This is a genomic window from [Flexibacter] sp. ATCC 35103 (assembly GCF_001975985.1).
Taxonomy (GTDB): Bacteria; Bacteroidota; Bacteroidia; order Flavobacteriales; family Flavobacteriaceae; genus Flavobacterium.
The window spans coordinates 1-57,671 of record NZ_MTQF01000004.1; the positions used below are offsets into that span (position 1 = coordinate 1).

At 33.2% G+C, this 57,671-nt stretch carries 42 protein-coding genes (1 of these 42 running past the window's edge); 28 read left to right on the plus strand and 14 right to left on the minus strand.

Translation table 11 applies throughout. From position 1 onward, the window contains the following. Positions 1–575 precede the first annotated feature (575 nt). The 7 genes from BXU01_RS08100 (at position 576) to BXU01_RS08130 (ending at position 7,626) form a co-directional block, all read left to right on the plus strand. Positions 576–3,317, plus strand: a complete 2,742-nt coding sequence (locus BXU01_RS08100; RefSeq protein ID WP_083692722.1) for an outer membrane beta-barrel protein — start codon at positions 576–578, stop codon at positions 3,315–3,317. Between the two features lie 249 nt (positions 3,318–3,566). Then, a complete protein-coding gene (locus BXU01_RS08105) occupies positions 3,567–5,117 on the plus strand; it encodes a DoxX family protein (protein WP_083692723.1) in 1,551 nt (516 codons plus the stop codon). Positions 5,118–5,200: 83 nt separating this feature from the next. Continuing rightward, positions 5,201–5,476, plus strand: a complete 276-nt coding sequence (locus tag BXU01_RS08110; RefSeq protein ID WP_055096685.1) for a hypothetical protein — start codon at positions 5,201–5,203, stop codon at positions 5,474–5,476. A gap of 277 nt (positions 5,477–5,753) precedes the next feature. After that, positions 5,754–6,029, plus strand: a complete 276-nt coding sequence (locus BXU01_RS08115) for a DUF6520 family protein (protein ID WP_055096681.1) — start codon at positions 5,754–5,756, stop codon at positions 6,027–6,029. A 262-nt stretch (positions 6,030–6,291) separates the two neighbouring features. Further along, positions 6,292–6,561: a DUF6520 family protein gene (locus tag BXU01_RS08120; RefSeq protein ID WP_055096679.1), complete on the plus strand. Its 270-nt coding sequence runs from the start codon at positions 6,292–6,294 to the stop codon at positions 6,559–6,561. Positions 6,562–6,956: 395 nt separating this feature from the next. Beyond that, a complete protein-coding gene (locus BXU01_RS08125) occupies positions 6,957–7,235 on the plus strand; it encodes a hypothetical protein (RefSeq protein WP_083692724.1) in 279 nt (92 codons plus the stop codon). A gap of 118 nt (positions 7,236–7,353) precedes the next feature. Then, complete coding sequence (locus BXU01_RS08130; protein WP_255373745.1) at positions 7,354–7,626, plus strand: DUF6520 family protein; 273 nt, start codon at positions 7,354–7,356, stop codon at positions 7,624–7,626. Between the two features lie 174 nt (positions 7,627–7,800). Here BXU01_RS08130 and BXU01_RS08135 read toward each other — a convergent pair whose 3' ends face one another. The 3 genes from BXU01_RS08135 to BXU01_RS08145 form a co-directional block, all read right to left on the minus strand. Then, a complete protein-coding gene (locus BXU01_RS08135) occupies positions 7,801–10,467 on the minus strand; it encodes a prolyl oligopeptidase family serine peptidase (protein WP_083692726.1) in 2,667 nt (888 codons plus the stop codon). Positions 10,468–10,688: 221 nt separating this feature from the next. Further along, a complete protein-coding gene (locus BXU01_RS08140) occupies positions 10,689–12,062 on the minus strand; it encodes a RagB/SusD family nutrient uptake outer membrane protein (RefSeq protein ID WP_255373725.1) in 1,374 nt (457 codons plus the stop codon). A gap of 10 nt (positions 12,063–12,072) precedes the next feature. Continuing rightward, the gene (locus BXU01_RS08145; RefSeq protein ID WP_083692728.1) at positions 12,073–15,093 is read right to left on the minus strand and encodes a SusC/RagA family TonB-linked outer membrane protein; all 3,021 of its coding nucleotides are present in this window, start codon (positions 15,091–15,093) and stop codon (positions 12,073–12,075) included. A gap of 525 nt (positions 15,094–15,618) precedes the next feature. Between BXU01_RS08145 and BXU01_RS08150 the strand changes: the two genes are divergently transcribed. Then, complete coding sequence (locus BXU01_RS08150; RefSeq protein WP_055096666.1) at positions 15,619–15,879, plus strand: helix-turn-helix domain-containing protein; 261 nt, start codon at positions 15,619–15,621, stop codon at positions 15,877–15,879. Positions 15,880–16,002: 123 nt separating this feature from the next. Here BXU01_RS08150 and BXU01_RS08155 read toward each other — a convergent pair whose 3' ends face one another. Beyond that, positions 16,003–17,682 carry a hypothetical protein gene (locus BXU01_RS08155; RefSeq protein WP_083692729.1) on the minus strand — a complete coding sequence of 560 codons (1,680 nt, stop codon included), beginning with the start codon at positions 17,680–17,682 and terminating at the stop codon, positions 16,003–16,005. A gap of 491 nt (positions 17,683–18,173) precedes the next feature. On the opposite strand from BXU01_RS08155, the gene BXU01_RS08160 reads away from it, so the two are divergent. The 3 genes from BXU01_RS08160 to BXU01_RS08170 all read left to right on the plus strand — a co-directional run bounded on the left by BXU01_RS08160 (position 18,174) and on the right by BXU01_RS08170 (position 21,020). Then, entirely contained in the window at positions 18,174–18,740 is a 567-nt protein-coding gene (locus BXU01_RS08160) for a hypothetical protein (protein WP_123773999.1), read from the plus strand. A 169-nt stretch (positions 18,741–18,909) separates the two neighbouring features. Beyond that, a complete protein-coding gene (locus BXU01_RS08165; RefSeq protein WP_055096660.1) occupies positions 18,910–19,785 on the plus strand; it encodes an AraC family transcriptional regulator in 876 nt (291 codons plus the stop codon). Between the two features lie 164 nt (positions 19,786–19,949). Beyond that, positions 19,950–21,020: a serine hydrolase gene (locus tag BXU01_RS08170; RefSeq protein WP_083692731.1), complete on the plus strand. Its 1,071-nt coding sequence runs from the start codon at positions 19,950–19,952 to the stop codon at positions 21,018–21,020. A 14-nt stretch (positions 21,021–21,034) separates the two neighbouring features. Here the strand turns inward: BXU01_RS08170 and BXU01_RS08175 are convergent, their stop codons facing one another. From BXU01_RS08175 to BXU01_RS08195, 5 genes are all read right to left on the minus strand, one after another. Next, positions 21,035–22,003 (minus strand): YheT family hydrolase, encoded by a 969-nt coding sequence (locus BXU01_RS08175; protein WP_083692732.1) that lies wholly within the window; start codon positions 22,001–22,003, stop codon positions 21,035–21,037. Positions 22,004–22,229: 226 nt separating this feature from the next. Then, positions 22,230–23,948, minus strand: coding sequence for an FAD/NAD(P)-binding protein (locus BXU01_RS08180; protein ID WP_083692733.1), 1,719 nt, complete (start codon positions 23,946–23,948; stop codon positions 22,230–22,232). 312 nt (positions 23,949–24,260) lie between these two features. Next, complete coding sequence (locus tag BXU01_RS08185) at positions 24,261–24,671, minus strand: helix-turn-helix domain-containing protein (RefSeq protein ID WP_083692734.1); 411 nt, start codon at positions 24,669–24,671, stop codon at positions 24,261–24,263. 177 nt (positions 24,672–24,848) lie between these two features. Further along, entirely contained in the window at positions 24,849–25,538 is a 690-nt protein-coding gene (locus BXU01_RS08190) for an SIMPL domain-containing protein (RefSeq protein ID WP_055096650.1), read from the minus strand. A gap of 53 nt (positions 25,539–25,591) precedes the next feature. Beyond that, positions 25,592–26,239 carry a rhomboid family intramembrane serine protease gene (locus BXU01_RS08195; RefSeq protein WP_055096648.1) on the minus strand — a complete coding sequence of 216 codons (648 nt, stop codon included), beginning with the start codon at positions 26,237–26,239 and terminating at the stop codon, positions 25,592–25,594. A 112-nt stretch (positions 26,240–26,351) separates the two neighbouring features. On the opposite strand from BXU01_RS08195, the gene BXU01_RS08200 reads away from it, so the two are divergent. Continuing rightward, a complete protein-coding gene (locus BXU01_RS08200) occupies positions 26,352–27,224 on the plus strand; it encodes a lysophospholipid acyltransferase family protein (RefSeq protein ID WP_083692735.1) in 873 nt (290 codons plus the stop codon). A gap of 77 nt (positions 27,225–27,301) precedes the next feature. Here BXU01_RS08200 and glmM read toward each other — a convergent pair whose 3' ends face one another. Further along, a complete protein-coding gene (gene glmM, locus BXU01_RS08205; RefSeq protein ID WP_083692736.1) occupies positions 27,302–28,690 on the minus strand; it encodes a phosphoglucosamine mutase in 1,389 nt (462 codons plus the stop codon). 258 nt (positions 28,691–28,948) lie between these two features. Here glmM and BXU01_RS08210 point away from each other — a divergent pair, with 258 nt between their 5' ends. The 10 genes from BXU01_RS08210 to BXU01_RS08255 all read left to right on the plus strand — a co-directional run bounded on the left by BXU01_RS08210 (position 28,949) and on the right by BXU01_RS08255 (position 45,498). Continuing rightward, on the plus strand, positions 28,949–29,533 hold the full coding sequence (locus BXU01_RS08210) for an ACP phosphodiesterase (RefSeq protein WP_083692737.1): 585 nt from the start codon (positions 28,949–28,951) through the stop codon (positions 29,531–29,533). A gap of 40 nt (positions 29,534–29,573) precedes the next feature. Next, positions 29,574–31,256, plus strand: coding sequence for a gamma-glutamyltransferase (gene ggt, locus BXU01_RS08215; RefSeq protein WP_083692738.1), 1,683 nt, complete (start codon positions 29,574–29,576; stop codon positions 31,254–31,256). 85 nt (positions 31,257–31,341) lie between these two features. After that, the gene (locus tag BXU01_RS08220; RefSeq protein ID WP_083692739.1) at positions 31,342–33,126 is read left to right on the plus strand and encodes a chloride channel protein; all 1,785 of its coding nucleotides are present in this window, start codon (positions 31,342–31,344) and stop codon (positions 33,124–33,126) included. A 62-nt stretch (positions 33,127–33,188) separates the two neighbouring features. Continuing rightward, entirely contained in the window at positions 33,189–34,142 is a 954-nt protein-coding gene (locus tag BXU01_RS08225; RefSeq protein WP_083692740.1) for a Fic family protein, read from the plus strand. A 101-nt stretch (positions 34,143–34,243) separates the two neighbouring features. Then, a complete protein-coding gene (uvrA, locus tag BXU01_RS08230; protein WP_083692741.1) occupies positions 34,244–37,075 on the plus strand; it encodes an excinuclease ABC subunit UvrA in 2,832 nt (943 codons plus the stop codon). Positions 37,076–37,151: 76 nt separating this feature from the next. Next, positions 37,152–38,165, plus strand: coding sequence for a virulence RhuM family protein (locus tag BXU01_RS08235; RefSeq protein WP_083692742.1), 1,014 nt, complete (start codon positions 37,152–37,154; stop codon positions 38,163–38,165). A 358-nt stretch (positions 38,166–38,523) separates the two neighbouring features. Next, complete coding sequence (locus BXU01_RS08240; protein ID WP_083692743.1) at positions 38,524–38,883, plus strand: cupin domain-containing protein; 360 nt, start codon at positions 38,524–38,526, stop codon at positions 38,881–38,883. A gap of 233 nt (positions 38,884–39,116) precedes the next feature. Continuing rightward, entirely contained in the window at positions 39,117–39,845 is a 729-nt protein-coding gene (locus BXU01_RS08245) for a TIGR00730 family Rossman fold protein (protein WP_055096620.1), read from the plus strand. Between the two features lie 303 nt (positions 39,846–40,148). Beyond that, positions 40,149–42,899, plus strand: a complete 2,751-nt coding sequence (locus BXU01_RS08250) for an aminopeptidase (RefSeq protein WP_083693271.1) — start codon at positions 40,149–40,151, stop codon at positions 42,897–42,899. Between the two features lie 187 nt (positions 42,900–43,086). Continuing rightward, positions 43,087–45,498: a thiamine pyrophosphate-dependent enzyme gene (locus tag BXU01_RS08255; protein ID WP_083692744.1), complete on the plus strand. Its 2,412-nt coding sequence runs from the start codon at positions 43,087–43,089 to the stop codon at positions 45,496–45,498. 215 nt (positions 45,499–45,713) lie between these two features. On the opposite strand, the gene kdsB is transcribed toward BXU01_RS08255, so the two are convergent. Continuing rightward, positions 45,714–46,445, minus strand: a complete 732-nt coding sequence (gene kdsB, locus BXU01_RS08260) for a 3-deoxy-manno-octulosonate cytidylyltransferase (protein WP_083692745.1) — start codon at positions 46,443–46,445, stop codon at positions 45,714–45,716. A 294-nt stretch (positions 46,446–46,739) separates the two neighbouring features. On the opposite strand from kdsB, the gene BXU01_RS08265 reads away from it, so the two are divergent. Further along, on the plus strand, positions 46,740–49,826 hold the full coding sequence (locus tag BXU01_RS08265) for a non-ribosomal peptide synthetase (RefSeq protein WP_083692746.1): 3,087 nt from the start codon (positions 46,740–46,742) through the stop codon (positions 49,824–49,826). Positions 49,827–49,943: 117 nt separating this feature from the next. On the opposite strand, the gene ygiD is transcribed toward BXU01_RS08265, so the two are convergent. Next, positions 49,944–50,774 carry a 4,5-DOPA dioxygenase extradiol gene (gene ygiD / locus BXU01_RS08270; RefSeq protein ID WP_083692747.1) on the minus strand — a complete coding sequence of 277 codons (831 nt, stop codon included), beginning with the start codon at positions 50,772–50,774 and terminating at the stop codon, positions 49,944–49,946. 109 nt (positions 50,775–50,883) lie between these two features. Continuing rightward, positions 50,884–52,308 carry an ATP-dependent RecD-like DNA helicase gene (locus tag BXU01_RS08275; protein WP_083692748.1) on the minus strand — a complete coding sequence of 475 codons (1,425 nt, stop codon included), beginning with the start codon at positions 52,306–52,308 and terminating at the stop codon, positions 50,884–50,886. Between the two features lie 427 nt (positions 52,309–52,735). Between BXU01_RS08275 and BXU01_RS08280 the strand changes: the two genes are divergently transcribed. The 5 genes from BXU01_RS08280 (at position 52,736) to BXU01_RS08300 (ending at position 56,828) form a co-directional block, all read left to right on the plus strand. Next, on the plus strand, positions 52,736–53,557 hold the full coding sequence (locus BXU01_RS08280; RefSeq protein WP_083692749.1) for a DUF3822 family protein: 822 nt from the start codon (positions 52,736–52,738) through the stop codon (positions 53,555–53,557). Next, positions 53,554–54,159, plus strand: a complete 606-nt coding sequence (locus BXU01_RS08285) for an RsmD family RNA methyltransferase (protein WP_083692750.1) — start codon at positions 53,554–53,556, stop codon at positions 54,157–54,159. The genes BXU01_RS08280 and BXU01_RS08285 overlap by 4 nt, the downstream gene beginning before the upstream one ends. Positions 54,160–54,480: 321 nt before the next feature. Then, positions 54,481–55,839 carry a sensor histidine kinase KdpD gene (locus tag BXU01_RS08290; RefSeq protein ID WP_083692751.1) on the plus strand — a complete coding sequence of 453 codons (1,359 nt, stop codon included), beginning with the start codon at positions 54,481–54,483 and terminating at the stop codon, positions 55,837–55,839. 10 nt (positions 55,840–55,849) lie between these two features. Next, positions 55,850–56,536, plus strand: a complete 687-nt coding sequence (locus BXU01_RS08295) for a response regulator transcription factor (RefSeq protein ID WP_083692752.1) — start codon at positions 55,850–55,852, stop codon at positions 56,534–56,536. A 97-nt stretch (positions 56,537–56,633) separates the two neighbouring features. After that, complete coding sequence (locus BXU01_RS08300; RefSeq protein WP_055096600.1) at positions 56,634–56,828, plus strand: hypothetical protein; 195 nt, start codon at positions 56,634–56,636, stop codon at positions 56,826–56,828. A 2-nt stretch (positions 56,829–56,830) separates the two neighbouring features. On the opposite strand, the gene BXU01_RS08305 is transcribed toward BXU01_RS08300, so the two are convergent. Next, positions 56,831–57,671: the 3' portion of a ketopantoate reductase family protein gene (locus BXU01_RS08305; RefSeq protein ID WP_083692753.1), read on the minus strand. Its footprint extends 77 nt past the window's final position; only the last 841 of its 918 coding nucleotides appear in the window; the start codon falls outside the window, past its right edge; the stop codon is at positions 56,831–56,833.

Sequence of the window (57,671 nt, forward strand, 5' to 3'; positions counted from 1 at the left end):
TCAATATGTCTACGAACGTGTGTTTCTTTTTGTTTCGCTTGTGTTGCAAAGCGGGTGCAAAAGTAGACACTTAATTTACATTTCCAAGCATTTTCTTTATATAATTTCAATATTTTTTCAAATTTTTCCCTAACACACTGATAACAAAAAAATTAGATTTCAATGATTTTTGTCTTTTAAAAGAATTTTCCTATAACAAATAATTTTATTCATTTTTAATATCTGAATAACGGATCATTTTATTTATCTCAGTAGTTGATTCCGTATTTAGTGATGCCCTTTTTTAGAGATTTTGAGAGTTTATAGGTCTCATAAAAAATGAACATATTTCATTTTTGGGATAATTGGAACGTTTTTATAAAGTTTTGGATCATTTTTGACAAGTGTATCTAAATTGAATAAATTAATTTTATCTAATCTCAGGTTTAATTTTATGGTATCTTTTATATCCTTGAATGTATTTATTACTTACTTAAACGTTTTTTGAATGAAACTGCGCTGAAAAGACAATAACATAGTAGTAAAAAGAGTAGCCATTAGGATTTTTGAGTCTTTATAGTATTAAAAATTCTTTTATGTTAAGACTATATTCGATTTTATTGTTTTTTCTTTTAAGTCATGTAGTTAGTGCTCAAGATGATATTATTATTAAAGGAACTGTGATTGATATTAAAACGCAACTTCCTGTAGAAATTGCTACGATTTATTTTAATACGGTCGAAGATTCTATTATAGCACGTGCAACAACAGATAAAAATGGTTTTTTTAGCATAAGTACCACGAAATACGACAAACCGGTTTTTATGAAAATGGATTATCGCGGATATCAATTGTATTATGAAGAAGAAAAAGGGTTTCCTGCAAGTAAGGATTACGGGAAGTTATATTTTCTTGACAAGATTAATACTTTAAAGAATGTAATTGTAACGAACGGAACGGCGCCCATTGCAATCAAAAAAGATACACTGGAATTTAATGCTTCATCTTATAAAGTGCGTCCAGATTCAAATGTCGAGACTTTATTAAAACAATTACCGGGTTTTGATATTGATAATAATGGAAAAGTTACTGTAAACGGAAAAGAAGTAAATCAATTTTTGGTAAATGGAAAAACTTTTTTTGATAAAGACGGGAATATTGCTATCAAAAATTTACCTGCAGATATTATAAAAAAGGTTCAGGTTTCTGATTTTAAAACCAAAAAGGAAGAATTGTCAAAACAGGAATCGACATCGGATTATTCGAGTGTGAACTTAACTATTGATGAAAAGAAAAATACGGGCTTCTTTGGGAAAATAGTTGGAGGCCTGGGTTCAGATGATCGATATGAAAGTAGTCTGATCCTAAATTATTTTAATAACAAACAAAAGATAAGTGTTTTAGCATCTTCTAATAACATTAATTCTACAGGTTTTTCTATGGATGATGTTTTTGGCGCTATGGGAGGCGGAAGAAATAACAATGGCAAAAATATTCTTTATGATCCGGAAAACAGTACTGGAATAACACAGTCTAACCTGATAGGAGTTAATTATTCTGATGAGTGGTTCAGGAATTTTGAAGCCGGAACAAATTATAATTTCATAAATACAACCAATAAAAACCAAAGAAAATCAAATCAAACCAATTTATTGCCTACTGGAAACATCCAAACCAGTTCAGAATCGAATACGAGAAATGAAAATACCGGGAATAAAGTTAATTTGGAATTAGATTATAAAATCAATCCAACTACCCAAATTTTCGTTTCTCCTGTATTCGATCAGTCCCGTTCTAATAATAAGTCTGATGCTTCGAGTTTTTCTCAGGATGAAAACGGGCAGTCTTTAAACGAAAGTAATTCAAAATCTTATACAGAAACTTCGGATATCAATTTTAGCAACAGCATCAATTTGAATAAAGTCTTTAGAAAATCCCGGAACCTGAGTGTCGTTTTTTCGCAGAATAATAGTAATAACGATCTCAAATCCTTAAATCTTTCTGAAACGATTTTTTATCAGGACAGTAAACCCAATGACCAAAGAAACCAAAATACCAAAAACAACACTACAAACGATTTTTACTCCTTTGATTTTGAATATACGGAACCTATAACTGATTCTTTGAAAATAAGAATTGGGTCTAATTTTTCCTGGGCTAATGCAATAAACGACGAGAAAACTTTCAATTTTAATCCGGATACACAATCTTATTCTGATTTAAATTCAGCATTGACCAATTATACAACATCCAAACAAAATATAATGAGTCCTAAAGTAGGGATTACATGGAAAAAGAATAAATTTATCTTAAACATGAATTCGGCAACTGCCATTACAGATTATGACAATTATTCTTTGTATTTGGATAAATCAACTGCTTTAAATAAGAAATATGCTTTACCTAATGCAGATTTTCTGATTCGATACCGGTTTAGCAAAATGAAGGACATTACTTTTAAATTTGATCATTCTAACATACTTCCTACTCCTGCCCAATTATTGCCGGTTATGAATTTGAGTAATCCATTGAACACAATAATAGGAAATCCTGATTTAAATCCTATTGAAAAAAGCAGTGCTAATTTCAATTTTAGAAACTTTAATTTTCATAAACGTTCAGGATATAGTTTATACACACATACGGATTATTACAACAATACTATAATACCAATTTCAGTATATGATAGTAGCGGAAAAATGACAACAACCTTCACAAATATTTCTGGTACTTATGCAAATTTTATTGGTGCAAATTGGTATCAATGCATAAAAAAGAACGCTAATGCCTTAATTTACAGTTTAGGATTAGATGGTAGCTATTCTTTTAATAAAGGATATACAAATGGTGTTTTATATAATGCAAAATCTAAAGCAATAACGCCCAAGATACATTTAGCATATGCTTACGGGGAATCTGTAATTATTTCGCCATCCTACAGTTTATCCTATTATGAAACTAACTATGAAAATTATTCAACAGCAGCAAGTTCTAATGTAATTCATAAAATAAATTTAGAAACCACAACCTATTGGCCGGAAAATTTTGTTTTTGGAAATGATTTTGGATACACTTATAATGCTGCTATTTCGAGTGATTTCAGAAAAGATTATTTCTTATGGAATACGAGCTTATCTTATGGAATCTTAAATAAAAAAATGTTTGTAAAAGTGAAGGTTTATGATGTTTTAAACCAAAACCAAAGTGCCGTGAGAACAATTTCGCCTACATCGATACGCGATGAAGAAAATACAGTTCTAAAACGTTATGTAATGTTTTCGCTATCTTATAAAATTGGAAGCTTTGCAACCAGCAAAAATGAATCTAAAGCAAATTAACGCTGACTTTTTCATTTTCTACTTATTTCTACTTCCTTAATTCAATCTGTACTTAATAATAGTAATCTTACCTCAGCAATTACTATTGCTTTTATCTCGAAACTGTTCCATCACTCATATTATATAAAAATTCTTATAAAATGGCGTGTTTTTATAAACTTTTGCCCCATTTTTTAGAATCAATTTTGACTATCACGAAACTAAATTTGTAGTGTAATTATTAATTTTTCAATATAACACCCTACTAATATGAGATTAATTAAAAAACCTAAGGAATTATTTATTGAAATTGTATGTCTGCTGTATATATTCTTATTTATTTATGCAGCCATGAGCAAAGGGCTTGATTTTGAAAACTTTAAAATTCAACTAGGACAATCCCCTTTATTAAGTGCTTTCGCCGATTGGGTTTCCTGGATCGTACTTATTGTGGAATTTGCTATTGCAATATTGCTCATTTTTCGCAGAACAAGGATTATGGCTCTCTATGCAGGTTTTTGTTTAATGACAATGTTTACTGCTTATATCTATATTATATTGAATTATAGCTCATTTGTTCCGTGCTCATGTGGTGGTATATTAGAAAAAATGAATTGGAAACAGCATTTAGCATTCAATATTGCGTTTGTAGTTTTAGGTGGAGCGGCACTCTGGATCAATCATACTAAAAACAACTCAAGAGATAGAATCCAAAAAACCTCACCATATTATCTTCAGTTATTTGTAACTATTGTATTTAGCAGTACTATTGTTATGCTTTTATTTCTGTACTCAGAAAAAATCATGCATTACGAAAATCCTTTTATAAGACGTTATCCTCAACATCCGGCACAATATAAAAAAGAGCTGGATTTAAAATACAACTCCTATTACTTCGCAGGCCAGTCTGCAGGGAGAATATATCTGGCAAATTATACGGCGCCATTGATGTTAAAATCAGTAGATAAGGATCTGGATAGTATTAAAATCGAAAAAATTATTTTTAATCCTGAGAAAAAGATTCCTTTTCAGAGTACTAAAATTTCAGTAAGAGGCTCTTATTTTTATTTAAAAGATGGTAAAGTGCCAACTGTTTTTAGAGGAAGCACAAGAGACTGGAAACTCGATCATGAGATAGAAGGAGTTCCTTATTTTACGCTGGCTCAGCCAATGGACAGCAGCAGCATGGCATTTAGATCTAATACCAAAAGTATGGCTAATATATTGGGAGTCTACAATGAAAATCAAAAGCCTCAGGTAAAATTTAAAAGTACGCTTCTTCAAAAACAGCTTGATGGTTTTTTTGATACAGATGGTGTCCTTTTATACGACGAAGGGCTGCAAAAACAGATATACTTATACTTTTATCGTAACCAATATATCATTGCAGACAAAAATGGAGAATTAATTCATCGCGGTCGCACTATCGATACGATTTCGAAAGCAAAAATTAAAGTAGCTTATTTGAAAAAAGAAAAACAGAATGAACGAACAATGAAAGCACCACCTCTCATTGTTAATGCAAATGCAGCCGTTTATGGGAATCTTCTTTTTGTAAACTCTAAGATAAAAGGAAAATTTGAAGATGACAAGCTTTGGGAACAAGCTTCTATAATTGATGTTTATGACATAAATAGACATGCATATATAATGAGCCTGGCCATTTATAATATTGGAGATGATAAACTCAAAGATTTTTTAGTAACAGATGATAGTTTATATGCCTTAATTGGCAATCAGCTGGTAGTTTATAAGTTTAGGGACATTTTGAAAAAAGAAATAAAAAATGAAAGCTTTAATGTAAAAAAGCTAACATTTTAAAATATACAGGCCTGTATCAGGAAAAAGATCGAATACCTGTAGAAAAAAGTAGATCAAAGTTTATAATTTTAATTTTTAGTAATATGAAAACGTTATTTTTAAAAAAAGGAATGCCAATTGCCACAGCTATTTTGGCAATGGCAGGAGCTTTCGCAACTACTTCAATGCAAAGCTCAGCGAGTGCTTTTCAACTAAAAACCGGATTCGTGCTAGAACCTAGTGGTGAATGTAATATTGCTGTGGCATGTAGCGATATTCCATCATCTCAAGTTTGTAGATTATCGTATCCTATTGGTGATCAAGCCTTCCAAAAAACTCCTATTACAGGAAATTGTAATACTGTATTATGGCGTCCATAATCATAATGGATTATCCAGGCTGCAATGCCGGTCTATAATCCGGAACGGCATTGTTGCTAATACAGTTTTACTTCATTTAATCGACCTGCTTTCAAAATATCAGGATCTTTTATGTTTATCTTTTTGATTGACTTGAGTGGAATTTTATCTAAGATAAAAATTCTCATGAGAACCAGCCTATACAAACCGAAGAGCCAGTCAAGGAAAACAAAATGTTGTAATTAGAAAGCAGATCAACGTTTAATCAAAAAATTAATTAATCTAAAATTTTAACATTATGAAAACCTTATTTTTCAAAAAAGGAATGCCGATTGCCACAGCTGTTTTGGCAATTGCCGGAGCTTTTGCAACTACTTCAATGCAAAGTTCATCAAGTGCTTTTCAACTAAAAACCGGATTCGTATTAGAACCTAGTGGTGAATGTAATATTGCTGTGGCATGTAGCGATATCCCATCATCTCAAGTTTGTAGATTATCGTATCCTATTGGTGATCAAGCCTTCCAAAAAACTCCTATTACAGGAAATTGTAATACTGTTTTGTATCGTCCATAATGACAATAAATTGGTAGATACTGCAATGCTGTTCCATAATCCGGAACGGCATTGTTGGCTAAATAAAGTTTTACTTCATTTAATCGACCTGCTTTCAAAAATACCAGCATTCTTTGTGTTTTATCCTTTTGATCGGCTTGAATAAGATTTTTATCTAAATTAAAAATTCGGATTAAAACCACTATAAAAACCTGAGCTTGTCAAGGAAAAACGGATGCCTGCAAATAGCAAGCAGATCAAATTTTAACAAAAAAACACTATCATGAAAACCTTATTTTTAAAAAAAGCAATACCCGTTGCCACAGCTGTCTTGGCAATGGCGGGAGCCTTTGCATCTAATTCAATGCAAAGTAAATCCAGTAATTTTATAATAAAAACCGGCTACGTATTAGAACCTAACGGAGAATGTAATATTGCTACTGTATGCAGTGATTATCCAAGTTCATATATATGTCGTTATGGTTTTGGCGGACCAATAGCTTTCGAGAAAAATTTTCTTGGAAATTGTATGTATACCTTGTGGCGCCTTTAATGCAACTTCTTCATATAAAAATATAAGTCTTGATCAAAATCAGCATATAAACCTGAATGAGCTATCAATCAGGAAAAAATCGAATACCAATAAACAAAACAGGTTAAAATTTAATGTAAACAACTTTTATAATACATTATGCTTGATTGCCACCTTTATTTTGGCAATTACAGGAGCATATTTAACCGGATTATTATCCGGAAATCACCTGCCTTTGGTAAAATACTCAGGTAGATGTTCTTTTTATATGAAGATTCACATAAAGGTATTTAATACAAAACTCAGTGCCGTTCCATAATCTGGAGCGGCACTGTTTGTAATTATTATAACCAATTTACTTTTAACAACAACTTATAGAACCACAATACTAAACCTAAATCTAAAAAAATACTATTATGAAAACTCTGTCTTTTGAAAACGAAATACCAATTGCTGCAGCTATTTTTGCAACTGCAGTTGCTTTTGCTACCGCTTCTATACAGATTGCATCCAGCAAATTTGCACCAAAAACCGGCTACATATTAAGCGACCAAAACGAATGCAATATTCCCATATCATGTTGCGATGTTCCCAGTGCACAAATATGCCGTTCATGGTATCCCAATGGACCAATAGCCTTTGGCAAAAACCCTCAGGGACAATGTATTCAAACCTTATGGCTTTGTTATTTTTGATTGACCTGAATGGGATTTTTCTCCGGAAAGTTATACGTATAAAAATGGAAAGTAATTCCGAGAAAAAAATAGAATAGAAGAAAGTACCAGTTTAATTTAAATATTTAATATTATGAAAATGCTTTTTTTTAAAAGTGGAATGCCGATTGCCACCGCTGTTTTGGCAATTGCATTAGCCTTTGCAACCTCTTCGATGCAGAGTGCTTCTAAGAATTATGTAAATGTCGCGGGCTTCAGCTTAGATTCTGAGGGTTTCTGTGACATTTCGGTAGAATGCAGCGATATCGTATCACAAACCATGTGTCGTGTAACCTATCCTAACGGCCCCATGGCTTTTGGTAAAAATTTTTATGGAATGTGCCTTAATATTCTATGGAAGAGTAAACCATAAATAATCTAATGTAAACCAATACCTCAACAAATCATGAAAATACTATACGTTTTTCGACGCTTATAATTAACTCAAGACATCTTGCATACTTATTTGGTAGAGTACAAAGTCATAAGAATGTAAAAAAATGCCATTCTAATAGAATGGCATTTTTTTATTTGCACATTTTCGGAATTATTTAATTCCGTTGTTAATCCATTCAATGTTTTTTTCGTCTTTTAAAAAGTATCCAAACCATTCTAATACTCTCCGGGTCAAATCTTCCATATTTTTGGGTTTTGTAAGACCGTGTCCTTCCTGCGGATAAAGAAGCATTATTCCTTTTTTGCCCAGACGGCGCATTGCCAGATAATATTCAACACTTTGGTGCCAGTCAACCTGCAAATCTACTTTCCCACTCCATAGCAATAAAGGTATGTTTAAGTTTGTTATGGAAGCTAGTGGAGAATTACGACTAAAATCTTCCGGGTTTTCTAATGGCGTTTTTCCTTTCATTCTAAACTGTTCATTATAAAAACGCCACATATCAGGTCTTCCGGTTCCCCATCCTATAGTCAGGAAATAACTGGTGAGATCTGTTATGGCACCGCTGGCAATCGCGGTTTTAAATAATTTTGTATGATTAATTATAAAAGCAGTTTCATATCCTCCAAATGAATGTCCCATTAATCCTACTTTATCCCGATCAATGATTCCCATTGAAATCACTTTTTCGATTCCGGCAGAAACACAGTCCAAAGAAGATGGGCCTACATTCTCATCTTCGTTTAAAATATCTGGCAAAAAAACAAAATATCCCTGTAAAGTAAAAACCGCAGGATTAAAACCGGTCTCGTTATATATAGAAGGAAATATATAATCATGAAGTGTTTCTGACTGTACTTCATAAATATTAACAATCATTGGGTATTTCTTTTGTGAATCATAAACCGCAGGATAATATAATACTCCCTTTAGTTTTTGATGTTTTGAATTTTCAAAATGAATCAATTCACTTTTTCCCCAATGATAATTTTGATGCTGTGGATTGCTTTGCAGGAAAACATTTTCTTTACCGTTTCCTTCTTTGAAAATAAACTGTGGGGGAAGATCAAACTTTTGTCTGCGATAAATTATTTTCTTTTTATCGGCAGTATAATGCAGCTGATCGACATAGGAATCCTCAAAAACTATTTTTTTTTCAATCCTGTTTTTATTCCATATAAAATAACCCGACTTCCCTTCATCGCTTTTTGCATTTAAAATAAGCTCTTTCTCTAAATCATACTTAAATGCTGTGAGGCCATCGTATACAAAATACAACCTATTGTCATCTGGGGTGTCCCCAATTCTATATCTTATTTGATCTTCACGTCCGCGGGTTAATCTTCTTGCAGCACTTCCATCAGGTTTCACAGCCCATATGTCATATTGGTCATAAAGCAGTATTTCTTTGTTATCAGCACTCCATCCCGGGTTTCCAAATGCCGAGCTGCCTACTAAAACCCTCAATTTTCCTGTAAATGAAGTATTTATCTTGTCTGTAATATTGGTATGTTTATCTTGTTCAATGTCATAGGTCCACCAATCATTGTTTTTAAAATAGACAATATAACGTCCGTCTGGTGAAGGAATAATATAATTAAGAGAAAAGGAAGCTTTGCTAAAAATTTTCCTTTTATGCATTTTACTGAGATTTAAAAGATAATAATCACTTGGGCCTTCATAATTGAACTGCGGTTCATATTCAAGCAAATTAGATAAAAGCGCATATTGCTGGTTTCCTGAGAGTGTAATTCTGGGGAGATCCTGAGTTGTTATTTGTGAAAATCCTCCTGTAACAGGTCGCCACATTACTACTTTTTCAGGCTCTTGCCGCATACCCTCACTATTTTTTAAAGGATAAACCAATTTATCATTCGTATTCCATATTTCAGGAGAAGAAGCTGGAGGTGAATTTATTGTATTTTTCCTGATACGAAAAAAAACACGCTGCAAATCATCCGAAATTATAATTTTATCTGATAATCTGGCAATTGCTGAATTTTCAGGAAAACCAGACTGCAAAGCGGGATTAAATTCAAAGAGTTTATCGAGATCAGCTCTATAGTAAAAAAGTGGTTCAATGGTATTGTTTTTAGATATCGAGAAAAAGGCAGCAGCTTTACTGTCTTTACTCCAAACGAACCGGGTTGGTTGGTTTGAATTGGAAGATATAACCCATTTTTCAAAATTTATTTTTTTAAGATCTATGAGTAATAATCCGTATTTTCCGTTTGTAAGGACACAGCACAACAGCAGTTCTTCATTAGGACTAAGCGAATATTGCACTGCATTGTCTATTGATTTTAAAAATTTTCCTGAAGGAGATTGAATCTGAAGCGTTTTATTGTTTGGCGAAGCCCGATTAAGATATATCAGTAAATTTTGTTTGTTTGAATATTGATAATCAGCAGCACCAGAAATAGTTTGTTTTTTTCCGTTTTTTAGATTTATGCATTCAAGATCCTTCCCATTCTGACAATAAAAAAAATTATCTCGTGTAAAAATCGAGTTTCGACCAGATGGGATATAATACTTTTTACCATTAAATGTACTTCGTACAAATAAAGTATCTCCTCCACTCTCAGGTATATTTATATAACTTGCCCAGCGTCCATCAGGAGAAAATTTATCCATTCTGGTATTTCCCCATAGATGATAATCCGCTTCTGTCAGATCTTTTTTTTGCCTTACCTGTCCCCAAAGGGGACAGGCTACTAATGGCAAAATAAATAATAAAAATAAAACTAAAAATAAAAATTGGTATTTGCTTTTAAAGTTTCCACCTAAAGCAGTGGAACTTATATTTTTTTTTGACATGATTGTTTTATTTAATACCCCCTGGCCTGTGGAAGTAAGTGGAATTTGTATTGATTTCTGTAGAATTGTAAATGCTTTTTAAAATTTTATCTTTTTTTGCCTGCCTGTCCCAAAAGAGGGACAGGTTTCCAAAAAGGCAAAAAACAATTAAAATAGGTATTGATTCTAAGACTTGCATCTAAAACTATGTGACTAATAAAGTTTTTTCAGCAGGACTTTTATTAATATCCCGGATTCTGTGGTAACAGATTAGGATTTGCATTTAATTCGTTCTGTGGAATCGGAAAAATTCTGTCTTCACTATTCCATCCTGGTTTCACGGCTGACAATATATTGTCCAGTTGTCCAAAACGTTTCAGGTCGAAAAAACGATGTCCCGGTTCACTAAAAAGTTCCCATCTTCTTTCCTGCAGGATGGCATTTAAAATTTCGGTCTGGCTTTGTGCGGTTGTCTGGCCAAGTCCGGCGCGTTCTCTTATTTTGTTGAGATCTTCTCTGGCTCCGCCAAGATTACCTAAATGGGCGCGGGCTTCAGCGCGTATCAAGTACTGCTCTGCTAATCGAAACTGAACTGAATATTCTACCGAAGCAGGAGTATTACTGCGTTCTTTATATTTGAATGCATGATACCAGATTGTGCTGTCATCTGTAACAGAATTAATCCAATTTGATTTTCGAAGATCTGTATCTGAAAATGAATTCACAAAATTTTCAGTTAGAGCCAGAACAGGAGGACCTGATACAAAAATAAATATGCTGCCTTCTACCGTATTTTCCCCAGCGTTTGCTGATTGCAATTGCCAGATTGTTTCTCTTGAATTTATTAGAAATACCTGATCAAGATCTGGTTCAAGTGAAAATAATCCTGTCTGGTTTAATACAGCAGAAGCTTCATTAGCTGCTTCGGTAAATTGGTTGTTGTACAGATATACGCGAGCCAGAAGAGCACGGGCGGTAAACTTATTAGGACGCACTCTTTGAGCAGGACTGTAAGTTTCAGGCAGCATCGAGGACGCATTTTGCAGGTCAGCAATCAGGTTATTGTATATATTTTGAGTACTTGTTCTTGGGATTTTACTGTTATTTCTGTAATCTGTTTCAACGACATACGGAATATCCCCGAAAAGGTTTACCAGATAAAAATGAATAAGTGCCCGAATAAACAATGCTTCTCCCTGCAGTTGTTTTTTATTTTGTTCCGAGAGATTTTTGCTGTTTTGTACTCCTTCTATAAGAGAATTGGCAGCATAAATCTGATTATAAGCCACATTCCACCAATCCTGAATTGTTGGAGAAGACGGAAGAAGCCTGTTTTGATAAAAAGCTTCAGAAGGACTGGAGGGACTCTGAAAAGAATCGGTTTCATCAGTATAACTTCCCAGCTGTACAGGTATACCATTTCCGTTCAGCATTCCGTTATCTCTAATTTTAGAATAAATATCCGTTAGAGCAGCAGTAGCCGTCGCATAATCTTCAAATACGGCTTCATTGTTCAGCTGTGATTTAGGGAGATCCGTTTCTACAAAAGAATCACAGGAAATTAGCAATAGCAAAAAGCCAGCTAAATATAACAGTTTTGTTATTAGATTTTTCATTTTCATAGCTTTAAAACGTTAATTGTACTCCCGCAGTGATCACTTTAAGAGGAGGTAAAAAACCAGGAATAGATTCAGGATCCCCATCTTCGTATTTGGTAAAAGTCACCAGATTTTGCCCCTCTATTATTATTTTACAGTTTGTCTCCTTAAGTAGTAATGGAAGATTATAAGAAAAGGCTATATTTTTAAGACGGATAAAAGAACCATCAGTAACCGTTGCGCTGCTGGTCGAGTAATAATAATCAGCCAGAACAGCATCAAAGTTGTAGCCGGTAGTAAAGATTTGGTAAGGCGCATTATCTCCGGGCTGCATCCACGAATCATTTATTTTTCGATACTGGTTTGACATTACTCCTGCCAGACCCAGCGGATAGGTTCTTTTTTTCTGTTTTGTAAATTGAAAAAGAAAATCAAGGCTGCATCTTTTATACGTAAGCTGATTCTGCAAACCGCCGTAGAATTTTGGATTAAGATTAGACAGAACTTTAGCATCGTCAGCAATGGTTAGGTTTCCATCGTTATTGTAATCTTCAAATTCATAAACACCAGTCTGAGGATTAACACCTTTATATTGATAAAGAATATTGATGTTCAACGGCTGTCCGATACGATATTGCTGGCTATAAGTAGAACCTTCTAAACCGGGAAAACGCAAGAGTTTGTTTCGGGCAAAACTTATGTTGAAATTCGTGGACCACTTAAAATCTGTATTATTAAAATTGACCGTTCTAAGAGTCAGTTCAAGTCCTTTGTTTTCAACCTCAGCATCCAGATTGGACTGTATAGAAGGAAAACCTGTTGTTCCCGGCAATGGTATTCCTACAAGCTGATTAGAAGATCTGTTTTGATACCAGGAAGCTGTTGTAAAGATGCGGTCTTGTAAAAAGCCCAATTCGAGTGCAAATTCCAGTTTTTTATTGATTTCCCATCCAAAATCCGGATTAAAAAGTCTTGAAGGCTGAATTCCTACCGTTCCGCCATAGTTAACCCCCGTGGTGCTATACGTATTCAAGTATTGATAGTCCCCAATCTGATCATTACCCGTTGTACCGTAACTAGCTCGAATTTTTCCAAAACTTAGCCATTGGCTTTCTTGCAAATAACTCTCACGGGAGAAAACCCAGGCAGCCCCCACTGCCCCAAATGTCGCAAATTGATTACCAGGCCCAAAACGGCTGGATCCGTCTCGTCTGGCCGTAAGGTTCAGAATGTAACGCTGCTGCAAGTTGTAGTTTGCCCTGGCAAAAAATGCCTGATACTTGTATTGTGTTTCATCATTATTAGTGACCAGAACAGATTTTGCTGCTGACAAATTGTATATCAAACTATTAGATATAAATCCTGCACCTAACTGATAAAGTGTGCTTGTAACCTGATTCTGGAAAGTCCCGCCAAGGAGAACATCAAGTTTACCTTTGCCAAGTGTTCTTTCGTAATTTATTTGAGGTTCGATAATCCACGAAGATCTGTCTGTATTATTTTGATAAATTACAGAACGATCGCTTGATACATTAAAGATAGGATTGTAGATTGTCGAAGGTACAGTTCTGGTTTCAATAGTATGCAGATCTGTAAACCCAAAACTGCCTTTTACAGTAAGATTGTCTATAATTTCATAAGACAAAACTGTGTTTGCGATAAGATCATTGGTTTTAGACCGATATTCGGCATTGAGATTTCGCAGCGGATTTTGCCATGTGCCATTTTCCCAATTAAGGCTTCCATCGGCATTGTAGAGTGCAGGACCATTGGGAGGAATAAATCGTACAACTGAACTCAGATCAAAAGACGGCAGCTTATTGTTCTGACTGTCATAACCTCCAGAGAAGGCAAAGCGAAACTTGTTGTCTTCAGATACGTGGTTTACATTGAGCTGTGCGCCTCCTTTTTTATATCTAAAATCTCCCGGATAAATCGTGGATTCCTGATGGTAGTTTCCTCCCAGCCTGAATTGGGTTTTCTCAGATCCTCCTGATGCACTCCCCTGTACATCATTTATTTGAGAAGTTCCCCCCAGGATTTCCCTTTGCCAGTCTGTATATCGATTTTGATCCCAGGTACCATTTATGTCGTAATCACGCGGCCCATATTGTGTGAGACCATCATTAATGAAAGCTTGTCTGCGCATGGCAAGATAATCCTGCGTATTCATTAATTTAAGAAATGTGGTCGCCTTGCCTACTCCGGTAGAACTTGAGATACTAAAAGATGTTTTGCCTTTTTTCCCTTTTTTTGTAGTAATCAGCACTACTCCATTGGCTCCTCTTGATCCATATATAGAAGTTGCATCGGCATCTTTGAGTACTTCAATGCTTTCGATATTATCAGGATTAATGCCGTTAAGCGGACTTGAAAAGGAAGGATAAGGTGTTGAAGTTTGACTGGATCCTATGGGATCTGAAGAATAAGGTACTCCATCAATAACGTAGAGTGGTGAATTTGCATCGCTGCGAAGGCTGTTTTGTCCTCTTATTTTGATATCGAAGCCTCCTCCTGGAGTTCCGGTTTGTTGAGTAATATCGACTCCCGCCATTCGGCCCTGCATAGCGGCCAGAACATTTGTAACAGGCTGTATTTCGATATCTTTAGATGTAACTCTGGAAATGCTCCCGGTACGTTCACTTTCTTTTACGGTATAATATCCTGCGTTGACCCTGACTTCCTGCAGCGCCATTACATCATACTGTAATACTACGTTTATAGTTTGCCTGTTATTTACAGGAACCAGAGCGGTTTTAAAACCAATAAAAGCAAGAACAAGAGTGTCAGAATTGGCGGCGATCATACTATATTGTCCTGTATGATCAGAAATAGTTGCTGAGTTGGCTTTGCCTTTTATAGCAATGGTTACTCCAGGTAACGGATTGGTACCATCTGTGATGCTACCCTGAACAAGTTTTTGAGATAAATTCGGCTGCTGTTGCCGCAGCGAATTACTAGCTAGAACAAAGGAGGAAGATAAGAAACATCCTAAAAAAAATAGGCAATAAAAAGCCTTACAACCTTTGTAAAATGAAAAATTATTCATAATATTGGTTAGTTAAGTGAAACATTAGTTTGTTAGCTATGGTCCTCTATACTAGTTTGGCGACGAATTAGAGGACCATTTTTTTATGTAGTAAATTAAATGGTTATGGTATCAACTACCATTTCTGTTGAATCATAGGCATTAATTTTTTTTTTGTTATTGGATTAATATTACTGCAAGCCTAAAAACAATGAAGATTGAATGCTAACAATAAAGCTGAAGAGCTTAGCCAAAAATGGTGCTTAATTCAGCTTAAACTCTATGTGGGTAATAAGAATACCGAGGAATAATGAGTGAGTTCACATCCCCGCAAGACGTGAGCACAATTACTTATCATCTCAAGGTTTATTAAACCCAGTTTTCGATAACAAGATCCAAAGCGAATCTTTCAATGTTCATATAAGAATAACAACGACGCTAATTACACCATGAATTAGCACAAATATAAAAAAAAAATATTCATGGTGATATATCACCATAAATATTTTTATTAAAAGTTAAAAATTGTACCATCAAATTAAGAATATGGCTAAAGAAGAACTACTGAAGGATTATAGAAAAAGATTTGGTGAAAATTTAAAAAAAATCAGGGAGGAAAAGATAAAAACCCTAAGTGCCGTGGATAGTCTAACCCGATTTGATGCCAGCAATTATAATAAATATGAGACAGGAGAAGGCAACCCGACACTTGAAACTATTGCTAGAATTGCGACGGGTTTAGGCGTTCATCCAAAAGATTTGCTGAATTTCGATTTTGAATTAAAATTTGATGATTTACACAAATGAAAATTATTTGAATACTAATACATAATAAAACATCACCAGCATTTTTAACTTATCGAATACTTGTACTTTTATGATATAAACATTTACATCTTTTTTTTACTAATTTAAATTATAGAATTATTATTACAATTGCTGGCGCTCTAACTCTCTGATAAAGAAAGTAGGCGAAATTTCTACTCTTGAATAAAAGGCATTTGTAAAACGCTGCGTTGTACTAAAACCCGCTTCTTCGGCCAATGCCTTATTGGTATAATTCCGGAGCATTCTATTTGTTTTCATAAGTTCAATCAAGTAATCAATTTTAAGATCATTTATATAATCTGCAAATTTTTTACCTCTGTGAAAGTAAATTACTTTCGAGAGGTATTTTGTATTGGAATTAAAAGAGGCGGCCAATTTTACTAATGTCCAGTCCATTTCGAGAAATTTTTTATCACGCTCAAATTTCTCTAATTGTTTCAGCAGGATAATTACAGCATCAGGATTGATATCCAATTCTTCCATCGGAATCTTTTTTAGCTTTGTTGAGTCTTTTGTTTTTTCATTTTTACTCATTAACTCCGCGAATTTTTTTCTGTAATTTCTTCGGTTTCTAAGATTTCTATAGACCAGATAACAGGAGGTGCAAACCAATAGATTGATAATAACTATAAAGATTATTTCCCTGTATTTCTTTCTGTTCAGGGCAATCTCTATTTTTTTCTTTTCGGTTCGCAATTTTTTAGTATCATAATCTTTAACAACCTTGCCGTATAAATATTTATAAGTAGCATTAGAAATACTATCTGCTTTTAGTAATCTGTTGATATAATACAGCCCTACTTCTGATTTTTTCTTTGTAATGTAATAATCAATCAACAACTCGTACATTTCCTGAAGCTCGGGACGCACATATTGTCTTTCGTCAAGCATTTTATCTGCTTTATCAAAATAATGCAATGCCTGTTGCCTTCTATTTAATGCCCAATAGCTTTTACCAATATACAAGTCTCCTAATGTTTCATTTGCAAAATCCTTATTAGCACGGATACACGATAAAGTACTCTTTATGATTTTTATAGACAAAGCATAATTTTGTTTTGCATATTGATTAATTCCTTCAGATTGCATGAAGTAACATTCCATTTCTCTGTTATTGAGCTGTCTTCCTGCTAATAATCCTATTTTATTTGTTTCACTGCAAAGACCATAATTACCCAATTTATTGTAGGTAAGTCCCAGGGAATGCAAGGAATTGAGATATGCTCTGTCATTGGTGTTTTTAAAATGATTTACGCAATCTTTAAACAACGCAAGAGATTCATCATACAAACCCAGATAATATTTTATAAGCGCCATATTGTATTTTACCTTATAAATCAGGTATTCATCTTTTGTCTTAGAAATAAAATCATTTGCTATAATGTAATTATCCAGTGCATCGGCATATTTTTTTTGCGAATAATAAACGATTCCTTTAGAGAGATATGCGGAACCAATGAGGGCATTATTTTGAGATTTTCTAGCAGCATATACCATGCTATCCGTATAAATCAGTTTTGATTTATCATCACTTTGCAGTAAAAGGGAATTTTTGTAGCCATTTACAATTTCGAGGGAATTTTTTTCTGATTTTGCTTTTAATAAATAATAAACAACATAAGGTTCTGCTTTAGAAGGGTCCCTTTTAAAAATATCAATTCGTTCGTCGAGATATTCATAATTTTTAGACTTTAATGAATCAGAAACAGCGTAGGTTTTTTGCTGCGCAATAACAAATTGTGTTATCGATAGTAAGAATAGAATGGGGTAAGAAATAGCCATAGTATGTAGATTTTGGGGAAAGTTTCATAATATTTGACAGCTAAAATATTTTTAAAGTATTACATCTTCAAAAGTAACATAAAGTATTAACAAACAAAGGATTATTAAAAAAAAACTACTATGCTTTTTCACGAAATCAATACTATAATTCGTGGAATTCAATATATAATGATTTGTGAGAAATCATTTCTAATTCTAGTTTTGTTTAGAATTCACAATAGCTAAAGTTTGGTATCGTACCAAATAAAAATTCTGCTTACCTGGTAAAATGAATTGAGCCTGAAAAACTCTATAATTTCTAAAAACACCAAGAAAACATGAAAAAAAAAACGCTAATAGGGATTATAATATTCCCAATCTTTTTGATTTCCTGCACTTCTCAAGACAGTGCAGAGGTCCTAACCACTACTAACAAAACCAGTTTTCAAAAACCCGGTATAAATTTATCGGGTTTATCAGGCCCTGAAAATAATACGAATCCCTATGATAGTGTGGGAAGACTTCACAATGAAGTACTTGAAATTTATCTGTCACATACCTTCGATAATGCATTATCGAATAATACGTTGACAGAAGATATAATGAACGAAATTCAGTCGATTACCAGTTCTAATACCATCAATATTGTTGAAGATTGCCGTTCTCCCTTTGCCTACAACACGATTAATGCTCTTGTCACTAATCCGCAAAATAGTGCCTCTGACATTATTCAAAATTCAATATTAACTACTTCGGGCAAAGCCAGCCTTACAACATTTATTGATTCTGTAACCGGGATCAACTCTGAGTCTTATCAGGATGTCTACGACTTTATTACATCATATGAATCTGAAATTCTCTCCAGTACTGACCTGACTAATCAGGACAAGAGAATTATATTAACGACCTCATCGATTGTACGCTACTCTGTTTATTATGACATGGTTAAAGATAGAGATTGGGATACTTCTGTGGGGAATTTTATAGGAGGAACAGCGGGTGCGCTGGATTCTTCTTTATCGCCGGTGACTATGGCCTTGGTAACCGGAATACGATATAACAACTCGATTGACAATTGATGCATTAACTAACTACTAACTCTGGATAAGCAATAGTTGTTTACAGCATTTTCTAAAATATTTAAACAATTATTGCTTTTCTTATGATTTTTTATTTTCCAGTAAATGCACAAAAACTGTAAATTGCATTATATTTTTTTTGATTAAATTACTAAAAGAATAATTAATCATGATTCAGTATTTTATCAGTAACAAACTTGAATCGGAAAACGAAAACAAAACAGGATTATTTGTTTCCTTTATAAAACAAATTAAAGGCTGGAATACAGATAAATCTTTTAAAACCGCCAATTTTACCATACTCCTGATTAGGTCCGGCAGTATAGAATTTGAGATGAATGATCGAATTCAGGAATTTACTGCTCAGGAATTAGTATTAGTGCCAAAGGATACCAATTACCGCGTAATCAGTATTGATGAGCAATTTCAGGCATGTATTATGGCATTTTCGTGGGAATATGTCGTAAAAGAGCATTTGATTGTACATCAGGAATTATTTTTTCACTTTTTAAATTCGGTAAATTATTCCAGTGTCTCTCTTGATACCGCTGATTTTAAGTTGATGTTGTCGCTTTTTAAAGTAATATATCTTAAAAACAAAACCGCAGTACATCCTGTAAACAACGGCGAATCAACACACCATACTATTACTTTGTTTTTGCATGAGATTCGAATACTTTATACTAAATATCAAAAAAGTGATATCATTTTTTCCCGAACAAGAAAAGGGCTTTTGGTTTCACAATTTCTAAGTCAGATCAATATACATTGCAAAGAACAACATAGTGTTGAATTCTTTGCCAATGCACTTTGTGTCACTCCGGCACATTTAAACAAGATTGTCAAGAAAATTACCCATCGAAATGCCAAAGATCTTATTTCTGAAGCTTTAATTACCAAGGCTAAGGAATTGTTGGAAAACCCCGAAATAACTATTGTTGATATCGCTGACGAATTAGAATTTAGTAATGCTTCATCTTTTAGTACTTTCTTTAAAAAACGTACTGCCCTCTCCCCTTCGGAATACCGATCTAAAATCAAATAATTTATCGAAATTGATTTATTAGAATATTCTCTATTAATCTGGTAATTACCAAACTCTAAACTAATTGTTTATCTTCATCCATACAATAAAAAACCTCTAATGATGTTCTTGGTAAATGCTTAATATCAGTTTTTTAACCTAACCAAATATAAAAAACACACAATATGAAAGATTTTCTCTTTGCTTATATCTTAATAATGCTAAATATCTTTCCTATATCCGGACAGGTTCATCAAACACAATATCGTTCTGCTCTGGACCAAATGACAGATTCGATATTAAGTAATCACTATCCTAAAATTCATAGCGTACTTATTGCAAAAGACAATCAATTAATATATGAACACTATTTTAATGGTTACACAAAAGATTCCCTTAATGATTCCCGCTCTTCGTTTAAATCAATCACAAGCCTTCTGGTTGGAATAGCGATCGATAAAGGATTTATTAAGGATATTAATCAGAAGGTTTATGAATTCTTTCCGGAATATCCATCCCTGAAAACAGATCCGCTTAAGAAGCTCCTGACCATAAAAAATCTTCTTGAAATGAAATCCGGTTTTGATTGTGAAGAATTTAATGATACGAAAGATTGTGAGGACAATATGAGTCAAAGCAAAAACTGGGTCGAATATTCTCTTAATCTTCCAATGAAAAATAAACCCGGTGAAGTCTGGGCTTACACCTCTGTTAATCCTATGATTCTAAGTGGAATTATAAAAAAAACAACAAATATGTCTGTAAAGGACTTTGCAAAAAAATACTTTTTTGATCCTCTTGACATTTCCTCCTATAAATGGACTGTAGATCCAAGCGGTAATGTGATGACTGCCGGTTCATTTTATATACTGCCTATTGACATGTTAAAAATTGGTCAATTGGTAAAGGACAAGGGTGTTTATAACCACAAACAGATTATTTCAAAAAAATGGATTGCAGAATCTACGGTCTGCAATATTATGATTCCTGATTTTTCATTTATGAAATCCAGTAAAAGTAAGGTGGGATTTCCGCAGCCTGCCTATTATGGTTATTACTGGTATCGTGAAACTATAAAGACAAATAATATAGACGAAAATGTACTTTTTGCATCCGGCAATGGAGGTCAGTATATCTTTATAATAGAACGTTTAAACCTGACCGTTGTTTTTACACAAGGCAACTACGGCTCTTTTAAAGCGAAACAGGCTTTTGAAATTTTAGCCAAATACATTTTACAAAATCCTGAAAAATAAAGATTTTCAATATATTAAGTACGCTCTTTACAGGATTCAAAAAAATCATAAGCCCTTTTTTCTGCATATGAATACATCGAATCACGCAGCGGAAAAGCACAGTGGCCTCCATATTTTGGGGTTTCCAGATAAACATATGCGCTGTCCTGAGCGATATCTCTGGGGTAACATCTCTCGCCTAAAAAAGGATCATCAAGCGAATTGATAATTAAAACCGGAGTGGTAATATTTTTAAGGCAAAATTCCGGAGAAACGCGCTCATAATAATCATCTCGGCTCGCAAATCCGTGTAGCGGTGCTGTAAAATAATGATCTACTTCATCAAAAGAAGAAATTTTATCAATTTGATCGCGGTTTATAAAATCAGGAAATTGTGCTGCTTTATATTTCAGTTTTCTTTTTATATCAATTGTAAAATTCTTTAAATAAACTCTGTTAAAGCCTTGTTTGAGTATCGCTGCGCTTGTTGCGATATGAGTGGGTACTGAAATTGAAACGGCCGCTTTTATTCGTTTATCGATTTTTGTCCAGCCTAAATAATTCAAAAGCTGAACACCTCCCATCGAATATCCAATTAAATAAACATCTTCAAAACCTTGTTTTAAAACAAATTGTACTACTTCGTCAAGATCATCAACTGCACCATGATGGTAAAGTCTTGGCAAACGGTTCATTTCTCCGCCACAAGTACGGTTGTTCCATGCAAAAACCGAAAAACCTTTTTGCTGGAAATAAGCTGCACAGCTATTATTATAGGTTCTGCGTGAATCGCCTTCTAAGCCATGGCATAAAATAACTGCTTTTTTAGGATCATGTATAATAAAATCGATATTGATAAAATCTCCATCATTTAATTCATGTTTTACTCTTGTGTATCCGGGAACTTCAAACTTTTTAAACAAAGCTGCATAAATGGTAGAAATATGCCTGTTCCTATGAATAATAGAAGGAAAATTATATTCTGATTGTTCAATTACAGGCATGACAATAAAAGTTTTATGGGTACGCTATACAAATCTAAGAAATCAATTAATATCTAAATTAAAACTATCTTTTTTATTTCATTTTAAAATCACTAACAAAAAAGAACTTTTAGCTTCATAACTTTATATTTATCATATGTTTCTCCATAATAAACCATGTAGAAGACCTGAAATATTTTAGATAACCATAAATTTGAAAAAGAAATCTCTTAAACAAAAATACTTTTTACACGGTAAACATGCTTTTCAAAATACGCAATGAAGCTGCTTCACAAAAATCCAATCCGGAATAATCAGGGTTATAGCCTCCAATGTAAGGTACTGCCATAATATATAATTTTTCGTTGTAAGCTCCGTAATGATCAATAATTTGAAAATTATCATTGATTGCAATTCCCGATACACCTAAAAAATAACTTCCGTTACTGTCTTTTTCAACTGGCAAATTGCCTTCTATAAATGCTAAATGTCCTTCCTCACCAGATTTAAACTTTAATTTGGCCGGACTAATTGCTTTTTGCTGAAGTAAACTCTTAAAAGGAAAATCAGAATAAGATAAATGCGGCTGACCAACACAGTCAACAAAAGTTTTATAAAATACGGATTGCGTCTTATTATCATCGCTTAAAAAATTATAAACCACACCGCCATTATGCTGTGGTTCTACAGTACTTTCTGCACTAACCGGAATAATATCTAAAACTCCGGCTTCATGAAGTGCCAGTAATTCTATGCATGATTTTTGGGGAACAAAGGCAATTACAATAGATATCAACGGCATTAATACTTTTTGTAAACGCTGCATATCTTCTGCCGAAAGATATTTTGCAGGATGATTCATCGCAAAACTAAGCACTGCCAGCATTTCTTTCCAGTAAACTGATTCTTGTCTTTTTATTGATTTCTCTGCCTGAACATATTCTGCTTTCAAAAGTTGAAATGGATCAAGCCGCTCGCGAAGTTCCATCATTTCTAAAACAAAATCCTCCAGACTAAGATCCTTGATACGATTATAAAATTCAACATCTTTCTTGCGTATTATTTCTTTGAAATCTTTTTGAAACACAAAATCCAAAGAAAGAAAACCATCATTATTTTTTCTGTGAAACTCAATTTCCTCTTCAGTCAGCAAAGAATCATTATTAAGATGTGAATCTTCGAGATGAAATCTTACTGCCGGAAGCATGCCACTTCTGGAGTGCATTACTATTTTAAAATCAGGACTCTCATCATGGAGACAAAAACTTGTATTGCCATTTTCGTCTTTTTTAAAGGAACCGTTTTCTCTCGCAAGAGTTCGTATTGCATCAATAGCAGTAAGCGAAGAACCTTTTATAGCAACCGGATGATTCAGTTTTAATAACAATTTTGATGGCGGATAGGGAGCATCATAATATCCTTTGACTTTTCCTTCGTAACGCACAGGCCAATTATGTCCTGTACAAATAACTGCATAGTCAAAATTAATTTTATCTGTTGCTGTTTCAACCCAAACCTCCTTATCTTTTTCATTATAACTAACATCGATAACATTGCTTTGGTAATGAACGCGTGTCAAAATACCGGCTTCAGCACCACTTTGCTGTAATAGCGAAAACTGGTCAGCAAGATAATAGCCAAAAAGTAATCTGGGTAAAACTTTATATTCATTAAATTTATCGGGATCAATCTGAAATCTATCCAGTATATCTTTAGGAATAGTTAGAATCCATTCTGCAATTGATGTAACTAGTCCGGGTGTTTCATTATCGGATACATTTGTAATATGCTCATCGTTTGCTCCTTCTGTACTATACGGCATACCAGAACCAAGAGTACTTTTACGCTCGAATATATCAACTTCAAAATCTACATTTCCTGATTCTATCAGTCTTTTATACATAAAAAGACCGCTTGGACCTCCTCCTAAAATTGCAATTCGCTTTTTACCGCTTTCACTTTTCATTTGCTTGAGTTTAATTTTTTAAAATACTAGTGCTCTTCATCATATCTGGAATTTTAGCTCCGTAAATATAGTCTTTGACGAATCTATTTATTTTACACAAAAATTGTAAACTGTTTCAAAATTATTGTTGTCTTTCTTCATAAAAGAAAACTACAAAATCTACTCATGAAAACGAAAACTTCTAAAGATCTTTAGTTCACATTGAAAAAGGAGGGAATTATTTATAGAAAAATATTTAAATTCAATTCAAAAAAAATCCCATTCGTAAAATGTACGAATGGGATTTTTAATAATTATTATTTTTTATAAAGCTTATTTTTCTTTTAAAATTCTCTCCAAATATTCAAGTTTATCTTTCTCGACCTGAACTAAACGTTCGTACAATTCTACCACTTTATCCAGCGGGTTAAATGTACATTCATTGTTAGCATTATTACCTCCAAACGCCCCTTGTACATTGTTGAAAGTGTTATCTGTAAAAGTATTAAAATAGTTAATCATGTTTTCTTCTGAAAAATTCTTTATTGCTTCTACCGTAACACCTAAAGCCTTTGCAACTTCGGCAAGTTTTTCCTCTTCTATCGTCTCACTGTTTTCTATTGCAGAAATAGCTTGTTGGTTTGTTCCTAAAGCTTGTGCCAATGCTTCCTGTTTCATGTCTCTCAGTTCACGAATACGGCTAATTTTTCGCCCTATATGATTTGGTTTTGTTGATGTGCTCATAATTCAAAGATAATAATTAAGTTTAACAACATACAACCCGTAAAAAACATATTTATCCTGTATAGTATCCCTTTAAACCAATTTACGCAAGATTAATTTCGTAGTTTTATAGTTCAATGCAAAAAAAATCCCATTCGTACATTTTACGAATGGGATTTTTTTATATAGAAGTTTTATTTAATCTAAAATAAAGCTCACGCTTACGTTTGCAGTAACTTCAATTTCTCCAACTGCTAAAGTTTCATTCTCTGCACCACCGTTGCTGTCCATAGCCATTGATTTCATAGCGGCATACATAGGTTGCGGACGGTATACTGAATTATCAGAAATAGTAATTGCTTTACCTACTTTTTGACCTAAAACTGAAACATAATCCTCTGCTTTTGATTTAGCATCTTTTATTGCTAATTTTCTAGCTTCTGTCTGAAGTTGTAGTAATTTAGAAGTTTCAAAAGAAACTCTGTCTAAACGGTTAATTCCTTGTTGAACCAAACCTTCCATTAATTCATCGTATTTAGATAAATCTTTTAATACAATTTCAATAGTTTGTGTTGCATTGTAGCTTGTTTTCTTTTTCTCGTAATCGTATTGCGGATTAAGGGCTACTTGTTTTGTTTTGAAATCTGCTGTTGGAATATTCATTTTTTTAATGAATTTTAAAACAGCGTCAATCTTCTCGTCATTTTGCTTTTTGACATCTTTAGCATTATTCCCTTTTGTTTCAACAGTTGCTGAAATACAAACCTGATCAGGTGCTACTTTTACTTTCCCTTCTCCATTTACATTGATTTGAGGAATTTGTTTGGTTTCTTGGCCGTAAGACATAGTCATAAACATGATTGTTAAAAATAATACTACTTTCTTCATTTTTGTTATATTTTAAGTTATTTGATAAGGACATTTCAAAAGTTATGCCAGCATTATAATTTTCCCAATTTTGCCATTATAAAAAGTATCAAAATAGGGATTGCTAATAAAATCACCATTAAACTATGATCTACTATTAGTGAAGGTTCTTTTACCAAGGTAATCAAATAACCGCCAATTGCGCCTCCAAAATGGGCTGTATGACCAATGTTATCATTTTTAGCCCTCATTCCGTAAATAGAATATAATAAATATAAAATTCCGAATAAATAGGCCGGCATTGGTATGACAAAAAAGATTCCCAACATCATATCGGGCTGTAGCAATATTGCAGAATATAAAATTCCTGTTACAGCTCCGGAAGCCCCAACTGCTCTGTAACTGTAATCATTTTTATGAAATAACATGGTAAGCAGGCTTCCAAAAATTAAGCTTCCAAAATAAATCAAAACAAAAGAAATCGTACCCAACCATTGAATTACTACCGGTGCAAAAAACCAAAGTGTTAACATATTAAAGATTAAATGCATCATATCTACATGCAAAAAACCGGATGAAAGCATTCTGATTTGTTCTCCGGAACGAATACTTCCAACATGAAATTCGTATTTTCTAAAAAAAGCAAGATCATTAAAACCTTTGTAACTAATTAAGGCATTGGCTAATATAATCCCAACCAAAACGGTATTAACGGTATTCATAAATAATATTTAATGTGAATTGTAAATATAGTCATTCTTAAACATATGTTAGCGTAGAACCAAAATATCACTGGTTATTCATTTTTGCTTTATATTTGTAAAAAAAAATTACATGCAATTTCTTGTTTATATATTAGCCTATCCTTTACTTTGGCTTATCTCTATACTCCCATTTCGATTATTTTATTGGTTATCAGATTGTGTATACTTTCTGGTATATCATGTTATTGGATATCGTTTAAAAGTAGTTCGCGAAAATCTCGCACTTACTTTACCACACCTGACGAAAGAAGAACGAAAAGAAATTGAAAAAAAATTCTACCAGCATATGTGTGATATGTTTTTAGAAATGATAAAAACAATGAGCATTTCTCCTGAAGAAATGCAGAAACGATTTACTGTTACCAATATTGAAGTACTTCGCGAATATGAAAAAAAAGGAAAAAGCGTTGTTCTGGTAGCATCACATTATGCGAGTTGGGAATGGCTTTTGACCATTAACAAACGTATTGCTTTTAGAGGAATTGGGGTTTACAAGAAAATAGCAAATCCATATTTTGATAAATTAATTAGAAAAATACGTTCAAAATATGATGCTGAATTAGTTGAAACCAGAAAAACAATTCCGTTGATGGCACAAAACCAACGTGATGGTATTTTAAGCCTTTACGGATTAGCAAGTGATCAATCGCCTAAACTGGACCGAATTTTTCATTCGATGAAATTCATGGGAATCGAAGTTCCTGTACATACTGGAGCCGAAATGCTGGCAAAAAAATATGATTTAAGCGTTATTTTTGTTAAGGTTAAAAAAGTAGCACGCGGTTATTATGAAGCTACAATTGTACCCATTGCCGAAGATCCTAAAGAGTATGACAACTTTGAAATTACTGAAAAATATTTGAGAGAAGTAGAAAAACAAATTTACGAAGCTCCTGAATTTTATTTATGGACCCACAAAAGATGGAAACACAGAATAGAATAGATTTGTGTAAAAACTAAAAAAACACCTCTTTCAAAATTCATGAAAGAGGTGTTTTTTTTTAAAATAAGTTGCTAAAATTAAATTCCGGCAACTGCTTTTATTTCATCTATAATTCGAAGAGCCAGAGTATCTGCCTTTTCCTGAGACGGAGCTTCAGTATAAATTCTGATGATTGGTTCTGTATTTGATTTTCTTAAATGTACCCATTCTGTAGCAAAATCAATTTTTACACCGTCAATTGTTGTGATATCTTCGTTTTTATATTTTTCTGTCATCGCAACTAAAATCGCATCAACATCAATTTGTGGTGTTAATTCGATTTTATTTTTGCTCATATAATATTCAGGATACGAAGCTCTCAATGCCGAAACTGATATTTTTTTGTTTGCTAAATGTGTCAGGAACAAAGCCACTCCTACTAAACTGTCTCTTCCATAATGAGATTCCGGATAAATGATTCCACCGTTACCTTCACCACCAATAATAGCATTATTTTTCTTCATTAACTCCACTACATTTACTTCACCAACTGCACTGGCTTCGTACTTTCCGCCATGAGCAACAGTTACGTCACGTAATGCACGTGATGATGACATGTTCGAAACTGTGTTTCCGGGAGTTTTACTTAAAACATAATCAGCACAAGCTACTAATGTATATTCTTCTCCAAACATTTCTCCGTCTTCGCATATAAAAGCCAGACGATCTACGTCTGGATCTACTACAACTCCCAAATCAGCTTTTTCTTTTACTACCAATTCAGAAATATCCGTTAAATGCTCCTTTAAAGGTTCCGGATTGTGTGGGAAATGTCCGTTTGGTTCACAGTACAATTTTACTACTTCAACACCCATTAATTCTAATAGTCTCGGAATAATAATTCCGCCAGATGAATTTACGCCATCAACAACTACTTTAAATTTTGCTGCTTTTACAGCTTCAACATCTACTAAAGGCAAATTTAAAACCTCGTCGATATGAATATCCATATAAGCATCATTTATAGTGATTTCGCCTAAGCTATCTACATCCGAGAAATCGAAAGCCTCAGCTTCAGCAATTTCAAGAATTTTAGCTCCTTCTGCCCCACTTAAAAACTCTCCTTTTTCATTTAGCAATTTCAGGGCATTCCATTGTTTTGGATTATGAGAAGCCGTCAGAATAATTCCACCGTCAGCTTTTTCCAGCGGAACCGCCACTTCAACCGTTGGCGTTGTCGAAAGTCCAAGATCAATTACATTAATTCCTAAACCTACTAAAGTATTTACAACAAGGTTATGAATCATTGGTCCTGAAATTCTGGCATCACGACCAATTACAACCGTTAATTTTTCTTTTGAAGTATTGTTTTTCAGAAAAGTACCATATGCCGATGCAAATTTTACAGCATCAACAGGAGTCAGGTTATCTCCTACCTTTCCGCCAATTGTTCCTCGTATTCCTGATATCGATTTTATTAAAGTCATTTTTTTGAGTTATAGTTACCAGTTACAAATATAAAAAAGTTGCCGAGTTACTAAGGGACTAAGTTGCTAAGATTTTTTAAAAAAGTCATTAAAAGGCTATCCCGAAGCTTCGGGACTAAGTTTCTGAGATTTTAAATAGACTAAAATGTTAAGTTTATATTGTAAAGTCTTATTATAAAACCGATCTGAAAAAGTTTTCATACTTTTACTAAAACCTCAGGGTTTTGCCAATCCAGAACCTTAGAAACTTAAAAAAGAATGAATTTCCTAGCCCACATCTATTTGTCCGGAGACAACGATCTAATCAAAATTGGTAATTTTATGGCCGATGGAATTCGCGGGAAACAGTTTGAACATTTTCCTGAAGAAGTACAAAAAGGCATAATTTTGCATCGTTCGATAGATACTTATACAGATTCGCATGATGTTTTTAGACAAAGTACCAAACGATTGCATGAAAAATACCATCATTATGCCGGGGTAATTGTAGATATTGTTTATGACCACTTTTTAGCCAAGAACTGGACAAAATATTCTGATGAAAAACTGGAAGATTTTATAAACAGATTTTATAAATCATTACACGAAAATTATGATATCCTGACAGAAAAAACACAAAACCTAATGCCTTATATGATCGAAAGAAACTGGCTTTTGAGTTATCAGACTGTCGAAGGAATTCATCAGATTTTAACTCAAATGGACCGAAGATCGAAAAACATTTCAAAAATGCAGTTTGCCAGTGAAGAGCTTGTAGAATTTTACTCGGAATTTGAACAGGAATTCACACTTTTTTTTGAAGATATTAAGGAACATGCTAAACAAAAATTACTCACTTTATAAAATCCCTGAGATTCTATAAAATTAAATTACGATTACCTACATGAAAAAAATAGCACTATTACTCAGCTTTATTTCTATTTATAGTTTCGCACAACAAACTGCAAAACCAACCGGATTAGTGACAACAAAAGCTATGGTTGTTTCTGCCCGTCAGGAAGCTTCGAAAGTAGGTGCAGAAATCATACAAAAAGGCGGAAATGCTTTTGATGCTATGATTGCCACAGAACTTGCCCTTGCAGTTGCTTATCCTTATGCAGGAAATATTGGCGGCGGCGGATTTATGGTATATCGAAAAGCAAATGGTGAAGTTGGTTCTTTAGATTATCGCGAAAAAGCACCATTGAAAGCAACAAAAGACATGTTTCTTGATAAAGACGGAAATGTTATTAAAGGTAAAAGTACTGAAACAGCCTTAGCAATTGGCGTTCCCGGAACTATTGCCGGAGTTTTTGCTGTACACAAAAAACTAGGTTCATTGCCAATGTCTGAAATTTTAAAACCCGTTATAGCTTTAGCAGAAAGAGGTGTAATTGTAACCAAAAAACAAGAAAAAAGACTTCAGGATTATCATGATGTTATTGTGAAAATAAACGGGCCAAACACACTTTTAGCAGGTAGTTTTAAAGAAAATGATACCATAAAATATCCTGCTCTTGCCAATACATTAAAAAGAATTGCAAAAAATGGAAGAAATGAATTTTATAAAGGAAAAACCGGTAAAATATTAGTTGATTATATTCAGAAAAAAGGGGGAATTATTACTCTTAAAGATTTAGAGAAATATGAAGCAAAATGGCGTAGACCATTGCAGTTTAATTATAAGGATCTAAAAATCACTTCGATGTCACCTCCCAGCAGCGGCGGAATTTGTCTGGCACAAATCATGAAAATGATTGCTCCTTATGATTTAGCCAAAATGGGACATAATACTGAGGAATCTATTCAGGTAATTGTAGAAGCTGAGAGGAGAGCTTATGCTGATAGAAGTCAGTTTTTGGGAGATCCGGATTTCGTGAAAATCCCAATTAACGGATTATTATCTGATTCTTATTTAAAAGGCAGAATGTCAAGTTTTGATGTAAACAAAGCCAGTTTATCATCAGAAATAAAAGAAGGAAAAGTCAATTTTAACGAAAGCACAGAAACTACTCATTATTCTATTGTAGACGCACAAGGAAATGCCGTTGCCGCCACAACAACTCTTAATGACGGTTACGGATCAAAATATTATTGTGATGAATTAGGTTTCTTTTTGAATAACGAAATGGATGACTTTAGTGCTAAACCAGGATCTCCAAATATGTTTGGTCTGGTAGGAAATGAAGCCAATAGCATTGCGCCGCAAAAGAGAATGCTAAGTTCTATGACACCAACAATTGTCGAGAAAAACGGAAAATTATTTATGGTTGTAGGTTCTCCGGGCGGCTCAACCATTATTACAACGGTATTACAAGCTATATTAAATGTTTATGAATACAAATTAAGCATGCAGGAAGCTGTAAATGCACCGCGTTTTCACCACCAATGGTTACCGGATTTAATTAATTTTGAACCAAATGCTTTCGATACAAACACTATAAATAAGCTAAAAGCAAAAGGATATCTGATCAATGAAAAAAATACTCCGGTGATTGGTAAACTGGATTGTATATTGGTTTTGCCTGATAATACTCTGGAAGGAGGAGCTGATTTTCGCGGTGATGATACGGCAGTTGGTTTCTAAAATTTAAAAGATTTATAACGAAAGATTATAAAAAATCGAATGTTTAGAGCTAAATTTGTAATATCCCTAACTTTTTAAAAAGATAATGTTAAGAAAACTTTTTCGAAGACTTGAAAGTATTATTGCTTTGGCTCAATCTATATTGACGCCTAAGCAATTTATTTTTTTATCAAGCGTTCTCGTTGGTATTTCCTGTGCACTTGCTGTAATTGTTTTAAAAACGTTTGCACATAGTGTTTTCTCATTTGCTACTTACATCAACGGAATTTTGAAATTGAGTTTCATAAACAGTATTTTGCCTATAATTGGTATTTTACTAACTGTTTTTGTCATTAAAAAAGTACTGAACGGAACAATTCAAAAAGGGACATCCCAAATTCTATATGCCGTTGCAAAAAAAGCAAGTATAATTCCGAAAAAGCAAATGTATGCTCAAATCGTTACCAGTTCGTTAACGGTTGGTTTAGGAGGTTCTGCGGGTTTAGAAAGTCCAATTGTAATTACAGGAGCTGCTTTTGGATCTAATTATGCTCAAAATTATAAATTAGCCTACAAAGACAGAACTTTACTTATTGGTTGTGGTGTTGCTGCAGGAATATCTGCCGCTTTTAATGCCCCAATTGCCGGAGTTCTTTTTGCTATTGAAGTTTTATTGGTAGATGTCAGCATTTCTGCGTTTACTCCTATTATGATTTCTGCTGCTACCGGAGCTTTAGTTTCTGCTATTTTACTAGATGAAACTATTTTATTGTCTTTCAAAAAACAAGAAGCTTTTAATTATCATAATATTCCGTTTTATATTCTATTAGGGATATTAACCGGATTTATTGCCGTTTACTACGCCCGAAATTTTCAAAGGGTCGAGCATTATTTTTCTACACTAAAAGTTGGCCCTTATAAAAAGGCATTGATTGGTTCTTCGTTATTGGCATTACTTATTTTTATATTTCCAACACTTTTTGGAGAGGGATACGAAAGTATTAAGACACTCTCTGAAAGTGATCCCGGAAAACTGTTAGACAATACGTTATTTGCCGATTTCAGAAATAACCAATGGGTTTTACTGCTCTTTGTGGGATGCACAATGATGGTAAAAGTATTCGCTTCCGGACTAACACTTGGTAGTGGTGGAAATGGAGGTAATTTTGCCCCATCCTTGTTTTTAGGGTCTTATCTGGGTTATTTTTTCTCAAAATTTATAAGCCTTATTGGTTTATCAAAACTACCAATCAGCAATTTTACCATGGTTGGAATGGCAGGTATTTTGAGCGGATTATTCCATGCACCTCTAACTGCAATTTTCTTAATTGCTGAGATTACTGGTGGTTATAGCCTCATGATTCCGCTTATGATAGTTTCCTCAATAAGCTTTGCAATCTCTAAACGTTTTGAAAAATATTCTCTTGATGTAAAAGGTCTGGCTAAAAAAGGTCACGCTTTTACAAGCAATAAAGATTCTAATATTTTATCTACTTTAGATATTGATACCATTATACAATGTGATTATTTAACTGTACATCCAGATGAAAACCTAAGTAAATTAGTTGATCTGATTTCGCACTCAAACCAAGTGGTTTTTGCTGTTGTAAACAACGAAAAAGAACTTGTAGGAGTGGTTCACTTTAATGATATCAGAGAAATAATCTTTAATAATTATCGTGTAAAATATACTTTGATTAAAGATGTTATGAAAACGCCTGCCGCAACAATTTCATCTGATGACAGCATGGAAATTGTAATGAGCAAATTCGAAAAATCGAAATCAGCATTTCTTCCGGTTATAAGAAATGACAAATATTTTGGATTTATCTCAAAATCTATAGCACTTGAAGCCTACAGAACAAAACTGCGCTCCATGACAATTGAGTAAGATTAATATCGGATAAGTTAAAAAATTAGAATATCCGATATTAAGAAGTATCTTTGGGGATTATGTGGAATATAGACCTAACATACAGAGAAGAATTTCAATCGACATTTGATCGACTGTACCAAAAACGCCTTGATTTGCAAAACAGCAGACCATTGCCCAATATTGCCTTGCACAAAATCCGTGAAAGCCTATCTCTCGAATGGACCTACAATTCTAACAGTATTGAAGGAAACACCATGAGCCTGCGTGAAACCCAAATGGTCATTCAGGAAGGTATTACTATAAAAGGAAAATCCCTTCGGGAACACTTTGAAACCCACAATCACGATAAAGCAATTGATTATTTGTACTCAATCGTAGATGATAATTATAATCTGCGAAGTATTGATATTCTCTCAATTCACGGATTAGTTTTACGTTCTATCGAAGATGATTTTGCAGGACGGTTAAGAAACGGAGGTGTTCGTATTTCAGGAGCTAATTTTATGCCTCCAAATGCCAATAAAGTTTCTGATTATCTGGATGAATTAATTGATTTTGTTAATACAAATCCGTTAGGATTAAATGATATTGAACTGGCGACGATTTATCATCATAAATTAGTCTGGATTCATCCTTTTTTTGATGGTAATGGCCGTACAGTTCGTTTAAGCATGAATTTATTATTGATGCGTTGTGGTTTTCCGCCTGCCATTATACTTAAAAATGACAGAAAGAAATATTACGAAGCACTCAATCAGGCTAATAATGGCAATTATCAAAAATTAACCCTTTTGATGTGTCAGGCATTAGAGCGTACGCTGAATATCTATTTAAGTGCGATGCCGGGAAGTAGCTATGACTATCAACCGATAATAAACATAGTAAGCGAACCTGAAACACCTTACGGTCAGGAATACGTGAGTTTATTAGCCAGAACCGGAAAAATAGACGCTTATAAAGAAGGTAGAAACTGGTATACAACCAAAGAAGCCATCGAAGAATATATAGCAACCAGAAAAAGAAAACGCTAGTTTAGGCTAGCGTAATTTTGTTACTAATTGTAACATAAAGTTTTGCTATCGAGCACAAAAAGAACAAATCAAAGTGGTAACTTTGCGTTTTGCTCAAAATTATGTTAGAAAAAGACAATACTATTGAAGTTCTTGGTGCAAGAGTTCATAATCTAAAAAATATAGACATTTCTATTCCGCGTGAAAAACTGGTGGTTATTACTGGTTTGTCAGGTTCGGGAAAATCCTCTTTGGCATTTGATACCATTTATGCCGAAGGACAACGTCGTTATGTAGAAACTTTTTCGGCGTATGCCAGACAGTTTCTAGGTGGCTTAGAACGTCCTGATGTGGATAAAATTGACGGTCTTTCGCCAGTAATTGCGATTGAACAAAAGACAACCAGTAAAAGTCCACGTTCAACTGTTGGAACAATTACAGAAATATACGATTTCCTGAGGCTTCTTTATGCGCGTGGTGCCGATGCTTACAGCTACAACACAGGCGAGAAAATGGTTTCATATTCTGATGAACAAATTAAAGATTTGATTATCCAGGATTTTAAAGGAAAACGTATCAATATTCTCGCTCCTATTATTAGAGCGAGAAAAGGTCATTATGCTGAGCTATTCCAACAAATTACCAAACAAGGTTTCCTTAAAGTTCGTGTAAATGGTGAAGTTCAGGATTTGGTTGCAGGAATGAAACTGGATCGATACAAAACCCACGATATTGAAATTGTAGTCGACAGAATGTTGATTGAAGATACTGAAGACAATCAAAAAAGATTATCTGAAAGCATAAATACTGCCATGCATCACGGCGAAAATGTATTGATGATTTTAGATCAGGATACAAATGAAGTCCGTTTTTTCAGTAGAAATTTAATGTGTCCTTCAACCGGAATATCATATCAGAACCCTGAACCTAATTTATTTTCGTTTAACTCTCCAAAAGGAGCTTGTCCGCATTGTAACGGACTGGGAACTGTACACGAAATTAATGTCAAAAAAATCATTCCAAATCCTAAATTATCGATTAAAAGTGGTGGTTTTGCTCCGCTTGGCGAATATAAATCGTCCTGGATTTTTAAACAATTAGAAGTTATTGGAGAAAAATTCAATTTCAAGATAACAGATCCAATCGAGAAGATTCCTGAAGAAGCCATGAACATGATTTTACATGGTGGAAAAGATAAATTTACCGTAAACTCAAAAGATTTAGGGGTAACACGAGATTATAAAATAGATTTTGAAGGAATTTCACATTTCATCAAAAATCAATATGACGAAAGTGCCTCAACAACTATAAAACGTTGGGCAAAAGACTTCATGGACGAAGTAAATTGTCCCGTTTGTGATGGCTCACGTTTGAAGAAAGAAGCTTTGTTTTTTAAAATCAATGAAAAAAATATCGTTGAATTGTGCGATATGGATATCTCTGATTTGACTATTTGGTTTCAGGATCTAAACAAACATTTATCAGACAAACAACTTTTAATCGCTTCAGAAGTAGTTAAGGAAATCAAAGACCGTTTGAACTTTTTGATGAATGTAGGTTTAAATTATTTGGCTTTAAGCCGAAGCTCAAAATCACTTTCGGGAGGTGAAGCACAACGTATTCGTTTGGCAACACAAATTGGGTCGCAATTGGTTGGTGTTTTATATATTCTGGATGAACCAAGTATTGGTTTACATCAAAGAGACAACGAAAAACTGATTCATTCTCTGGAACAATTACGCGATATAGGAAATTCGGTTATTGTGGTAGAACATGATAAAGATATGATTGAGCGTGCTGATTATGTGATTGATATTGGACCAAAAGCAGGTAAATACGGAGGAGAAATCATTAGTATTGGAACTCCCGCAGAAACTTTAAAATCAGACACGATTACCGCTCAGTATTTGAATGGTAAAATGAAATTAGAGATTCCGAAAGAACGTCGAAAAGGAAACGGAAAATTCTTAAAACTAACCGGAGCTACAGGAAACAACCTTAAAAATGTTTCTATCGAATTGCCTTTAGGTCAATTGATTTGCGTTACCGGAGTTTCAGGAAGTGGAAAATCGACTTTGATCAACGAGACGCTCTACCCTATTTTGAATGCGTATTATTTTAATGGTGTAAAAAAACCACAACCTTATAAAAAGATTGAAGGTCTTGAACATATTGACAAAGTAATTGATATTGATCAAAGTCCGATTGGGAGAACACCACGTTCGAATCCAGCGACTTACACAGAGGTTTTTACCGAAATCAGAAACCTGTTTACCATGACTTCAGAAAGTATGATTCGTGGTTATAAAGCAGGACGTTTTAGCTTTAATGTAAAAGGAGGGCGTTGCGAAACCTGTGAAGGTTCAGGAGTTAGAACTATCGAAATGAACTTTTTACCGGATGTTTATGTAGAATGCGAAACCTGTCAGGGAAAACGTTTTAACAGAGAAACACTAGAGATTCGATACAAAGGAAAATCTATTTCAGATGTATTGAATATGACGGTTGATGAAGCTGTTCCGTTTTTTGAGAACATACCGAAGATCTATAGAAAAGTAAAAACAATTCAGGATGTTGGTTTAGGATATATTACACTTGGTCAACAAAGTACAACACTTTCTGGTGGTGAAGCGCAACGTATCAAACTTGCTGGAGAATTATCTAAAAAAGATACCGGAAATACGTTTTATATTCTAGACGAACCTACAACCGGATTGCATTTTGAAGACATTCGAGTTCTAATGGATGTAATAAATAAACTAGTTGACAAAGGAAATACAATCCTGGTGATCGAACATAATATGGACGTGATTAAACTTGCCGATTATATCATAGACATTGGTCCAGAAGGCGGAAAAGGCGGCGGACAATTAATCGCCAAAGGAACTCCTGAAGAAGTGGCAAAAAATAAAAAAAGCTATACAGCTAAGTTTTTGAAAAAAGAATTATCTTAATAGTTTAGCTCAAAACACATCAAAATAACAACCAATATTAGCTTGTTTATAATAGAAATTAAAGTAAAACGTAAGTATGGAGGATCAAGAACAAAATCTTCAAATACTTTCCAATTTTGTTATTTTTAAAACGGGAAATGGAAAGATAAATATTGATGTTTATTTTCAGGATCAAACTCTTTGGTTATCTCAAAAACGAATTGCCGAATTATTTCAGAAAGGTCGTTCTACTATAACAGAGCATCTAAAAAATATTTTTTTGGATGGAGAGTTAGTTGAAATTTCAGTATGTCGGGATTTCCGACATACTGCCGAAGACGGAAAAGTATACACCTCAAAATTTTATAATTTAAAAGTAATAACTGCAGTTGGTTATAGAGTAAACTCAGAACGTGCTATTGAATTTCGAAAGTGGGCAACAGAAATTTTACACGAATACATCATCAAGGGTTTTGCAATGGATGATGAACGCCTAAAGCAAATGAAACATTTTGGTCAAGATTATTTTGACGAAATGCTGGAACGAGTAAGAGAAATTAGGTTAAGCGAGAGAAGGCTCTATCAAAAAATAACTGACATTTATGCACTTTCTGCAGATTACGATAATCAATCTACCATTACACAGCAATTTTTCGCCGCTGTACAAAATAAATTACATTGGGCAATTACTGGTAAAACAGCGGCCGAAATAATCTATACTGAAGCTGATGCTACAAAATTGTTTATGGGTTTAAAAACTTGGAAACAAGCACCTGAAGGGAAAATACTAAAAAGCGATGTTGTTATTGCTAAAAATTACTTAAACGAAGAGCATATAAAATCATTGCAAAGAATTGTAACCGCTTATTTAGATTTGGCAGAAAGCAGAGCCACAAATAGAAGAGTTATGAACATGGAAGATTGGGAAAAATTTCTAATCCAATTTCTAGAATTGGCAGACTACCCTATTCTTACCAATACAGGAAAAATAAATATGTTAGAAGCAAAGTTGAAAGCAGAATCTGAATATGAGAAATTCAGAATTATACAAGATGAAAACTTTATTTCAGATTTTGATAAAGAATTAAAAAAGAAATTAGATAACCACTAACCAAAGTAAAAAATCCATATCACTACCTTTTTGAGAAAAGAATTGGAACAAAGAAATCTTTTACAGAATGAACGAAATTTAATCCTTTGAAAATATAATACCACCACAACCAAGTTCCGTTAGGGACGACATATTTTGTAGCAACGGATTTCAATCCGTTGATTGTTGTGAAATATCGAAATCATTATTCAATTCATCAACTTACTGATAATGAATACCCAACCAAAAACAAAGTCTCAGAAATGTTACATTTAAATTAATAAATCCCCATTTCTGTAACAATTCTCAAAAAAAGAACTAATTTAGTACGCCCTTTTTGTCAAAGTTTTGATTTTGACAAATAGAAGGATAAAAATCTATGAATCTAAAAGATAAATTCGATAGCGTAGACCAATATTTTTCACCTAAAATAATTGATGAAGTAAATGATCAATACATTAAAGTGGCTAAAATAAAAGGTCAGGAAGTGCCGTGGCATAATCATGAGAATGAAGATGAATTATTTTACATTGTCGACGGCGAACTTTTAATGGAAATTGAAAACAAACCATCATTTACCATGAAAAAGGGTGATTTATTTGTTGTAAAAAAAGGTATAAATCACAGGGTTTCATCGTTTGAAGAATGTTCAATAATGTTGATTGAATCCAAAACCACAGAACATACCGGAAAAGTTAAAAGCAACATTACGAAATCAATTGAAGAACAAACCTATTAAATAAAGAATTCTTCCTTTTATAAACTAATGTTTCAATTGAAAATTGCTGCGCCAGCCCTGATGGGAGCGGCATCTCCCGATTTAGAAAAACAAGGCTTTTTAGCCTTAGTTTTTGTTTATCGGGAATATAGCGGACAGCAGGATTAAGCTCCTACCTCCGACTACACACAGGATGAGAATAACAAAAACGACACAGCTAGAAATAAAAAATATAAATAATTAAAATACCTAAAATGAGATTAGAAGATTTTGATAATGATGAGGATAAAGTAATTCAGGATCGTTTGAAACAAAAAACGTGGAATGAAATTAGAACAAACGATAGCTGGGCGATTTTTAAAATCATGGCCGAATTTGTAAATGGTTACGAAAGTATGGGACGTATTGGTCCGTGTGTATCTATTTTTGGATCAGCGAGAACCAAACCGGACGATAAATACTATTTATTGGCAGAAAAAATTGCTTACAAAATCAGTAAAGCTGGTTACGGTGTGATCACAGGAGGTGGTCCCGGAATTATGGAAGCTGGTAATAAAGGTGCACATTTAGGTGGCGGAATTTCTGTTGGTTTAAACATCGAATTGCCTTTTGAACAACACTTTAATCCTTATATCGATCACGATAAAAACCTTAATTTCGATTATTTCTTTGTGAGAAAAGTTATGTTCGTAAAATATTCACAAGGTTTTGTGGTTATGCCAGGAGGCTTTGGAACTCTTGACGAAATGTTTGAGGCAATTACATTGATTCAGACTAAAAAGATTGGAAAATTCCCTATCATATTAGTAGGCGTTGAATTTTGGTCTGGATTAATCGAATGGGTAAAAACAGTTTTAGTTGAAAAAATGCAAACTGTAAGCCCGGAAGATTTAAACTTATTTAAGATTGTAGACACTGAAGATGAAGTTGTTGACGTATTAGATAAATTCTACAAGAAATACGATTTAAGTCCGAATTTCTAAAAATACCTCAAGCTGCAAAAGCGATATAAGTAAATTTAAATTGGAGTTAAGTATACTTTAAAATAATATAACCTTCTATCAATTTTATGGTTGAATACGTTAAGTATTACAAAAAATTAAAGCTGTTTTAAAAAACAGCTTTTTTTATGCTATTTTTACAGCAAACCAAAACAGCTTTAGATTCGTAACTTACTTTATATCGTTAATTATTCCGGGCAATCATTGAAACTATTTTATAAAATTATATTCTTCGTTTTCGTTTTAATGAGTTCATTAAAACAATACGCACAACATCAGTCTAAGATGGAAGTGGCGGTCAATCTTGAGCTTAAAACTCTAAACATTAAACAGGATATAACATATCACAACACTTCTAACGATTCTTTGATTTCGATTGTTTTAAACGACTGGAATAATGCATTCTCTGATAAAAATACGCCATTGGCCAAAAGATTTTCGGATGAGTTTTATAGAGGTTTTCATTTAGCAAAAGCCGCAGAAAGAGGAAACACAACCATATTGAATCTTACCGATTCAGATTTTAGTGCGCTTGAATGGGAAAGAACTGCCAAAAATCCTGACCTTGTTGTAGTAAAACTAAACCGAAAATTAGCTCCGGGCGAAAAAATTAATTTGCATTTAACTTATATTTCAAAAATTCCAAGTGATAAATTTACGCGTTATGGTTTTGACCAAAATGGCGGAATGAACCTGAAAAATTGGTTTTTGAGTCCTGCGCGTTTTGAGAATCATCGTTTTACACGATATAATAACTTTAATTTAGATGATATTGCGAATGCAAGTACTGATTATGAGGTTAGTATCAGGATTCCTGCTTTATATTCGATTACTACTGATTTGGATTTGATTTCTAAGGAAGAAACAGATCCGTCTTTTATTACCTATTCATTTTCTGGTACTAACAGAACCGATTTCAATTTTTTTATCGAAAAACAAAATAATTTTAGAAGTTATGAAAACGGCTCTTTAGAAGTACTTACAAATCTTAAAAACAAAAAAATAACCGAAATTCAGAAAGCAATTATCATCAATCATGTGGTGAGTTTTGCAAGTGCTTTTATTGGTAAATATCCACATAAAAAAATTACCGTTTCTCAGACTGATTATGACCGAAATCCGTTTTATGGATTGAATCAATTACCCTCTTTTATTAGCCCGTTTTCTGATGATTTTATTTTCGAAATCACTTTCTTAAAAACTTATCTGAATAATTATCTAAAAAATAGTTTGCGATTAGATCCCAGAAAAGATAATTGGGTTTATGACGGGATTCAGATTTATGCCATGATGAAATACATAGAGGAAAATCATCCGGATCAAAAAATGCTTGGAAGATTATCAAACATGAAACTCTTTAAGAGTTATAACATAACCAATCTTACTTTTAATGAGCAATACAGCTATTATTATATGCTGATGGCCAGAAAAAACCTTGATCAGCCACTAGGAGATCCAAAAAATACTTTAATAAAATTTAACGAACAAATTGCCAGTAAATATCGCGCAGGTTTAAGCCTGAGTTATTTAGACGATTATCTGGATCATAATATCGTTCCGGAAAGTGTGCAGGAATTTTATAGCCTGAATAAAACCGAGCAGACAAACCGTTATAATTTTGAAAAAATATTAACAAAAAACAGTTCAAAAAACATCGATTGGTTTTTTAATAGCATTATAGATTCCAGAGAAATAATCGATTATAAATTTTCAAATGTTTCCAGAACAAAAGACAGCGTTCAATTTTCAGTAAAAAGTAAAACCAATATTTATGCCCCAATTCCGGTTTATGGACTTAAGAAAAAAGAAATCGTTTTTAAGAACTGGATCGAGCCTAAAAATACGGATTCAATTTATGAATTCGACCGAAAAAACGCAGATAAAATTGTTTTAAACTATGATAATGAGGTTCCTGAATATAATTTGAGAAACAACTGGAAATCCTTAAAAAGTCTGGCAATAACCAATCGTCCTGTCAAATTTAATTTTGCAAAAGATCTTGAGGATCCGTATTACAACCAGATTTTATACATCCCTACTTTAACTTATAATTTTTATGACGGCTTTACGCCCGGAGTACGTTTTCATAATAAAACTATTCTTGACAAACCATTTACATTCGACATTAATCCTGCTTATTCTCTAAAAGCCGGAACGCTTTCAGGTTCATCTGCTTTTGTATGGAATGAATATTATAGAAACAGTACACTTTATAATGTGCGATATTCTATTAGTCAAAATTATTTTCATTATGCTCCGGATGCTACTTATTTAAGATTGAATCCAATGGTCCAGTTTAAAATCAGGGAAGAAAATTTCAGGGACAATCGAAAGCAGTTTTTCATGTTCCGTCAGGTAATCGTAAATCGTGAAGCAAGTGAATATATAACAGACAATTCAAAACCGAATTATTCTGTGTTTAATGCACGTTATTCGAATACAAAAACAGAATTAATTGATCACTTTAGTTTCATGACCGATCTTCAATTTGGTGGAAATTTTGGAAAAATTGCCGGAGAAGTTGAATATCGCAGATTGTTTGAAAACAATCATAAACTAAATGCTAGATTATATGCAGGAAGCTTCTTGTACAACACAACAAATTCAGATTATTTTAGTTTTGGTTTAGACCGTCCAACGGATTATATGTTTGATTATAATTTTTACGGACGATCAGAAAGCACCGGTTTTTTTAGTCAGCAATATATCATGGCTGAAGGCGGCTTTAAATCAAAACTGGAACCGGCATATGCCAATCAATGGATGACGACATTAAATGCCAGTTATTCGATCTGGAACTGGATTGAGGTTTATGGCGATATTGGTTTTATGAAAAACAAACATCAGGCAGAGAACTTTGTATATGATAGCGGTATCAGATTAAATTTGGTTCCGGATTACTTCGAACTTTATTTTCCTGTTTATTCTAATAATGGATGGGAAATTTCTCAAAATAAGTACAACGAAAAAATACGATTTGTTATCACTTTATCACCAAAAACATTACTCAATCTTTTTACTAGAAAATGGTTTTAATTGAATAAATTTTAAAGAAAAACATACATTATTATCAGTTAATTACATTTTTACATAAAAATAACTCAAAAAATATACGTAGTTTTTTGATTTTAAATACATATAATTAAATTATATTTATTTTAAAGAATTATGATTATTGATTGTTTTTAAGTAATTTCGCAGTCTAACATGACCACTAAAGATTATGATAAAAGAAAAAAGCAATACTACATTAACATTTGAAGATTTCAAAACTGAGGTATTGAATGACTACAAAATTGCAGTAACTAGCCGTGAATGTAGCCTTTTAGGTCGTAAAGAAGTATTAACTGGAAAAGCCAAATTTGGAATATTTGGTGACGGAAAAGAAGTGCCACAGCTTGCTATGGCAAAAGCTTTTAAAAACGGTGATTTTCGCTCCGGATACTATCGCGATCAAACTTTTATGATGGCTATTGGTGAACTTACTCCTAAACAATTTTTCGCAGGCTTATATGGTCATACTGATTTAGAATATGATCCAATGTCTGCCGGAAGACAAATGGGCGGACACTTTGTAACGCACAGTTTAAACGAAGACGGATCCTGGAAAGACTTAACAAAACAAAAAAATTCAAGCGCAGATATATCGCCTACAGCAGGACAAATGCCAAGGTTATTGGGATTAGCACAAGCTTCTAAAATTTACAGAAATGTTGAAGGAATTACCATCAAAGACAAGTTTTCTGTAAACGGAAACGAAGTTGCATGGGGAACTATAGGAAATGCAAGTACGTCTGAAGGTTTATTTTTTGAAACCATAAATGCTGCCGGAGTTTTACAAGTACCAATGGTAATGAGTGTTTGGGATGATGAATACGGAATTTCTGTTCATGCCAGACATCAAACTACTAAAGAAAATATTTCTGAAATTCTAAAAGGATACCAACGTGATGAAGATGCAAACGGATATGAAATTTTTAGAGTAAGAGGCTGGGATTATGCAGAGTTGGTTTCTACTTACGAAAGAGCCGCAGCAGTTGCCCGAGAGCAGCACGTTCCGGTTTTAATTCACGTAAACGAATTGACACAACCACAAGGTCACTCGACTTCAGGTTCTCATGAGCGTTACAAAAATGGAGAAAGACTGGCTTGGGAAAGAGATTTTGATTGTATTCGTCAGATGCGTTTATGGATGATCGCCATCAATATAGCATCGCCTGAAGAATTGGCTGAAATTGATGCCGAATTGAAAAAAGAAGTTCTTGAAGCCAAAAAAGAAGCCTGGAACTCTTTTATCAACCCAATTATAGAAGATCAAAAAAATCTTTTGGTTTTATTAGAGCAAATTTCAAGTGCGAGTATCAACCATAAAGATAAAATTCAAAAATATATTTCTGAATTAAGCGCTATAAAATCTCCTCTAAAAAAGGAAATGCTGGTAATCGCCAGAAAAATATTGCGTTTTATCGAAGTCCCAAACAGCAAAGTTTTATTATCTAATTGGATTACCAATTATATCGAAATTACGCAGCCAAGATTCAGCAGTAACTTACATTCAGATTCAGATCTAAATGTTTTTTCAGTAGAAAAAGTACTTCCTGAATATGCTGATAATGCAAAAGCTGATTTAGATGGCCGAATGATTTTGCGTGATAACTTTGACGCTTTGTTTACCAAATATCCTGAAACACTAATTTTTGGTGAAGATGTTGGTAATATTGGTGATGTAAACCAAGGTCTTGAAGGCATGCAGGAAAAATACGGTGAACTTCGTGTTGCCGATGTTGGGATTCGTGAAGCTACTATTATTGGTCAGGGAATTGGAATGGCTTTAAGAGGTTTACGTCCAATTGCTGAGATTCAGTATTTAGATTATTTACTATATGCGATTCAAATCATGAGTGATGATTTGGCAACATTACAATACAGAACTGTTGGAAAACAAAAAGCACCGTTAATCATCAGAACCCGCGGACATCGTCTTGAAGGTATCTGGCATTCAGGTTCTCCAATGGGAATGATTATTAATGCAGTTCGTGGTATTCACGTTCTCGTACCAAGAAACATGACACAAGCAGCAGGTTTTTATAATGCCCTTTTAGAGACTGACGAACCGGCCTTAGTAATCGAATGTTTAAATGGTTACCGTTTAAAAGAAAAAACACCTTTGAATTTTGGTGAATTCAAAACACCAATTGGTGTGGTTGAAACCCTGAAAGAAGGTTCAGATATTACATTAGTTTCTTATGGATCAACTTTAAGATTAGTTGAACAAGCTGCAAATGAATTACTTGAATTAGGAATTGATTGTGAGGTAATCGATATTCAGTCTTTGCTTCCTTTTGATGTTAATAAGGATATTGTAAAAAGTATCGCTAAAACAAATCGTCTTTTAGTAATCGACGAAGATGTTCCTGGTGGAGCTTCGGCATTTATTTTGCAACAAATTCTGGAGGAACAAAATGCTTACATCCATTTAGACAGTAAACCGCAAACTCTTGCTGCAAAAGCACACAGACCAGCGTACGGAACTGATGGTGATTATTTCTCTAAACCTTCTGCCGAAGATATCTTCGAGAAAGTTTACAGTATGATGAATGAAGTAAATCCTTCTAAATTTCCTGGTTTGTACTAAGAATTTAGATTGATTTTAGGATATAAAAAAAGCTTGTAAACAATTGTTTACAAGCTTTTTTTATATGCAAATTACTTCACTGCGAGGAATGAAGCTACCACACTATCAAAATATGAGGTGATAAAGCAAGTGAGATTACTTCGTTCCTCGAAATGACAAAAATCCGCGCTTTAGCGATAGCGAATCTATTTCGTCCGCGTGACATTATACGGAAACTAAGCTTTCAAAATAGCTCTCGCCTTTTCTAAATCTTCTGCAGTATCAATCCCAATACCTACATGTGTAGTTTCGACCATTTTGATGCGTTTTCCGAATTCTAAATAACGAAGCTGTTCTAATTTTTCAGAAGCTTCTAAAGATTTCATCGGAAGGCTGTAAAAATCTAATAAAGCCTGTTTTCTAAAAGCATAAATTCCAATGTGCTGAAAATAACGCACACCAACATCTTTATCTCTTGGATACGGTATCACAGAACGGGAAAAATACAAAGCAAACTGTGATTGATCGACAACCACTTTTACATTATTTGGGTTATTAATTTCGTCTTCATCTGTAATCTCGCGCATTAGTGAAGCCAAATCAATCTTGCGATCTTCATCATTCTTAAAAACTGATAAAACCTGCTCTAAAGGTCCTGCTTCAGTAAAAGGTTCATCACCTTGTACATTTACTACAATATCAACATCTAGGCTCATAACAGCTTCGGCAATACGATCGCTGCCTGATTCGTGTTCTTTTATACTCATAATGGCTTTTCCGCCATTAGAAACAATTTCATCGAATATCAAATCTGAATCTGTTACTACAAACACATCCTCAAACAAATTAGTAGAAACTGCCGCTTCATAAGTTCTTAGAATTACTGTTTTCCCTCCTAAATCCTGCATCAGTTTTGCAGGAAAACGTGTAGAAGCATATCGTGCCGGAATTACCGCTATTATTTTCATTTTAACTCTGTTTTTAAGTAAAACAAATGTAACTATTCAAAATTAAGTTTGAAAGAATTTACATTACCAATGGGTTTTGGCTCTTTTTAATACACCAATTTCATTTTTCTCTTTTTTAATGACCTTTTTATAAACATCTGTCAAATTACAATTTGATGTTTCTAATTTATCAATTTAATTACAAATTGTAAGATTTTTTTTAAGTAATTTTATCTGAATTTTAATACAATATATCTATAATAAATTGTAATTAAGATTATTACAAACACCCCACTCTAACTTAAATTTAACACGATGAAACACAAAATTAAAATCACTGACCATGACAAAAATGATTCGTTTATAAATGGATCATACAATCAGGAAACAAATGTTGTACAGCTTATTGAACAAATCGCAGCACTTTATCCTGAAAAGAATGCGATAATTGATGGTTCGCAAAAGATTACTTATCAAAATCTTAATGAAAAAGCAAATCAGCTAGCGCGTTATTTAAAGGATAATAATATCAAATCAAAGAGCAAAGTAGGCGTTTGTATTCCGCAATCCTTAAACCGAATTATTGCATTTTTAGCAATTTTAAAAACCGGTGCTTCTTATTTACCCATTGATGGTGATTTACCGCAAGCCAGAATAAATATGATGATTTCTGATTCGGAAATTGACCTAATGCTTACAGTAGATACTTTATTGGATAAAATCAAAAGTGATCATACTATTTTCACTGCGATAGATTTATTGGTAGAAACTGACTCATTTAAAGCATTATCAGATAAAAACATTCTAACTCCCATTTTGCCTGATAATCCGGCATACATAATTTATACTTCCGGGAGCACAGGAATACCTAAAGGAGTCATCATTGGACATCAGTCGTTTTCTAATTTTGTACAATTTCAAGCTTCTTTTTTGAATTTATCTACTGAAAACAAAACCCTTCAATTTGCATCTCCTAGTTTTGATGCCGCAATAATAGATATCTGGACACCATTAATCAAGGGTGCTACGATTTATTTATATCCAAATAATAAAATTGTTGGAGAACCTCTTTTAGACTTTATCATAGATAATAATATTGATACTGTTCCTTTACTGCCTCCTATGGTTTTGGCCTCAATTCCTCATAACAGAACAATTGGAAATCTTAAAACAATAGCAATTGGCGGTGAAGCATGTAGTGAAAACACTGTAAAAAACTGGTATAAAAAAATTCGATTAATTAACAGTTACGGACCAACAGAAGCAACTGTTGCGGTTACTAATTATGAGTTTAAAACCGAAGTAAACCCAAGAATTATTGGAACAGCAATACCTTTTGCCAATTTATTAGTTTTAGATAAAAATTTAAATCCCTCAGACAAAGGTGTTATTGGAGAACTTTATATTGGCGGCGATCAATTGGCACTTGGCTATCTAAATCGTCCGGCAGATACTAAAAATGTATTTATACAAACTCCTAAATGGCTTTTAGAATTAGTAAATCATAAAAATACACTCTATAAAACGGGAGATATGGTTTTAATACGAGAAGATGGGAATCTGGAATTTTACGGACGAAAAGATGATCAGGTCAAAATAAGAGGTTACAGAATCGAACTGGCAGAAATTGAGCATCATATTTCAAAACTTCCTCAAATTTCGCAAGCAGCATTAAAAGTTCAGAAAAAAGAAAATGGTCTGCCTGTTTTAGTTGCTTTCATTCAATTGCACACGGCAAAAGATGATGAAGCAAAATCTTTACAAAATATAAGGGCAAAGCTGCAGCAAATAATGCCTGCATATATGTTACCCGATAAATATATCGTAATAGACAAAATGCCATTGACACATGCCGGAAAAATCGATAAGTCTATATTGGAAATTCCCGAAAATCAAACCAAAAACAATTCAGTTCCTAAATGGAAAGATGATAATCTGAAAGAAATCGTAAAACACATATGGAAAGATTTATTATCCCTAAATGTCATAGAAGATAATGCTGATTTTTTTGAACTTGGCGGTCATTCTTTATTACTCGCCCAACTTCATATCAATCTTCCGGAGCCAATTCGAAACCGCATCAGCCTGCCTGAACTTTATATTTTTACAACCGTTTCGTCATTTGTAAAAGAGGTTGAAAAACGGATGCTTGAAACAGAAGTTTCTCAAAAAAAGAAAGCCGAGGAAATGGTTAATGAATTAATAAATGATGCTGAACTGCACATTGATTTTACAGTGAATGAAGTTCCTGATCCGGTAATTTTAAAAAATCCTAATTCCATTTTTTTAACTGGTGTAACAGGATTTGTAGGATCTCATTTATTAGAAGAACTTTTACTTCATACCAATGCAAAAATTTATTGCTTAGTACGTGCTAAATCTCAGGAAGATGGATTAGAGCGAATTAAAGAAACTTTTTCTAAATTTAAACTTCCATGGCTCTCTGATAATCATTATCGTGTGATTGCTATGATTGGCGATTTGTCATTGCCTCTTTTTGGGATGACTACAGAAAATTACCTATTTATCACAGAAAACATTGAAGTTATTTACCATTCCGGAAGCTCCGTAAGTTATGTACAGCCATATCCTTTAATCAAAAAATCTAATATTGATGGTTTGCACAATGTTATTGATCTTGCTGTTACCAAAAAAATAAAATATCTGGTTTTGCTGTCATCAATGGGAGTTTTTAGTTGGGGAAGACCTTTTACAAAAAAAACATGGATGTATGAAGATGATTCCATAGATCAAAATATGGATGCCGTATCGCGTGATTTAGGATACATAAAAACTAAATGGGTCATGGAAAGTATTGCTGAAAAAGCAAAAAGTAAAGGTCTCCCTATTATAAATTTCAGATTAGGATTTGCCGTTTGTCACAGCACTTCTGGCGCTACAGTTATGAATCAATGGTGGGGAGCATTAATAAGAAGTTGTGTACAGCTTAAATCATTTCCGCTGGTTATGGGGCTAAAAGATGAATTAACAACAGTAGATTATATGTGTAAAGCGATTACGCATATCAGTAAAAAAAAGGAAGCCGTGGGACTCAATTTCCATCTTTCTCCTTTGGCTGAAAATGATGTTTCCCTGACTGATTTTTGCTCAAAAATGAATGAATATTATAATGTAAATTTAAAAGGAATGGAATATCATCAATGGCTTAATCAATGGAAGTATGATACCAATTTACCTATTTATCCTTTACTCAGCTTGTTTACCGAAGATGTACATGAAGGCAAATCACTGGTAGAAGCTTATGAAAATACCTATTATTACGATCGAAGCAATACAAAACGTTTTTTAGCCGATTCTAATTTGATTCCGCCTGTATTTGATAAAAACCTGATGACGCCTTACTTAGAATTTATGGGCGTTTTTGAAGAGGTGAAACAGTAAAAAATAAGGGATAATATTTTTGATATTATCCCTTATTTTTTATAATTATTAGCTGAAACTTAAGTAAATCTTTATAAAAGAATTGTCACGCAAAGATTCTCAAAAGTTAAGTTATTATTACATAATTTTTACAGAAGTCATACTCAAAGAACCAGCCAATAGTTTGTCATTGAATAAGCTAAGCTCTTCTGATTTTTCTTTTAGTCCTAAAGTATACAACAAAGGCAAATAATGATCCGGTGTTGGAATTGCCAATTGAATCGCTTTATTCATTTTTTCGAAATCGATCAAAGGCTGGAAATTTCCGTCTAACAAATAATTATTAACGGTTTCACGGGCTTCAATTGCCCAATCAAAACCATAATTATCTTTGTCAAAATTTCTAAAATCAACTAAACGCAAATTATGAACAATGTTTCCGCTTCCTATAATCAGAACGCCTTTATGACGCAAAGACTGAAGTTTCTGTGCCAATTCAAAATGATATTGACCTGATTTTGTATAATCGATACTCAGCTGAATTACCGGAACATTTGCTTCCGGATATAAATGTTTGATTACACTCCACGCGCCATGGTCCAGTCCCCAATGTTCGTCTAAATCTACAGCTACTGGTTCTAATATTTTTTTAGTTTCCAGAGCTAATTCCGGGCTTCCTTTTGCAGGATACTGCACATCAAAAAGGGCTTGCGGAAAACCTCCAAAATCGTGGATTGTTCTTGGCATTTGCATTGAAGTCACTTTAGTTCCGTTTGTAAACCAATGTGCTGATACACACAAAATCGCATTGGGTTGCGGCAATGTTTTAGCCAGATTGCGAAAACCAGCCACAAACTGATTTTCTTCAATTGCATTCATCGGGCTGCCATGTCCTAAAAACAAAACCGGCATTTTATCTGTATTCGAAAACGTAGAAGAAATCGAATGTAAGTCGTTTAGTGTTGTCATTGTAAAATGTATCTCTGTGAAGTTTTTGCCACAAATTTCACTAATTTACACTAATTTGTAAGGCTATAAAAAATAATTCGTGCTAATTCGTGAAATTCGTGGCTAAAAACTATTCCTCAAAACTCTCGTCTTTAAATCCTATCAAATATAATTTATTTTTAGCACGCGTCATAGCCGTGTAAAGCCATCTGATATAATCACGATCGATTCCGTTTGGTAAATAAGGCTGTTCAATAAAAACGGTGTTCCATTGTCCTCCTTGCGATTTATGACACGTAATGGCATAAGAAAATTTCACTTGCAGACCATTAAAATATTCATTCTCTTTTACTTTCTGGAACTTCTTGTATTTTGTAGTTTCATTTTCATAATCTTTCATCACTTCTTCATACAAGCGATTTGATTCTTCGTAAGTCAAAGATGGAGATTCACTTTTAATAGTATCTAAAAGTAAAACAGTTTCAAAAGGCTTTTGATCCGGATAATCGACCATTCTAATTTTTACTTTTGCAAAATTAAAACCATACAATTCCTTGATTCCAAAAAGTTCTAAAACCTCAATAATATCTCCGTTGGCAATAAATCCTGCTTCATCAGTTTCTTTAAGCCAGAAATAATTATTCTTGACAACCATCAGGAAATCCCCAACAGAAAGCTCACTTTCCTTAAATAAAATTCGGGTTCTGATTTGTTCATTGTATTGATTTGCTCTTTTATTCGAACGAACAATAAAAGCGGTATCTTCAATACTATAATTGCTGTATGCAGAATTTATAGCATCCTGAATATCATATCCATCAGTAAGCCGAACAATATCTTTGAACTTTTTTACATTAAATTTAAACTCAGTTATAAAAGAATCCTTGAGTAATTCACGTAATTCAGTTGCATTGTACAAAATCCCTGAACTTTCTTCCTGACGCATTACTTCATCAAGTTCGATATGCTCGATTTCTTTATCATAATGAACTCCTAAAGTCTGAATATCCAACGCCGGACTTATGTCTAAATTCACGGGCGGCAACTGCGCTGTATCTCCTAAAAGTATCATTTTGCAATTTGTACCGGAATATACGTATGAAATTAAATCATCTAAAAGAGATCCGTTATCATACAATTTAGAATCAGAGTTACTGTCTGAAATCATCGAAGCTTCATCGACTATAAAAATGGTGTTTTTATGCTTATTCAATTGCTTGGTAAATGCCACACCTCCACCAGCAGATTTTTTAGGAAAATATATTTTTTTATGAATCGTAAAAGCAGGCGTATTCGAATAATTAGCAATTACTTTTGCCGCGCGGCCTGTTGGAGCCAGCAAAACAAACTTTTTATTAATGTCGCCCAGATTGTTTACGATTGTAGAAATCACGGTTGTTTTTCCGGTTCCTGCATATCCTTTCAGCACAAATATGGTATCATTATGCGTATCTGTCAGGAAAATAGCGATTTTCTGAAAAAAAATATCCTGTTTATATGTTGGAGCAAAAGGAAATCGTTTTTGTAAAACGCCGTAAAACAATGATGAATTCATAAAATAAATTTGAGATACAAAGTTCGGCTTTTTTAATGGCAATTTCAATTAATCTTTTCCACCATATAAGTGATATTAGTTCATATTATTCTGGAATCAATACAAAAGATTTCACATAACAATCAAATAGATTAAGGTTTATTTTAAATGGTAATATCAATGTCAATTTCAAAAAATCAATTTAAATTATAGCGTTCTTTCACCATATAAGTAATGTAGTAGTTTAAGTTTTATATTTATTGCACTCAATTAATATGAACTTAAATTACTTATATTTTTCAGAAAAATAATACAAATATAACATGTTGCTAACTTTAGTTTGAAATTGTTTTTCGAAATTGCATTTGTAATTGTTCCTTTTTAATTTGTAAGTTTGTAATCGCCTTAAATTCTTTCTTGTAAAACAGGTAACGAATTGTAAATCAATATGTCATTGCAAAATACTAACATCACTTCTAAAAATTACAAAAAGCTTTCTATTCAGGTTTCATTGAATGGATTTTCGTTTTGTTGTTTTGATACTCTAAATAATACGATTACCGCATTTAATGAAGTCAATTTTGATGCTACACAAAAAACATCAAAAATTGAAGATTTATATAGTGCTGCTTTTAAAAATCATCCGGAATTAAAAGATACTTACGACGAGATATTAGTCATTCATAATAATAATCTTTCGACTTTTGTACCTACAGCTTTATTCGACGAAAATTTCCTGGGAAGCTATTTACAATATACCACAAAAGTTTTTGAGACTGATTTTTTTACTTTCGATCAAATTTCGAATTATGAAATGCATTCGGTTTATATTCCGTATATCAATATCAACAATTTTTTAATTGACAATGTTGGATCGTTTGACTATAAACATGTTAACAGTATTTTGGTCGAAAAACTTCTTGAAAGTTCAAAAAATAACGACCAGAAAAAAATGGTGGTGAATTTCAATCCGGATCATTTTGAGATTATTGTGGTACAAAATCAAAAGTTGCTATTATTCAATTCATTTGAATACCAGACTCCTGAAGATTTTCTATATTATATACTTTTTACGGCCGAACAACTAAGTTTAAATCCGGAAAGTTTTCCATTGGAACTTTTAGGGACAATACATCAAAACGATGCATTTTATGCCATTGCATATAAATACATTCGTCATATATCCTTTTTGGATGTAAGCACATTACAAGAAAAAAATAGTTTTTCAACTGCACAAAATCAAAAACATTATATCTTATTTCAATCATGAGAATCATTTCAGGAAAATACAAAGGACGTCGCATTTCTCCGCCAAAAAACCTTCCTGTAAGACCTACTACTGACATGAGTAAAGAAGCATTATTTAATGTTTTGAACAATCATTTTAGTTTTGACGGCTTAAAGGTTTTAGACTTATTTGCGGGAACAGGAAATATAAGTTTTGAATTCGCTTCACGCGGAAGCGCTCCAATAACCTCTGTTGATGGAGATTTTGGATGCGTAAAATTCATCAAACAAGTTTCATCAGAATATGATTTTGAAATTGCAGCAACTAAAAGTGATGTTTATAAATTTTTAGAAAACTGTAAAACTTCCTACGATATTATTTTTGCTGATCCTCCTTACGGATTAGATCAGACTGCGTTTGAAAAAATTGTTCTCACGGTTTTCGAAAGAGAATTGCTTCACGAAGACGGAATGATGATTATCGAACACTCAAAATATACCAAAATGGAACATTTAAGTAATTTCTCTTTTCAGAAAAGTTATGGAGGTTCATTTTTTAGTTTCTTCGAATTAAACTCAACTGATGATGACGAAGAACTTACAATAGATTTATCCGGCAAAGCTACAGAAGATGATGAAGGATAATCTTTCAATTTAAAATATAAAAATTCCCTTGAAATTCAAGGGAATTTTTTGTTTTTACTTAAATCGGTTTGAAGTTTCTTCCATACTTTTTCCTGTAAAATCAGTTTCTTTTATGCGTATCCCAATAAGGAAAGCAGGAAGAAAAACAGAATCAGAAAAAGTTTTACGGGTAAATAAAGGTTCATTTTTAATTAAATTTTAGATTGAATTCTGCAAAAGTGCTTTTAAAAAAAGGTTCCGTAGGTTAATGGAAGGTTAATGCCAGGTTAATACGAAAATTGTCTTATAAAAGCTTTATTTTTGGAATGCATTTAAACTTTTATGAAACAAAGAATCAATTTATTAATAGCATTTTCTGTCATCGCTTTGATTGTCTTATCAACGGTGCAATGCTATCTCGTTAAAACTACTTATGATTACAAAGTGGCACAGTTTCATACTGAAATCAAGAATAAAATTGCTCAAATCTCAAATAATTACAGTGATATAGATTCGGTACTTGTTGCTAAAAAGGAAGCACTTTACAAACAATTATCTGAAAACTATATTCAGGGAAAAAACAGCAAATCTCAAGTTAAAACTTATATTCTTGAAAACGAATACAATGATGTTTTAACACAGAAAATTCAAAGTAAGTTCAAAAGAGATTTACCCAATCTAAAAATAGATTTTGCCATTGTCCTGAATAAATTTGTGTTGTACCAAAACGCCAAAAAAGCGGACACTATTTTTTCTGAAAAGCCTTTTATTCAAAATAAATTATATGGAAATCTGGCGTCATTAAATCATGCTTTTTTGGTTCGGAATTATGTTGGCACTACAAATGGTATTTATCAAAACCAGGATTATAAATTATTGACAGAAGATTCGATGTATATTTCTGTAATCGATTGGGAAATGATCATTTTAAGACGAATGACTTTTATACTAATTTTATCTTTACTGTCGATTTTAACACTTATAATGCTTTTTGTAATTGCTATCAGAGCTTTAATAAAACAAAAAAAAGTGAGCGATGTCAAAACTGACTTCATCAATAATATTACGCACGAACTCAAAACACCTTTGGCAACTTTGAGTATTTCTACTAAAATCCTGGAGCAGAAAAACATTAGGGATAATGATGTAAATTTCAATTCGATTGTAAATACTATTTCAAGACAGAACAATCGTTTACAAAGTTTAATCGATCAGGTTATGGCTAATTCACTGGCAGAAAACGACATAGAATTACACAAGGAAAAAATAGAAACTGAAGATTTTCTGCTTGCTATTGTAAACGATTTTAAACTCACTTATCCGAAAATCAATATTGAAACCAATTTTCAAACGCAGAAAACAAATCTAATTCTGGATAAATTTTATCTGACTACGGCACTTTTAAATGTTCTTGAAAATGCTGTAAAATACGGTTCTAATACGATTACAATAAAAACAAATCTAATTCAAAATCAATTTTCGATTAGTGTTGAAGATGACGGAATTGGAATTGAAAAGAACAAACAATCACTTCTTTTTGAAAAATTCTATCGCGTAGAACAAGGAAATCTTCATAATACAAAAGGCTTAGGTTTAGGATTGTATTATGTCGATCAAATTATAAAAGCGCATCAGGGCTCTGTTAGGGTTGTGAGTGATTTAGGAAAAGGAACTCAGTTTACTATTTTATTAAAAGTTTAATTACCTTATTTTGAAAAAATTACTTTTAGCCGAAGACGATTTTGATTTTGCTGCAATTTTAAAACAATATTTAGAACTGCATCAATTTGAAGTAATCTGGGCAGAAAATGGCGAAATAGCTTTAGACTATTTTAGAAATCAGGCTTTTGACATTTGTATTTTTGATGTCATGATGCCAAAATTAGACGGATTTTCATTGGCCGAAAAAATAATTACAATCAGTCCTGAGATTCCGTTTATTTTTCTAACTGCCAGAAAGTTAAAAGAAGACAAAATCATTGGATTAAAACTAGGTGCAGACGATTATATCATAAAACCTTTTGAAGTCGACGAACTCGTTCTGCGTTTGCAGAATATTCTAAAGAGAATCGAACAAAGAAGAAGTCTGGACGGAGATACTATAATCGAAATTGGTTCTTATATTTTTGATAATGAAAGATTGACCCTAAGCAATAAAAATCATGTCCAGCAGCTTACAGAAATGGAAGCTTCTCTTATTGAATATTTATATCTAAACCATAACCAGTTATTAAAAAGGGACCAAATTTTAATGTCAGTGTGGAAAAAAGATGATTATTTCTCAGGACGAAGTATGGATGTTTTTATCAGCAGGCTTAGAAAATATTTTAATTCAGATCCAAAGATCAGTATTGAAAGCACTCGAAATATTGGTTTAGAATTTAAAATAACTTCCTAATTTTTACTGTAAATGATATAAGTTTTAAAATCAATTGTATAACGTTTCGCATACAAAGCATAATACATTTGTAATGAAACATTTAAAACCAAACATCATGAACCTAAAAAGATTTTTCGGAGGATTATTAACAATCCTTGGAATAGTTGGTTTGATTTACACAGCAGTTATATTTGCAGGTACTTCAGGCGAAACGAGAGACATTAAATCATTAATTATTTACGGCATATTAGGTATTGTATTTTTCATGTCAGGAATAAGTTTAGTGCGCGCAACAAAAGACGAAGCATAAATTTAAGACAATAATACATTACTTATTTTTTCGTACAGAGGGGTTTTTACGCCATATTTCAAACCTTCTTCAACAACAAATTTTGTTAGCGAAGAAGCCTCTATTTTATTACCTGCCAAATAATCTCTGTGCATAGATGAAGTCGCTTCTTTAGGCGATTTTTCTAGTTTTATGATAGTCTGATTTACAATATCATGCGGTAATTGTAAGCCTTTTGCTTTGGCAACTAATTCGATTTCATGAAGCAATTCTACATAAATTGCTTTAGAATCCTTATTGCTTAATATGCTACCTATATTTTGGTTTAAATAAGAAGTTGCTGAGGCCAGAGCTGATATAAAAATGAATTTTTCCCAAACTGTTTCTTCAATATTATCTGCTAAATAACTTTCGATTTTAGCTTTCTGAAAAATGTTTTGCAACTCGTTTAATTTTGAAAATGAGGCAGTTTTAGATCCAAAAAATAATTTTTCATAAAAACCAATTTTTCGGATTGTTCCCGGCGAAAAAATCATCGAAATGATATAGACACAACCTTGCAAAACTTCATTTGACGGAAATATTTTCCTGATCCGTTCCGGTGCATCAACACCATTATATAAGGGGAGAATTGTTGTTTGGGGCGTAATACAGTCTTGTAACGAAAGTAAACTTTCCTCAATATCATAGGTTTTGGTTGCGCAGATTAAATAATCTAATTTGCCTATTTCATCCGGATTATTAGAAACTAATTTTGGATAAACAACGGTTTCCGAATCATCAGTAATAATTTTCAAGCCGTTTTCAGCAATGGCTTTTTGGGTTTCACCGCGTGCGATAAAAACCACTTCAACCTTATCAGAC

Coding starts and splice junctions, on each gene's coding strand:
- BXU01_RS08125 (WP_083692724.1), top strand. CDS start 6,957: ATGAAAACTCTGTCTTTTGAAAACGAAATACCAATTGCTGCAGCTATT.
- BXU01_RS08190 (WP_055096650.1), bottom strand. CDS start 25,538: ATGAAGAAAGTAGTATTATTTTTAACAATCATGTTTATGACTATGTCT.
- BXU01_RS08175 (WP_083692732.1), bottom strand. CDS start 22,003: ATGCCTGTAATTGAACAATCAGAATATAATTTTCCTTCTATTATTCAT.
- BXU01_RS08280 (WP_083692749.1), top strand. CDS start 52,736: ATGTCATTGCAAAATACTAACATCACTTCTAAAAATTACAAAAAGCTT.
- BXU01_RS08225 (WP_083692740.1), top strand. CDS start 33,189: ATGTGGAATATAGACCTAACATACAGAGAAGAATTTCAATCGACATTT.
- BXU01_RS08200 (WP_083692735.1), top strand. CDS start 26,352: ATGCAATTTCTTGTTTATATATTAGCCTATCCTTTACTTTGGCTTATC.
- BXU01_RS08150 (WP_055096666.1), top strand. CDS start 15,619: ATGGCTAAAGAAGAACTACTGAAGGATTATAGAAAAAGATTTGGTGAA.
- kdsB (WP_083692745.1), bottom strand. CDS start 46,445: ATGAAAATAATAGCGGTAATTCCGGCACGATATGCTTCTACACGTTTT.
- BXU01_RS08255 (WP_083692744.1), top strand. CDS start 43,087: ATGATAAAAGAAAAAAGCAATACTACATTAACATTTGAAGATTTCAAA.
- BXU01_RS08145 (WP_083692728.1), bottom strand. CDS start 15,093: ATGAATAATTTTTCATTTTACAAAGGTTGTAAGGCTTTTTATTGCCTA.
- BXU01_RS08265 (WP_083692746.1), top strand. CDS start 46,740: ATGAAACACAAAATTAAAATCACTGACCATGACAAAAATGATTCGTTT.
- BXU01_RS08120 (WP_055096679.1), top strand. CDS start 6,292: ATGAAAACCTTATTTTTAAAAAAAGCAATACCCGTTGCCACAGCTGTC.
- BXU01_RS08245 (WP_055096620.1), top strand. CDS start 39,117: ATGAGATTAGAAGATTTTGATAATGATGAGGATAAAGTAATTCAGGAT.
- BXU01_RS08115 (WP_055096681.1), top strand. CDS start 5,754: ATGAAAACCTTATTTTTCAAAAAAGGAATGCCGATTGCCACAGCTGTT.
- BXU01_RS08210 (WP_083692737.1), top strand. CDS start 28,949: ATGAATTTCCTAGCCCACATCTATTTGTCCGGAGACAACGATCTAATC.
- BXU01_RS08185 (WP_083692734.1), bottom strand. CDS start 24,671: ATGAGCACATCAACAAAACCAAATCATATAGGGCGAAAAATTAGCCGT.
- BXU01_RS08275 (WP_083692748.1), bottom strand. CDS start 52,308: ATGAATTCATCATTGTTTTACGGCGTTTTACAAAAACGATTTCCTTTT.
- BXU01_RS08240 (WP_083692743.1), top strand. CDS start 38,524: ATGAATCTAAAAGATAAATTCGATAGCGTAGACCAATATTTTTCACCT.
- BXU01_RS08195 (WP_055096648.1), bottom strand. CDS start 26,239: ATGAATACCGTTAATACCGTTTTGGTTGGGATTATATTAGCCAATGCC.
- BXU01_RS08220 (WP_083692739.1), top strand. CDS start 31,342: ATGTTAAGAAAACTTTTTCGAAGACTTGAAAGTATTATTGCTTTGGCT.
- ygiD (WP_083692747.1), bottom strand. CDS start 50,774: ATGACAACACTAAACGACTTACATTCGATTTCTTCTACGTTTTCGAAT.
- glmM (WP_083692736.1), bottom strand. CDS start 28,690: ATGACTTTAATAAAATCGATATCAGGAATACGAGGAACAATTGGCGGA.
- BXU01_RS08105 (WP_083692723.1), top strand. CDS start 3,567: ATGAGATTAATTAAAAAACCTAAGGAATTATTTATTGAAATTGTATGT.
- BXU01_RS08285 (WP_083692750.1), top strand. CDS start 53,554: ATGAGAATCATTTCAGGAAAATACAAAGGACGTCGCATTTCTCCGCCA.
- BXU01_RS08300 (WP_055096600.1), top strand. CDS start 56,634: ATGAACCTAAAAAGATTTTTCGGAGGATTATTAACAATCCTTGGAATA.
- BXU01_RS08110 (WP_055096685.1), top strand. CDS start 5,201: ATGAAAACGTTATTTTTAAAAAAAGGAATGCCAATTGCCACAGCTATT.
- BXU01_RS08180 (WP_083692733.1), bottom strand. CDS start 23,948: ATGAAAAGTGAAAGCGGTAAAAAGCGAATTGCAATTTTAGGAGGAGGT.
- uvrA (WP_083692741.1), top strand. CDS start 34,244: ATGTTAGAAAAAGACAATACTATTGAAGTTCTTGGTGCAAGAGTTCAT.
- BXU01_RS08155 (WP_083692729.1), bottom strand. CDS start 17,682: ATGGCTATTTCTTACCCCATTCTATTCTTACTATCGATAACACAATTT.
- BXU01_RS08130 (WP_255373745.1), top strand. CDS start 7,354: ATGCTTTTTTTTAAAAGTGGAATGCCGATTGCCACCGCTGTTTTGGCA.
- BXU01_RS08165 (WP_055096660.1), top strand. CDS start 18,910: ATGATTCAGTATTTTATCAGTAACAAACTTGAATCGGAAAACGAAAAC.
- BXU01_RS08235 (WP_083692742.1), top strand. CDS start 37,152: ATGGAGGATCAAGAACAAAATCTTCAAATACTTTCCAATTTTGTTATT.
- BXU01_RS08140 (WP_255373725.1), bottom strand. CDS start 12,062: ATGAAAAATCTAATAACAAAACTGTTATATTTAGCTGGCTTTTTGCTA.
- BXU01_RS08135 (WP_083692726.1), bottom strand. CDS start 10,467: ATGTCAAAAAAAAATATAAGTTCCACTGCTTTAGGTGGAAACTTTAAA.
- BXU01_RS08290 (WP_083692751.1), top strand. CDS start 54,481: ATGAAACAAAGAATCAATTTATTAATAGCATTTTCTGTCATCGCTTTG.
- BXU01_RS08250 (WP_083693271.1), top strand. CDS start 40,149: ATGGAAGTGGCGGTCAATCTTGAGCTTAAAACTCTAAACATTAAACAG.
- BXU01_RS08100 (WP_083692722.1), top strand. CDS start 576: ATGTTAAGACTATATTCGATTTTATTGTTTTTTCTTTTAAGTCATGTA.
- BXU01_RS08170 (WP_083692731.1), top strand. CDS start 19,950: ATGAAAGATTTTCTCTTTGCTTATATCTTAATAATGCTAAATATCTTT.
- ggt (WP_083692738.1), top strand. CDS start 29,574: ATGAAAAAAATAGCACTATTACTCAGCTTTATTTCTATTTATAGTTTC.